At 72.6% G+C, this 56,010-nt stretch carries 47 protein-coding genes and 3 pseudogenes (2 of these 50 only partly in view); 35 read left to right on the top strand and 15 right to left on the bottom strand.

Annotation, left to right across the window (positions count from 1 at the left end):
- Positions 1–514, top strand: the 3' portion of a protein-coding gene (locus ACIQ6Y_RS02035; RefSeq protein WP_404031520.1) for a glycosyltransferase family 2 protein. 380 nt of this gene lie to the left of the window's left edge; the window shows 514 of its 894 coding nt (coding positions 381–894); the start codon falls outside the window, past its left edge; its stop codon occupies positions 512–514.
- 143 nt (positions 515–657) lie between these two features.
- Here the strand turns inward: ACIQ6Y_RS02035 and ACIQ6Y_RS02030 are convergent, their stop codons facing one another.
- On the bottom strand, positions 658–813 hold the full coding sequence (locus tag ACIQ6Y_RS02030; protein ID WP_404031517.1) for a hypothetical protein: 156 nt from the start codon (positions 811–813) through the stop codon (positions 658–660).
- 343 nt (positions 814–1,156) lie between these two features.
- Here ACIQ6Y_RS02030 and ACIQ6Y_RS02025 point away from each other — a divergent pair, with 343 nt between their 5' ends.
- The 5 genes from ACIQ6Y_RS02025 to ACIQ6Y_RS02005 are packed head-to-tail and all read left to right on the top strand — an operon-like array spanning position 1,157 to position 9,576.
- Positions 1,157–2,953 carry a glycoside hydrolase family 15 protein gene (locus ACIQ6Y_RS02025; RefSeq protein ID WP_404031515.1) on the top strand — a complete coding sequence of 599 codons (1,797 nt, stop codon included), beginning with the start codon at positions 1,157–1,159 and terminating at the stop codon, positions 2,951–2,953.
- A complete protein-coding gene (locus ACIQ6Y_RS02020) occupies positions 2,950–4,644 on the top strand; it encodes a pyranose oxidase (protein WP_404031512.1) in 1,695 nt (564 codons plus the stop codon). The genes ACIQ6Y_RS02025 and ACIQ6Y_RS02020 overlap by 4 nt, the downstream gene beginning before the upstream one ends.
- 9 nt (positions 4,645–4,653) lie before the next feature.
- Entirely contained in the window at positions 4,654–5,595 is a 942-nt protein-coding gene (gene iolE / locus ACIQ6Y_RS02015; protein WP_404031509.1) for a myo-inosose-2 dehydratase, read from the top strand.
- A gap of 34 nt (positions 5,596–5,629) precedes the next feature.
- A complete protein-coding gene (locus ACIQ6Y_RS02010) occupies positions 5,630–6,895 on the top strand; it encodes an FG-GAP repeat domain-containing protein (protein WP_404031506.1) in 1,266 nt (421 codons plus the stop codon).
- Positions 6,892–9,576 carry an NACHT domain-containing protein gene (locus ACIQ6Y_RS02005; RefSeq protein WP_404031503.1) on the top strand — a complete coding sequence of 895 codons (2,685 nt, stop codon included), beginning with the start codon at positions 6,892–6,894 and terminating at the stop codon, positions 9,574–9,576. Before ACIQ6Y_RS02010 ends, ACIQ6Y_RS02005 begins: the two co-directional genes overlap by 4 nt.
- Before the next feature lie 4 nt (positions 9,577–9,580).
- On the opposite strand, the gene ACIQ6Y_RS02000 is transcribed toward ACIQ6Y_RS02005, so the two are convergent.
- The 5 genes from ACIQ6Y_RS02000 to ACIQ6Y_RS01980 form a co-directional block, all read right to left on the bottom strand.
- Positions 9,581–9,889: a hypothetical protein gene (locus ACIQ6Y_RS02000; protein ID WP_404031500.1), complete on the bottom strand. Its 309-nt coding sequence runs from the start codon at positions 9,887–9,889 to the stop codon at positions 9,581–9,583.
- 102 nt (positions 9,890–9,991) lie between these two features.
- Positions 9,992–11,830 (bottom strand): SIR2 family protein, encoded by a 1,839-nt coding sequence (locus ACIQ6Y_RS01995; protein ID WP_404031498.1) that lies wholly within the window; start codon positions 11,828–11,830, stop codon positions 9,992–9,994.
- Positions 11,831–12,015: 185 nt separating this feature from the next.
- Positions 12,016–13,224 (bottom strand): MFS transporter, encoded by a 1,209-nt coding sequence (locus ACIQ6Y_RS01990; protein WP_404031495.1) that lies wholly within the window; start codon positions 13,222–13,224, stop codon positions 12,016–12,018.
- Positions 13,214–13,744: an SRPBCC domain-containing protein gene (locus ACIQ6Y_RS01985; RefSeq protein WP_404031493.1), complete on the bottom strand. Its 531-nt coding sequence runs from the start codon at positions 13,742–13,744 to the stop codon at positions 13,214–13,216. The genes ACIQ6Y_RS01990 and ACIQ6Y_RS01985 overlap by 11 nt, the downstream gene beginning before the upstream one ends.
- Positions 13,745–13,784: 40 nt before the next feature.
- A complete protein-coding gene (locus ACIQ6Y_RS01980; protein WP_404031490.1) occupies positions 13,785–14,846 on the bottom strand; it encodes an RNA polymerase subunit sigma-70 in 1,062 nt (353 codons plus the stop codon).
- A gap of 187 nt (positions 14,847–15,033) precedes the next feature.
- Between ACIQ6Y_RS01980 and ACIQ6Y_RS01975 the strand changes: the two genes are divergently transcribed.
- The 4 genes from ACIQ6Y_RS01975 to ACIQ6Y_RS01960 all read left to right on the top strand — a co-directional run bounded on the left by ACIQ6Y_RS01975 (position 15,034) and on the right by ACIQ6Y_RS01960 (position 19,513).
- Entirely contained in the window at positions 15,034–16,479 is a 1,446-nt protein-coding gene (locus ACIQ6Y_RS01975) for an MFS transporter (protein WP_404031487.1), read from the top strand.
- A gap of 41 nt (positions 16,480–16,520) precedes the next feature.
- Positions 16,521–17,357, top strand: coding sequence for an isocitrate lyase/phosphoenolpyruvate mutase family protein (locus ACIQ6Y_RS01970; RefSeq protein ID WP_404031484.1), 837 nt, complete (start codon positions 16,521–16,523; stop codon positions 17,355–17,357).
- A 168-nt stretch (positions 17,358–17,525) separates the two neighbouring features.
- A complete protein-coding gene (locus ACIQ6Y_RS01965; RefSeq protein ID WP_404033647.1) occupies positions 17,526–19,085 on the top strand; it encodes a cbb3-type cytochrome c oxidase subunit I in 1,560 nt (519 codons plus the stop codon).
- The gene (locus ACIQ6Y_RS01960; protein WP_404031482.1) at positions 19,082–19,513 is read left to right on the top strand and encodes a cytochrome c oxidase subunit 4; all 432 of its coding nucleotides are present in this window, start codon (positions 19,082–19,084) and stop codon (positions 19,511–19,513) included. Before ACIQ6Y_RS01965 ends, ACIQ6Y_RS01960 begins: the two co-directional genes overlap by 4 nt.
- Here the strand turns inward: ACIQ6Y_RS01960 and ACIQ6Y_RS01955 are convergent.
- Positions 19,462–21,087 carry a cytochrome bc complex cytochrome b subunit gene (locus ACIQ6Y_RS01955; protein ID WP_404031479.1) on the bottom strand — a complete coding sequence of 542 codons (1,626 nt, stop codon included), beginning with the start codon at positions 21,085–21,087 and terminating at the stop codon, positions 19,462–19,464. The two genes, ACIQ6Y_RS01960 and ACIQ6Y_RS01955, sit on opposite strands and share 52 nt — an antisense overlap.
- Before the next feature lie 162 nt (positions 21,088–21,249).
- Here ACIQ6Y_RS01955 and ACIQ6Y_RS01950 point away from each other — a divergent pair, with 162 nt between their 5' ends.
- The 7 genes from ACIQ6Y_RS01950 to ACIQ6Y_RS01920 all read left to right on the top strand — a co-directional run bounded on the left by ACIQ6Y_RS01950 (position 21,250) and on the right by ACIQ6Y_RS01920 (position 28,040).
- Positions 21,250–22,404 carry an enolase C-terminal domain-like protein gene (locus tag ACIQ6Y_RS01950; protein ID WP_404031476.1) on the top strand — a complete coding sequence of 385 codons (1,155 nt, stop codon included), beginning with the start codon at positions 21,250–21,252 and terminating at the stop codon, positions 22,402–22,404.
- 401 nt (positions 22,405–22,805) lie between these two features.
- A complete protein-coding gene (locus tag ACIQ6Y_RS01945; protein WP_404031472.1) occupies positions 22,806–24,206 on the top strand; it encodes a vanadium-dependent haloperoxidase in 1,401 nt (466 codons plus the stop codon).
- Positions 24,207–24,510: 304 nt separating this feature from the next.
- A complete protein-coding gene (locus tag ACIQ6Y_RS01940) occupies positions 24,511–25,926 on the top strand; it encodes a DEAD/DEAH box helicase (protein WP_404031469.1) in 1,416 nt (471 codons plus the stop codon).
- A gap of 85 nt (positions 25,927–26,011) precedes the next feature.
- Positions 26,012–26,254, top strand: coding sequence for a DUF5302 domain-containing protein (locus tag ACIQ6Y_RS01935; protein WP_404031466.1), 243 nt, complete (start codon positions 26,012–26,014; stop codon positions 26,252–26,254).
- A gap of 306 nt (positions 26,255–26,560) precedes the next feature.
- On the top strand, positions 26,561–26,980 hold the full coding sequence (gene panD / locus ACIQ6Y_RS01930) for an aspartate 1-decarboxylase (RefSeq protein ID WP_404031463.1): 420 nt from the start codon (positions 26,561–26,563) through the stop codon (positions 26,978–26,980).
- A 55-nt stretch (positions 26,981–27,035) separates the two neighbouring features.
- Positions 27,036–27,389, top strand: a complete 354-nt coding sequence (locus tag ACIQ6Y_RS01925) for a GNAT family N-acetyltransferase (RefSeq protein ID WP_404031460.1) — start codon at positions 27,036–27,038, stop codon at positions 27,387–27,389.
- A gap of 12 nt (positions 27,390–27,401) precedes the next feature.
- Positions 27,402–28,040, top strand: a complete 639-nt coding sequence (locus ACIQ6Y_RS01920) for an aspartate/glutamate racemase family protein (RefSeq protein WP_404031457.1) — start codon at positions 27,402–27,404, stop codon at positions 28,038–28,040.
- Between the two features lie 469 nt (positions 28,041–28,509).
- Here ACIQ6Y_RS01920 and ACIQ6Y_RS01915 read toward each other — a convergent pair.
- A pseudogene (locus tag ACIQ6Y_RS01915) lies at positions 28,510–28,865 on the bottom strand (hypothetical protein); the annotation flags it as partial.
- Positions 28,864–30,303: an NADP-dependent phosphogluconate dehydrogenase gene (gene gndA / locus ACIQ6Y_RS01910; protein WP_404031454.1), complete on the bottom strand. Its 1,440-nt coding sequence runs from the start codon at positions 30,301–30,303 to the stop codon at positions 28,864–28,866. The gene gndA and the pseudogene ACIQ6Y_RS01915, both read right to left, overlap by 2 nt.
- Positions 30,304–30,594: 291 nt before the next feature.
- On the opposite strand from gndA, the pseudogene ACIQ6Y_RS01905 reads away from it, so the two are divergent.
- Positions 30,595–30,885 (top strand): annotated as a pseudogene (locus ACIQ6Y_RS01905) (transglycosylase family protein); the annotation flags it as partial.
- A gap of 129 nt (positions 30,886–31,014) precedes the next feature.
- Positions 31,015–31,839, top strand: a pseudogene (locus ACIQ6Y_RS01900) (peptidoglycan DD-metalloendopeptidase family protein); the annotation flags it as partial.
- Here ACIQ6Y_RS01900 and ACIQ6Y_RS01895 read toward each other — a convergent pair.
- A complete protein-coding gene (locus tag ACIQ6Y_RS01895) occupies positions 31,829–32,971 on the bottom strand; it encodes a DMT family transporter (RefSeq protein WP_404031452.1) in 1,143 nt (380 codons plus the stop codon). The pseudogene ACIQ6Y_RS01900 and the gene ACIQ6Y_RS01895 sit on opposite strands and share 11 nt — an antisense overlap.
- Positions 32,972–33,181: 210 nt before the next feature.
- On the opposite strand from ACIQ6Y_RS01895, the gene ACIQ6Y_RS01890 reads away from it, so the two are divergent.
- The 5 genes from ACIQ6Y_RS01890 to ACIQ6Y_RS01870 all read left to right on the top strand — a co-directional run bounded on the left by ACIQ6Y_RS01890 (position 33,182) and on the right by ACIQ6Y_RS01870 (position 39,522).
- On the top strand, positions 33,182–33,970 hold the full coding sequence (locus ACIQ6Y_RS01890) for a (2Fe-2S)-binding protein (RefSeq protein ID WP_404031450.1): 789 nt from the start codon (positions 33,182–33,184) through the stop codon (positions 33,968–33,970).
- A gap of 42 nt (positions 33,971–34,012) precedes the next feature.
- Entirely contained in the window at positions 34,013–35,158 is a 1,146-nt protein-coding gene (glgA, locus tag ACIQ6Y_RS01885) for a glycogen synthase (protein ID WP_404033645.1), read from the top strand.
- A gap of 53 nt (positions 35,159–35,211) precedes the next feature.
- The gene (gene glgC, locus ACIQ6Y_RS01880) at positions 35,212–36,432 is read left to right on the top strand and encodes a glucose-1-phosphate adenylyltransferase (RefSeq protein WP_404031447.1); all 1,221 of its coding nucleotides are present in this window, start codon (positions 35,212–35,214) and stop codon (positions 36,430–36,432) included.
- A gap of 101 nt (positions 36,433–36,533) precedes the next feature.
- On the top strand, positions 36,534–37,874 hold the full coding sequence (locus ACIQ6Y_RS01875; RefSeq protein WP_404031444.1) for a wax ester/triacylglycerol synthase family O-acyltransferase: 1,341 nt from the start codon (positions 36,534–36,536) through the stop codon (positions 37,872–37,874).
- Between the two features lie 154 nt (positions 37,875–38,028).
- Entirely contained in the window at positions 38,029–39,522 is a 1,494-nt protein-coding gene (locus tag ACIQ6Y_RS01870) for an SDR family NAD(P)-dependent oxidoreductase (protein WP_404031442.1), read from the top strand.
- A gap of 19 nt (positions 39,523–39,541) precedes the next feature.
- On the opposite strand, the gene ACIQ6Y_RS01865 is transcribed toward ACIQ6Y_RS01870, so the two are convergent.
- Together ACIQ6Y_RS01865 and ACIQ6Y_RS01860 are read right to left on the bottom strand one after the other, a co-directional pair.
- On the bottom strand, positions 39,542–39,715 hold the full coding sequence (locus ACIQ6Y_RS01865) for a hypothetical protein (protein WP_404031439.1): 174 nt from the start codon (positions 39,713–39,715) through the stop codon (positions 39,542–39,544).
- Between the two features lie 111 nt (positions 39,716–39,826).
- Entirely contained in the window at positions 39,827–40,279 is a 453-nt protein-coding gene (locus ACIQ6Y_RS01860) for an HD domain-containing protein (protein ID WP_404031436.1), read from the bottom strand.
- 457 nt (positions 40,280–40,736) lie between these two features.
- Here ACIQ6Y_RS01860 and ACIQ6Y_RS01855 point away from each other — a divergent pair, with 457 nt between their 5' ends.
- A complete protein-coding gene (locus tag ACIQ6Y_RS01855) occupies positions 40,737–40,910 on the top strand; it encodes a hypothetical protein (RefSeq protein ID WP_404031434.1) in 174 nt (57 codons plus the stop codon).
- Between the two features lie 55 nt (positions 40,911–40,965).
- On the opposite strand, the gene ACIQ6Y_RS01850 is transcribed toward ACIQ6Y_RS01855, so the two are convergent.
- Both ACIQ6Y_RS01850 and ACIQ6Y_RS01845 read right to left on the bottom strand, forming a co-directional pair.
- Entirely contained in the window at positions 40,966–42,309 is a 1,344-nt protein-coding gene (locus ACIQ6Y_RS01850) for an amidase (RefSeq protein ID WP_404031432.1), read from the bottom strand.
- Positions 42,310–42,399: 90 nt separating this feature from the next.
- Positions 42,400–43,410, bottom strand: coding sequence for a LacI family DNA-binding transcriptional regulator (locus tag ACIQ6Y_RS01845; protein WP_404033643.1), 1,011 nt, complete (start codon positions 43,408–43,410; stop codon positions 42,400–42,402).
- Positions 43,411–43,627: 217 nt separating this feature from the next.
- Here ACIQ6Y_RS01845 and ACIQ6Y_RS01840 point away from each other — a divergent pair, with 217 nt between their 5' ends.
- The 10 genes from ACIQ6Y_RS01840 to ACIQ6Y_RS01795 all read left to right on the top strand — a co-directional run bounded on the left by ACIQ6Y_RS01840 (position 43,628) and on the right by ACIQ6Y_RS01795 (position 55,806).
- Positions 43,628–44,914, top strand: coding sequence for an ABC transporter substrate-binding protein (locus ACIQ6Y_RS01840; RefSeq protein ID WP_404031429.1), 1,287 nt, complete (start codon positions 43,628–43,630; stop codon positions 44,912–44,914).
- A gap of 6 nt (positions 44,915–44,920) precedes the next feature.
- Entirely contained in the window at positions 44,921–45,862 is a 942-nt protein-coding gene (locus ACIQ6Y_RS01835; protein WP_404031427.1) for a carbohydrate ABC transporter permease, read from the top strand.
- A complete protein-coding gene (locus ACIQ6Y_RS01830; RefSeq protein WP_404031424.1) occupies positions 45,859–46,689 on the top strand; it encodes a carbohydrate ABC transporter permease in 831 nt (276 codons plus the stop codon). The genes ACIQ6Y_RS01835 and ACIQ6Y_RS01830 overlap by 4 nt, the downstream gene beginning before the upstream one ends.
- A 31-nt stretch (positions 46,690–46,720) precedes the next feature.
- The gene (locus ACIQ6Y_RS01825; protein ID WP_404031422.1) at positions 46,721–47,986 is read left to right on the top strand and encodes a glycosyl hydrolase; all 1,266 of its coding nucleotides are present in this window, start codon (positions 46,721–46,723) and stop codon (positions 47,984–47,986) included.
- Positions 47,983–50,088, top strand: a complete 2,106-nt coding sequence (locus ACIQ6Y_RS01820) for an endo-beta-N-acetylglucosaminidase (protein ID WP_404031419.1) — start codon at positions 47,983–47,985, stop codon at positions 50,086–50,088. Before ACIQ6Y_RS01825 ends, ACIQ6Y_RS01820 begins: the two co-directional genes overlap by 4 nt.
- An 11-nt stretch (positions 50,089–50,099) precedes the next feature.
- Entirely contained in the window at positions 50,100–53,117 is a 3,018-nt protein-coding gene (locus tag ACIQ6Y_RS01815; protein ID WP_404031416.1) for an alpha-mannosidase, read from the top strand.
- Between the two features lie 149 nt (positions 53,118–53,266).
- Complete coding sequence (locus ACIQ6Y_RS01810; RefSeq protein ID WP_404031414.1) at positions 53,267–54,253, top strand: aldo/keto reductase; 987 nt, start codon at positions 53,267–53,269, stop codon at positions 54,251–54,253.
- A 79-nt stretch (positions 54,254–54,332) separates the two neighbouring features.
- On the top strand, positions 54,333–54,809 hold the full coding sequence (locus tag ACIQ6Y_RS01805; RefSeq protein ID WP_404031411.1) for a DUF3995 domain-containing protein: 477 nt from the start codon (positions 54,333–54,335) through the stop codon (positions 54,807–54,809).
- Positions 54,806–55,333 (top strand): RNA polymerase sigma factor, encoded by a 528-nt coding sequence (locus tag ACIQ6Y_RS01800; protein WP_404031409.1) that lies wholly within the window; start codon positions 54,806–54,808, stop codon positions 55,331–55,333. The genes ACIQ6Y_RS01805 and ACIQ6Y_RS01800 overlap by 4 nt, the downstream gene beginning before the upstream one ends.
- Positions 55,330–55,806, top strand: a complete 477-nt coding sequence (locus ACIQ6Y_RS01795) for a hypothetical protein (protein ID WP_404031407.1) — start codon at positions 55,330–55,332, stop codon at positions 55,804–55,806. Before ACIQ6Y_RS01800 ends, ACIQ6Y_RS01795 begins: the two co-directional genes overlap by 4 nt.
- Here the strand turns inward: ACIQ6Y_RS01795 and ACIQ6Y_RS01790 are convergent.
- On the bottom strand, positions 55,799–56,010 hold the end of the coding sequence (locus tag ACIQ6Y_RS01790; protein ID WP_404031404.1) for an Fpg/Nei family DNA glycosylase. It continues 652 nt past the right edge of the window; the window shows 212 of its 864 coding nt (coding positions 653–864); its start codon lies off the right edge, out of view; it ends in the stop codon at positions 55,799–55,801. The two genes, ACIQ6Y_RS01795 and ACIQ6Y_RS01790, sit on opposite strands and share 8 nt — an antisense overlap.

The following is a 56,010-nucleotide window of genomic DNA, read 5'->3' as shown; positions in this document are numbered from 1 at the left end:
CCCGATGAACGCCCTCCTGGCCGGCTCCCCGCTGCCCGCGGAGGCCGACCTGCCGGGCCGCCCGGTGCTGGGCTTCCTGGCCTGCGCGTGCGTGGTGCGCCGGGAGGCGTTCCTCGCGGCCGGCGGCTTCCACCCGCTGCTGTTCTTCGGCGGCGAGGAGACCCTGCTCGCCTACGACCTGACCGCCGCGGGCTGGGGAGTCGTCTACGAACCCTCCCTGACGTCCCGTCACCTCCCCGAGCGGTCCGGCCGTGAGGGCCGCAACCCGCTGATGCGGCGCAACGAGGTCCTCACCCTGTGGCTGCGCCGCCCGCTCCCGTCGGCCGCCCGGGCGAGCGCCCGCCTCGCGGCCGCCGCCGTCACCGGCGACGAGAGCGCCCGCCGCGCCCTGGGCGGCGTCCTCCTCCGGCTCCCGGCCGCACTCGCCCGACGCCGCCGCCTCCCGGACCGCGTCGAGCGCGCCGCCCGCCTGGCGGACACCGGCCGGCGCGAGAAGGACCACCGGCCGGCATGAGCCCGCCCTCCCCGGCCGTGGGGCGGTCGCGGCGATCACGATGCGGTTCGGCACGTCTTCTTCGGCAACTGGAACGCCGTACCGCCGCTTTGGAAGAGGGCGCCGCGGCCAGCCGGCCCGCTGCTGCGTCGGCCGGCCGGCCGTCAGCTCTCGTCGTCCTCCTCGTCGCGCTCGCCCTCGGCCTGGGACGGGGTCGGGGTGTCCGGCAGGGGCAGATCCTCCGTGTCCCGCAGGTCCACGTCCTCCGGCTCGCCCTCGGCCTGGGAGGGGGTGTGATCGCTCATGGGCTGCTCGGTCATGGTGCGCTCCTCCCGCACAGCTCGTCCGGCGGCTCGGCGCTCCGGCCGCCGCCCCTGCCGGGTACCCGCGCCCGCCCCGCCGATCCACCGGCCCGCTCATTCCGCCGACATATTCCCTCGCATGCCTGAGGCATATGCCAAAGTCGCCTGTCCGTCCGCTCTGTGCCACCGTGAAGAAGGAAGCGCCTGGGGTCTCGCCCAGGCAGCCGCCCCTGTCAGGGGCGCCCCGGTGTACGCCGCCCGTACGGCCCCGGGGTGACACGCCGCTTCACCGTCCACGCATATGCCGCTGTCGTCCCGTGCGCCCGCGCGGAGCGCCGACGGCTGCCGAGGGAGTGTCGGAATGGTCAGCGCAATCGAGGACTACGCCTTCGTCGGTGACCTGCAGTCGGGCGCGCTGGTGGGGCGCGACGGGTCGATCGACTGGCTGTGCCTGCCCCGGTTCGACTCGCCGGCCTGCTTCGCCGCGCTGCTGCACGACGACAGCGCCGGCCGCTGGCTGCTCGCCCCCGCGGGCGGCGGCCCCGCGACCCGGCGCCGCTACCGCGAGGACACCCTGATCCTGGAGACCGAGTGGCACACCGCGGAGGGCGGCGTACGCGTCGTGGACTGCATGCCGCTGCGCGGCGAGGCCGCCGACGTGGTGCGTCTGGTCGAGGGCCTCAGCGGGCGGGTCACCATGCGGATGGACCTGCGGCTGCGCCCCGACTACGGCCGGATCGTGCCGTGGGTGTACCGCGCGGGCGGCGGGCTGCGCGCGGTCGCCGGACCGGATGCGTTCTGGCTGCACACCCCGGTCACGGTGTACGGCGAGAACCTCACCACCCGGGCCGAGTTCACCGTCGAGGCGGGACAGCAGGTGCCTTTCGTGCTGACGTACAAGCCCTCCCACTTCGTCAGCCCCGCCCGGCCCGTGGAGGCGCTGTCCGCCATCGAGGACACCGAGCGGTTCTGGCGCGAGTGGACCGGCCGCTGCCGCTACCGCGGGATGTGGGACGACGCCGTACGCCGCTCCCTGATCACCCTCAAGGCTCTGACGTACCGGCCCACCGGCGGCATCCTCGCCGCGGCCACCACCTCCCTGCCCGAGCAGCCCGGCGGCACCCGCAACTGGGACTACCGCTACTGCTGGCTGCGCGACGCCACGTTCACCCTCCAGGCCCTCATCGGCACCGGCTATCTGGAGGAGGCCACCCAGTGGCGCGACTGGCTGCTGCGCGCGGTCGCAGGAAACCCTGCCGACCTGCAGATCATGTACGGCCTCGACGGCACCTGGCGGCTGCCCGAGTACGAGCTGGACTGGCTCGACGGTTACGAGAACGCCCGCCCGGTGCGCGTCGGCAACGCCGCCACCCGGCAGTTCCAGCTCGACGTGTGGGGCGAGGTCCTCGAATGCCTCTACGTCGGCCGCGAGGCCGGCATGACCGCCGGCGGCCCGGCCTGGAACATGGAACTCGCCCTGCTGGACTTCCTGGAGAGCAACTGGCAGGAGCCCGACCTCAGCCTGTGGGAGGTCCGCGGCGCGCCCCGCCACTTCGTGCACTCCAAGGTGATGGCGTGGGCCGGCGTCGACCGCGCGGTGCGCTCGGTGCTGCACCACGGCCGCTGGGGCCCGGTCGACCGCTGGGAGAAACTGCGCGACCGCATCCACGAAGAGGTCTGCTCCCAGGGCTACGACGCCGAACGCGGCACCTTCACCCAGTTCTACGGCTCCAAGGGCGTCGACGCCGCCCTGCTCCTGCTGCCCCGGGTCGGCTTCCTGCCCTGGCACGACCCCCGGGTCCGCGGCACCGTCGACACCGTACGCCGGGAGCTGAGCGAGGACGGCTTCCTGCGCCGCTACCGTCCCGAGGCCGACGGCGGCGTGGACGGCCTGCCCGGCGGCGAAGCCACGTTCCTGGTCTGCACGTTCTGGCTCGCCGACGCCCTGCACGGCACCGGCCGCCGTCAGGAGGCCCGGGAGCTGTACGAGCGGCTGCTGGACCTGCGCAACGACGTGGGGCTGCTCGCCGAGGAGTACGACCCGGCCACCGGCCGCCATCTCGGCAACACCCCGCAGGCGTTCAGCATGGTCGGCCTCGTCAACAGCGCGCTGTGGCTGAGCGGCACCGCGGACATCACCTCGAAAGGACGTCCATGAACGACCACGTCACCGAGGCGGACGTACTGATCGTCGGCAGCGGCCCGGTCGGCTGCGCCTTCGCCCGCAAGCTCGTCGACGCCGGCCGGAGCGTCCTGATGATCGACGCCGGGGCCCAGTTGTCCCGCCGCTACGGCGAACACCTCAAGAACAGCTACCTGTTCCAGAAGAACATCGACCTGTTCGTCTCGGTCATCAAGGGCCATCTGCTGCCGCTGTCCACCGCCACCAACCGCGAGCCGGTGCTCACCCTCGACCCGTCCGCGTTCTCCTACGACCCGGACAAATACGCCGGCTTCTCGCTGCGCAACCAGAACCCGGAACAGCGTAAGCACCTCAACCTCCCTGCTGCGGCGGCCACTTACGCGGTCGGCGGCATGGCCACCCACTGGACCTGCGCGGTGCCCCGCTTCCACCCCGAGGTGGAACGGCAGTACGGCGGACAGGCCTACCCCATCGACGACAAGGAGATGGACCGGCTCTACGACGAGGCCGAGTCCCTGCTCGCCCGCTCCACCTCCGTCTTCGCCGACTCCGCCCGGCACCTGCTGGTCAAGCGCGTGCTCCAGGACGCCGGGGAGGAGTTCGCCGACGTCACCGAACTGCCCCTCGCCGTCCGCGACCGCGCCGACTCCGCGCGCACCCAGGCCGTCACCTGGTCGGCCGCCGACACCGTCCTCGGCGACCTGGCCGACCCCGCCCACACCCCGCCGCGCGGCTCCTTCACCCTGCTGCCCGAGCACCAGTGCGTCCGCCTGGAGATCACCGGCTCCGGCAAGCACCAGAAGGTCCAGTACGCCGTCGTACGCGATCTGCGCGACGTGCGCGAGGAGATCCGGCTGCGCGCCGACACCTACGTCGTGGCGTGCGGGGCCGTCCCCACACCGCAGTTGTTGTTCAGCTCCGGTGTCACCCTGCCCGCGCTCGGCCGCTATCTCACCGAACAGCCCATGTCCTTCTGCCAGGTGGTGCTCCAGCAGCGGCACATGGACCACGTCGAGGAACTGCTGTGCACCTCCGCGGACGACGCCGCCTGCCAGGCCGCCGCCGACCGCGTCGCCCGCTACCGCGCCGCCCAGCTGAAAAGGCTGCACTCCGGCGACAAGTGCGCCGACCCGGTGCCCTTCCCGCCCGACGAGCGCGACCCCAACCTCGCCCTGCTGGTGAGCGAACACCGCCCCTGGCACTGCCAGATCCACCGCGACGCCTTCACCTACGGCGCCGTACCGCCGAACGTCGACCCGCGGCTCATCGTCGACCTGCGCTGGTTCGGCATCTCCCGGCCCCGCCCGGAGAACAAGGTCACCTTCTCCCGCAGCCTGCGCGACACCTTCGACATGCCGCAGCCCACCTTCCACTTCCGGCTCGACGAGGCCGAGCGCAAGGCGAGCGACCGCATGAACGAGCACATGCTGCACACCGCGGCCGCCCTCGGCGGGTTCATGCCCGGCTCCGAGCCCGTCTTCCTCACCCCCGGCCTGCCCCTGCACATCGCGGGCACCACCCGCATGGGCAGAAGCGCCCTGGACAGCGTCGTCGACGAGTACTCCAAGGTGTGGCACATCGACAACCTCTACCTCGGCGGCAACGGCCTGCACCCCTTCGGCAACGCCTCCAACCCCACCCTCACCAGCGTCGCCATGGCCCTGCACGCGGCCGACACCATCGTCAAGGGCCACCCCGGACACTGAGGACCCACCATGCCGGCACAGCACGCCCCGCGCCCGGACGGCATCCACCTGGGCATCACCCCGACCTGCTGGACCAACGACGACTTCCCGCTCCTCGGCAACGACATCCCCATGGAGCAGTGCCTCAGCGAGATCGCGCTCGCCGGCTTCGAGGGGTGCAGCATCGGCCACACCTTCACCACCGACGTCGACGCGCTGATCGCCGCGATGCATCTGCGCGGCCTCAGCGTCAGCGAGCCCTGGGTGAGTTCGTACTTCACCGTGCCCGACGGCGCGGCGCGCACCGCCCGCGACCTGCTGAAGGTGCTGGAGTTCCTCAAGCAGTTCAACGCCGGCGACCCCCCGGTGCCCACGCGCACCATCGGCGTCGCCGAGTTCGGCCGGTCCGTGCACCTGCAGCAGCTCAGTCTGCGCAGCAACAAGCCGGAGTTCACCGACGAGCAGTGGGCCGACCTCACCGACGGACTGAACAAGATCGGCGAGATCGTCGCCGGACAGGGCTTCACCCTGGCCTACCACCCCCACATGGGCACCGGCGTGCAGACCCAGAGCGACCTCGACCGGCTGATGCGCGACACCGACCCGCGCCATGTCGGTCTGCTCCTCGACACCGGCCATCTCACCTGGGCGGGCGCCGACCTGACGGAGGTCGTCGAGCGGCACCGCGACCGGATCACCCACGTCCACCTCAAGAACGTGCGCGGCGGCGTCCGCGCCGACCGCACTCTGGCCGACGGCAGTTTCCGCGAGTACGTCGAGGCCGGCATCTTCACCGTGCCCGGCGACAGCGACGGCGACATCGACTTCGACGACGTCCTCAAGCTCCTCCGCCCCGGCGAGTCCTACCGCGGCTGGCTGGTGGTGGAGGCGGAACAGGACCCGCACGGCGGACACCCGCCGCTCCACTACGCCCGGACCGCCCACACCTACCTGGCCCGGGCCCTCGGCTGACCCACACCCCCCACCGCACTCGGAAGGCACCCCCATGGGCGCAAGCACCCCGCTCGGCATACGCGTTCCCCGGTTCACCCGCGAGGTCCTGGAGGACGACCTCATCGAGGGCTACTGGCTGGAGGCCCCCGACATCGACGGCGACACCCGCCCCGACCTCGTCGGCCACGGCCTCTACCTCGGCGAGCTGTACTGGTACCAGAACCCCGGCTGGCGCAAGCGCCTGGTCGCCGACGGCTTCCACATGCCGATCGGCGCCCACTTCGGCGACATCTCCGGCAACGGCCACCCCGACATCGTCGTCTGCTACGAGCTGTACGGCGCACGCGGCCGCATCGACGACCCCGACCCCGAGGGCGGGAAGATCGACTGGATCGAGAACACCGGCAAGTTCGACACCGAGACCCGCTGGAAGCGCCACTACATCGGCCGCGAGACCGCCATGCACCGGCTGCGCCTCGGCCACTTCACCCAGACCCGCAGGCTGGAGCTGATGGCCCTGCCGACCGTGGGCGCCCACCACGTCCACGCGCTCGTGCCCGTCGTGCTGTTCAGCCCCAACAACGACGTACGCCAGCCCTGGGACAAGCGGATCCTCGACGACGCCCACTTCCGGATGATCCACGGCGTGGAGATCCAGCAGAACCCACTGCCCGGCAGCGAGCACCTCGACTCGATCCTGCTCGCCTCCGAGGAGGGCGTGAACTGGCTCCACTACGACGAGCGCGAACACCGCTTCACCACCACGCACATCGGCGACGGCGAGCACGAGCGGTTCGACGCGACCGGCTTCAAGGGCAGCGGCGACGTCGGCGCCGGACGCATCGGCGACGACCCGCACGCCTACGTCGTGGCCACCGAGCCCTTCCACGGCAACACCGTGGCCGCGTACATCAAGGAAGAGCCCGGCACCTTGGTCACCGAGGTGACCTGGCGGCGGATCGTCCTCGACGTGTTCGGCGACCCCAACGAGCTCGGCGAGGGCCCCAGCCACCAGATCGTCTGCGCCGACTTCGACAACGACGGCGACGACGAGTTCCTGGTCGCCCTGCGCGGCCCCCGCCCCTGGCAGGGCGTCTTCTACTACAAGTGCCTGGACGTCGCCGCCGGCGTCTTCGTCAAGTGGCGGGTGTCCTCCGACAGTGCCGCGCGGATCGCCATCGGCGACTTCAACGGCGACGGCCGGCTGGACTTCGCGACCATCGCGTACAAGGTCGACAAGTACTTCCTGGCCGAGGACGCCAAGCTCTGCCTGTTCCGCAATGCCATCGACGACGCCGAGGAAGCCGGACAGCCATGATGCGCAGCAGAGCGCGGTGGCCCTGGGCGGTCGGCGTGGTCGCGGTCATGGCGCTCGCCACGGTGGTGGCCGTCGTCATCGGCGCGAACGCCGAGACGGCCGCCGCGTCCATGAGCGTGCTGATCTCGGCCACCGTCGGCCTGTTCAGCTGGTCGTACCACCGCTCGCGGCCCGCCACGCCGGCCACCCGGACCGAGCTGGACCAGGCGGCGGAGGCACTCGCCGCCATGGTCCGCCGCCAGTGGACCGAAGAGGCCGCCGCACAGGGCCTGTTGGACCCGCACCCGCTGGCCGTGCGCTGGCGCAGCGGCCAGACCGAGGCCGGCGACCACGTCCGGATGGTCGGCCGCACCCTGTCCGGGCGCAGCGACGACATCCGCGCGTTCGCCGCCGCCTACCGCGCCCTGCCCCGCCGGCGCCTGGTCGTCCTCGGCGACCCCGGCGCCGGCAAGACGGCCCTCGCGATCCTCCTCGTCACGGAACTCCTGCGGTACCCGGAACCGGGGGAGCCCGTCCCCGTCCTGCTGGACCTCGCGCCGTGGAACCCGCGCAGGGAGCCCCTGCTGGACTGGATCGCCCGCCGCATCCACGAGGACTATCCGGCGCTGCGCAACGACGAGACCTACGGCCGGAGCGCGGCCCGCAAACTGGTCGCCGAGGGACGGGTCCTGCCCGTCCTCGACGGCCTCGACGAACTCCCCGCCGAGCTGCGGCCGAGGGCGCTGACCGCCCTCAACCACGCCATCGCCGTGCACGGCCCGCTGATCCTCACCTCGCGGCGCTCCGAGTACCACCGGCTGGTCGCGGACGCCGATGTGGTCACCGCCGCCGCCGTGGTCGTCGCGGCCCCCGTGGAGGCGGCGGACGTCGCCGACTATCTGCGCAGCGTCGTACCGCCCCGGCGCATCGCCGCCTGGCAGCCGGTCCTCGACGACCTCACCCGCCGTCCCGACGGCCCCGTCGCCCAGGCCCTGTCCGTGCCGCTGAACGTCTGGCTCGCCCGCACCGTCTACGCCTCACCGGCGAGCGACCCGACCGAACTCACCCACCACCCCGACGCGGAGAGCCTCCAGCACCATCTGCTGGACGCGCTGGTCCCGGCGGTCTTCTCCGCGGAGACGGTGCCCCTGGACCCCGCGGTCCCCGACGCACGCCGCACGGCCGCGGCCCGCTGGAGCCCGGACGACGCCCGCACGGCACTGTCCTTCCTCGCCTCGCACATCAAACGGCAGGGCACGGACGACATCGCGTGGTGGGAACTGCACCGCGCGCTGCCCCAGGATCCGGCGGGGCCGTTGTCGGCGCCGGTGGCGGGGGCGGTGATCGGGCTCGGGGCGGCGTGCATGGCGGGGGACCACTTCCACTGGGCGCTGTCGCCGCTCGCGCGATTCGGCTGCTTCGTGGTCATCACGCTGTGCACGGCCGTCGCGGCGACGGCGATGATCCGGCTCTCCTTCACCGGCCGCGACGGCGAGGCGTCGGGGGCGGGCGCTGTCCGGGACATGCTGCGGCGGGTCGGGACCGGATGTGCCGTCGTCCTCCCGGCGGCCGTCGTGATGGGGATGGTCCTCGAGTACTGGGCGGAGGCCGTCGAACGCGCGGACACGGACATCGAAGTGACCGTGCCGCCCTACACAGGCATCAAGGCGGGCCTCGCCTGGGCCGTCTTCATGGTGCTGCTGGCCCTCGGCGCGCTGTGTGCGGGGGCGGTGCGCCGACGGCTGCGACCGCGTTCGCGCGGGCCGGGTGAGCGTGGAGCTCAGGTGCGCCGCATCCTGCTGTTCGTCTGCCTGTTCTGGGTGGGCGCCGAGGCGGCCGGACTCCTCGTCTACATGCCCCTGCGGCAGGTGATCGGCCGACCCGTCACGGACGTCTCGTTCCTCACGCCGTCCGAGGACGTGGCCTTCATCAGCCGGCGCGCTACCTTCCGGGCCGGAGTCTTCCTGCTGATCACCGGAGTCATGGCGGGCCTGAACCTGTCCGGCGGCTCCTTGCGGCCGACGCGCCTGGACGTCCGCGCCCCTGCCCGCATCCTGGGGGCGCTGATCCCCGGCTGCGTCGGCAGGGGACTGCTGATCGGTGTCCCCCTGGGGGTCGTCCTGTGCTTCGTGTCGACATGGGAGGCGTGGGTGCCCCTGTGGACGAGAACCGTGGCGTGCGGCGCGTTCGGCGCGTTCTTCGGCATTCTGTTCGGTCTGGCGCTGGCCGTACTGCGCTGGGCCCGCGTGCCGGCCGACCTCGAACAGGAGACGCCGCAGTCCACCTTGCGCGGGGAGCGCACGGCCGCCGCCGCGCTGATGGGGGTCGCCCTGGTGCCGCCCCTGCTCAAGTGGTTCATCACGCTGGAGGGGCAGTTGCCGAGCAGTGACGTCCCGGGCGTCGCTGTTGTCGCGCACGGGCTGGAGACCTTTGAAGCGAATGTGGCGATCGGGCTCGCCGCGGGGCTGCTGGCCGTCTCCGGCACCGCGTACTTCGCGTACCGGGAAACCGGCCTGCGGCTCGCCGCGGCCAGACGACTGCCGCGTCATCCCCTGTCGTTCATGGAGGATGCCCGATCGCTCAGCGTCCTGAGGCGGGTCGGACCCGTCTACCAGTTCTGCCACGCGGAGTTCCAGGACCGCATCGTCACCGATCCCGCCGCGGTCGGCGGCGTGGCCCGCACCGGTGCCGTGCGGGCCTGACCGCTCATGCCTCGTCGTTCATCCACAGGAGGCCCTGCGCACGGCGTCTTTCGACTTCCGCCGGGGCCATGAACCGTATCTCCATGGCGTCGTCGCTGGTGACTTCGAGCATGGTCCCCGGTGGGAGCATGGAGCAGCCGCCCTTGCCGCTGCACCCACTGATGCAGGTCCTTTTCAGATGCCAGTCGGAGTTCTCGGGCGCCCACGCGAGAACCTCCCGCAGGGTCCACACACCATCGTCCCGGTGAGGCAGGTGCACAGGCACGTCACACATGGTGATCGTGAAGCTGTTGTCAGCGGCGATGTCCGTCATGTCGGTCACCCTTTCGTCCGGTCTATTCCGCTGGAATATGCGGAACTTGACTCAAACGCTAGGTCGGCTGCTGACTCTCCGCCACCGGAAGGGGACGGTACGTCACCGCAACGGCGCCTGCCGCGCGACCTCCTCGTACCGCTCGGCGCACAGCACGTCCACCACCGCCGCGGCCGTGTGCGCCCGGTGGAGCTCGCCCGCGAAGGCGCCGCCGCGCAGCATGGGCCAGTCCTCGGAGAAGCGGGACTGCACGCGCACGGCGACGCGGAGGCGGCCCTCGCCGTCCCAGCGGTCCGGAAGGGCGAACTCACCCGCCGTCTCGGGGGTTTCCGCCAGGTCGGCCTGAAGGAGGGCCATGAGGTACTCGTAGCTGTCGAACGCGTCGGAGAGCGTGCGGTCACTGTCCACCGCAGGCTCCGCGAGCACAGTCCGCAGCCGTTCACGCAACCAGGTGCTGTACGACGTCTCGACGAGCTGCGGCGAATAGGGCTCGCCCAGCAGGGCGTTGACCCGCTCGGCCGGCCCGAGGACGTCCGCCGTGCGCAGCACCAGCACGGCCGGCCGCGGCTCGATGCCGGTCCTGCGGGAGCCGGCCGGGGCCACCGGGCCCTGCGCCAGGACCGGTTCGAGCAGCAGCCGGCCCAGCAGCTCGTCGCGGCCGGCCAGCACGGCGGCGGTGCCCGCGGCGCAGAGGGCCAGCAGCGCCGGGTAGAGGCGCGGGGCGCCACCGCGCACGTTCAGCAGCCGTTGCAACGCCTGCACCCACACCCGCCCGTGCACCCCGCCCTCGTCGTGGAAGACCCCCGACGCCAGCAGATGCAGCAGCGTGTCGCAGTCACCGCCGCAATGCTCCAGCAGCTCCCGGTACGCCTCCGGGTCCGAGGGCGGTTCGCCGGGCGGATAGCGGTCGCCGTCCGCGAGGCGCTCCACGACCCGCAGCGCCTCGGCGTCCACCAGCTCGTGCAACTCGATCCGCCGCACCGGATCGGGCAGCGCCCGCTTGAGCCGGGCCACCGACACCTCCCGGGTCGGCGCGGGTTCCGTCAGGTGGGCCAGGGCCTCGACACGGGTGAGCAGCCCGGGGAAGAACTCCTTCGCCGTCAGGCCGTCCACCAGCACGGCCCCGTGCCGCGCGACGAGTTCGGCGGCCGTGCCTCCGACGCCGTACGGGGCGGACCAGAACACCGGGTAGCGGCGGCTGACGCGGCGCTCGAAGCAGGACACCAGCGCCTGGTCCCACTGGGCGGACCAGCCGCAGACGATCAGCCCGTACTCGTCCAGCACCTGGTCCACCAGGCCGGCCCACGCCGCCGGGTACTCCGCCAGCTCGTGCTCGGTGTTGCGGGCCTCCAGATCGGCCAGGTCGCCGTGCAGCTTGACGACCGTGGCCGGGGCGTGCGCCAGCGGGGTCATCCCGCGCAGGCTCTCGGGACTGTGCACGACCTGCGGCTGCACCCCCGCCGCGGTCAGCGCCTGCTCGGTGAGCCGGTCGAAGTTCGTGGTGAGCACCACCCGCACCCAGCCCCCCGCCACCAGCCGGGCCGCGGCGTGATGCGCCTGACCGGGCTGCTTCAGCCCGTCTCGCCGGTCCTCGTCGTCCTGCTCGAAGTACCCGCGCAGCAGCTCGTGCCGGGCCGCCGGGGTGTCCCCGAGCGCCTCCAGCAGGGTGGAGTAGCCGAGCGGACCGCCGTCCCCGTGCCGTGCCCACCAGGCCTCCGGATCGGCGAGGGCGAGCTGCTCGTCGGCACCTCGGGCGACGGCCGCCCGGTGCACCAGGTCCGTGACGATCTCCCACCCGGTGGGCACACCCGCGTCCCGGGACATGCCCGCCCCGAGCAGCAGCGCGTACACACCGGGCCCGGCCTGCACACACATCGCGAGCGAGACCAGCGGATCGAGCCCCCGCACCGCCGCGGCCGGCAGCCTGCCTGCGTCGCTCATGCTCTCCCTGTCCGTAGAGAACCCAGGTCCGCCGAGAACCTCGGCCCGTCCGTCGGCAACCTCGTCCCGTAGAGAACCTCGGCCCGTCCCGTCGGCAACCTCGTCCCGTAGAGAACCTCGGCCCGTCCCGTCGGCAACCTCGTCCCGTAGAGAACCTCGGGCCCGCGCACGCGCCCTTACGCCCCCTAACGCGCCCCGCTAGCCTCCGTCGCCGGCAGCACCGGCCGGCGCAGCAGATAGACCCCCGCGGCCGACACCACCACGGCCATGACCGCGATGAACACCAGCCCCGCGCCCTCCAGTCCGAGCGGCCGCACCAGCAGGCCCACGCCGATGACCGGCACCGAGATGCCCGCGTACGCCACCACGAACAGGGCCGAGACCACGGCCGCGCGCCGGTCCGCCGGAGCCGCCTCGGCCACCGCGGACAGCGCCCCGCGGAACGCCAGCCCCTGCCCGGCCCCGCCCACGACCGCGCTGAGGACCACCAGCGCCAGCAGGTCCCAGCGCAGCGCGCCCGCCAGCAGCCCGAGTCCGGCGAGCAGGGCGGCGCAGCCCAGCGGCAGCGAGCGGCCCACGCCGACCCGGCCGACGGCCAGCTGCCCGGCGGTGGAGGCGAAGAAGGCCAGCGCGACGATCAGCCCGCTCACCGCCCGGTTGTGCACGTCCAGGGACTGGGCGAGGAAGGACGGGCTGACCGAGGTGAACACCCCGAACAGCGCGAACCCCACGAAGGAGGCGGCCGCGGCCGGCCCGAACACGGCCCGCACCGGCGCCGGAAGCCCCGGCTTCTGCGGCCGTACGGCACTCAGCGGCTGGCGCTCCCGCACGGTCTCCGGCAGCAGCAGCACGACGACGGCCGAGCACGCCACCAGCGCCAGATGCACGACGAACGGCAGATACAGCGGCCACTCGGCGTACTGCGCGAGCACCCCGGCCAGCAGCGGACCGCAGCCGAGGCCGCCCATGTTGGCCGCGGTCGCCACGAACGTGGCCCGCGAGGCACTACCGCGCGGGGCCAGCTCCATCACGTACGCGGTGGCGGCCCCGGTGAACAGCCCCGCCGACAGACCCGACAGCAGCCGCCCCACGAACAGCCAGCCCAGCGCGGTGGCGGCCAGGAAGCAGCCGGCGCTCGCCGCCGCGAACCCGAGCCCCCACAGCAGCACGGGCCGTCGGCCCACCGCATCGGAGGCGTTGCCCGCCAGCAGCAGCACGCCGATGACCCCGAAGGCGTAGACGGCGTACACGACGGTGACGGTGAGCTCGGAGAACCCGAACTTCTCCTGGTACAGGCCGTAGAGAGGGGTCGGCAGCGTCGTGCCCGCCATGCACACGGCGAACACGGCGCCGGCGAGCAGGCACCGGCGCAGGCCGGGCCGGTCAGCGTCCATCGGAGGCGGCCGCGATCAGGCCCCGCAGCCAGGCCTGGTGCCGGTTCAGCATCGGATCGGGCACCTGCCGAGCCAGTTCGACCGCGGGCGGCCCGATCTGTGTCTCCTGGGTCAGCACCCGCACCCGCCCGCCGGGCAGATCCTCCACCAGCCAGGCGTGCAGCACCTCCAGCCGCTCCTCGGGCGCCCCGTCCTGCCCGGCCGTCCACGACAGCCGGCCCGGCGCACCCTCGCCCGGCGCCCGGCACGCCACGACCCGCGCGTGCTGCGTGCGCACGGCCCCGGCGCCGACGGGCTCGAAGGTGAAGACCAGGCCCTCCTTCAGCACGGGCCCGTCCCCCTCCGGGAAGGCGACATCGGTGACGGCGTCGTAGTACGACTCCCAGGTCGACGTGTCGGTCAGGTACGGCCAGACCCGCGCGGCGGTGACACCCTCGACGATCACCTCGTTCGACACGAAGTTGTCGCCGGTGCCGGGCAGAAACCGCTCGGGCCAGTCGATCGCGTTCTGCATGGTCATGGACCAGCCATACCCGTGCCGTGCCCCGCCGCCGGTGCTGTCACCCGAACGTCGGTGCGGTCGGCCCGTCCGGCGCCGGTAGCCCGAACGCGGCGAGCAGGCGGGTGTCGCAGAACCAGGTGAGGGTCGTGACGAGGGCCTCCCCGCGGGCGCGGTCGTGGGTGAGGGCGAGGGACAGCAGGCCGTACGGCTCGCCGGGGGAGCCGGTGGCGTCCGGGCGGTAGCAGCCGAAGGCGGGGAAGCCGTTGGCGCGGGTCGGCAGGGTGGCGAAGTGGAAGCCCCGGCGCAGCGCGCGGTCGCGCAGGAACTCCCCGATGGCGGCCGGACCTTGGTACTGCTGCGGCTGGGGCGGCATGCTCAGCCACGCGTCGTCGGTGAGCAGCGCGACGATGCCGTCGATGTCGCCCGCCTCCACGGCACGCGCGAACAGCTCGGCGACCCGCCGCTCCTGCGCGGAGCCGGCCGAGGGACGCTCGCCCCGCGACGGCGGCCGGGTGCGCAGGGTGGCGCGGGCCCGCTGGAGGGCTCCCTTGACGGAGGTGTCGGTGCCGCCCAGCATGGCCGCGGTCTCCGCGAGGGAGAAGCCGAGCCCGTCGCACAGCAGGACGGCCGCGCGCTGCCGCGGCGGCAGCAGATGCAGCGCGGTGAGGTAGGCCAGACCGACCTCCTCCCGCAGCTCGTACCGGGCCGAAGGGCCCGCCTCGCCGTCCGTCACGGCCTCCAGCAGCGCGTCGGGATAGGGCTCCAGCCACAGCGGCTCCGCATAGCGCGTGGGCTCGGGCAGCGACGCCGCCGCGGGAGCCACGCGGGGCCTGCGCGAGCGGTCGCGCAGTTCGTTCAGGCAGCGGTTGGTGGCGATCCGGTACAGCCAGGTGCGCAGCGACGCCCGGCCCTCGAACGAGCCCCGGGCGCGCCAGGCCGCCAGCAGGGTCTCCTGGACGAGATCCTCCGCGTCCTGCAGCGACCCCAGCATCCGGTAGCAGTGCAGGTGCAGTTGGGCCCGGTGGGCGGTGACCAGGTCGCGGAAGTCCGCCTCGGCCCCGAGCCCGTCGGCCCGGTCGTCGGCCGGCGGGGGTGCCTTCGCCGTGGGTGCCTTGCTCACGCTCGCTCCTTCGTGCCCCCGCTGCACGCGGGCGGCTTCGACGGGGCCGTACGGCCATCACACGTATCGACACCGCGCGCGAGCGAAACCGACCGGTGCCGCGGTGTGACGCACGTCACCGTTCCGTCCGTGGAGCGGCCGGGGTCGGAAGGGGTGGAACGTCCGAGCGACCGACACATGGAGCCACATGAACACCAACGCACCCTCCTCCGGCACAGGCTGGAGCGGCTCACAGCGCTGGCTGCTGGGCACGACGTCCGTCGCGGCGCTCCTGGTCGGCCTGGACGCGCTCGTCGTCGCGACGGCGCTGAGCTCGGTCCGGGCGGACCTGGGCGCCTCGGTGGAGCAGCTGGAGTGGACGGTCAACGCCTACACCCTCACCTTCGCCGTTCTGATGATGCCCGCCGCGGCGCTGGGCGACCGGCTGGGCCGGCGCGGCACGTTCGTCGTCGGCCTGCTGGTGTTCGCCCTCGCGTCCGCGGGGTGCGCCCTGGCGACGGGCATCGGGCAGCTGATCGCCGCCCGCGCCGTGCAGGGAGCGGGCGCGGCGGCCGTGATGCCGCTGGCGCTCGCGCTGCTCGGCGCGGCCGTCCCGCCGGCCCTGCGGCCCAAGGCGCTCGGCGTCTTCACCGGCGTCGTCGGAGCGTCGGTGGCCCTCGGGCCCCTGCTCGGCGGCCTGGTCGTCGAGGCCGTCTCCTGGCAGTGGATCTTCTGGCTCAACCTCCCGGCCGTCGCCGTCCTCGCGGTGGCCGTCCTCGCCCGGGTGGGGGAGAGCCACGGCCCGCGGGCCGCGCTGGACCTGCCGGGCCTGGTGCTGGCCGCGGCGGCGGTGTTCGCGCTGGTCTGGGGCCTGGTCCGCGGCAACCCCGCAGGGTGGGGCAGCGCGGAGACGGTCGGCGCCCTCGGCCTCGGCGCGGTGCTGCTCGCCGGGTTCGTGGCCCGGGAGCGGCGCGCGGAGCGGCCGATGCTGCCGCTGGGCCTGTTCCGCTCCCGCTCCTTCGCGGGCGGCAACGCCGCGATCTTCTTCGGCTCGGCCTCGGCGTTCGGCGCGGTGTTCTTCATGGCTCAGTACCTCCAGGACGCCCTCGGCCACGGCCCGCTGGCCGCGGGGCTGCGGCTCATGCCGTGGGGCGCGGTGACGATGGTCGTGCCGCGCCTCGTAGGCACCCGCATCCCGCGCATCGGCGCACGCCCCTTCATCGTCACCGGCTCGCTGCTGCACGCCGCCGGGATGGCGTGGATCGCCCTGATCGCCGCGCCCGGCATGCCCTACGCCGCGATGGTCCCGCCGATGATCCTGTCCGGCGCCGGTGTGGCCATGGTCATCCCCGCCACCCAGGCGGCGGTCCTGGGCGCGGTGTCCGGCCCGGACATGGGCAAGGCCTCCGGCGCCTACAGCACGATCCGCCAACTGGGCAGCGGGTTCGGAGTGGCCGTGCTCGTCGCGGTGTTCGCCGCCTTCGGCGGTTATGCCTCCCCGCGCTCCTTCACCGATGGATTCGTGCCCGCCCTGGCCACCGCGGCCGCCCTGTCCCTGGCGGCCGGCCTGTGCGCGGCACCCCTGCGTCCCCGCAGCCGGGCCGTGCACACCGAGGCGACGGGCGCGAACGGCACGAGCGCTCCGGCACGTTGACGCACTTCTGCACACCCCACAACCGACGAACGGAGAACACCGTGAGCGCCCCGAACACCACCGCCGAAACCGCGCAGGACAAGGCCGCCCGGCTGCGTGCCCTGCATGTGCCCGGCGTCCCGCTGGTGCTGCCCAACGCCTGGGACGCCGCGTCGGCCCGGGCGGCCGAGGCGGCGGGAAGCCCGGCCGTGGCGACGAGCAGCGCCGCGACGGCCGCGGTGCTCGGCTACGCCGACGCGGAGGCCGCACCGGTCGCGGAGGTGCTGGCCGCGGCCGCGCGGATGGTCCGCGCCGTGAGCGTGCCGGTGACCGTCGACTTCGAGCGCGGCTACGGGCTCCGGCCGGCCGAACTGGTCGAGCGCCTCGCCGCGACGGGAGCCGCCGGCCTGAACCTGGAGGACTCGCACCCGAGGACCGCCGAGCTGGTGGACGCCGCCGAACAGGCGGAGTTCCTGGCCGCCGTGCGCGACGCGGCATTGGCCCAGGGCGTCGACCTGGTCCTCAACGCCCGCACGGACTGCTTCCTGCGCCGCGCGGGCACACCGCCCGAGCAGCTCGCCGCCGCGCTCGACCGGGGCGCGCGCTATCTCGCGGCCGGCGCGGACTGCGTCTACCCGATCGCCGTCGCCGACCCCACCGTGATCCGCGCCCTGGTGGAGGGCATCCCCGGACCCGTCAACGTGGGCCACGGCCCGGGCGGCCCGCTGTCCCCGGACGGCCTCGCCGAACTCGGCGTCGCCCGCGTGACCTTCGGCCCCGGCCTGCAACGGCATCTGTACGACACCTACGGCGCCGCCCTGTTCACGGCGGTGGCCCGCGCCCAGAGCCCGTACGTGCGGTCGACCGGCAAGGGTGTTTCCTCCCCAGTGGGCAGGTGATGTCCCGATACGGTACTCCCGGGTGAGTCGGAGCGGGAGAGGCGGACAGGTGTGACCGAGCTGCGGGAGAGCCCCCTGAGGCCGAACCGCCCCGTGGCCACGCCCCTGGGGCGGGCGCTGGTCCGGTGGACACGCACCACGGACCACAAGGTCATCGGCAACCTGTACATGGTCACCGCGTTCGGGTTCTTCCTGTTCGGCGGGGTGCTGGCGCTGCTGATGCGGGCCGAACTGGCGCGCCCGGGGCTGCAGATCGTCGACCGGCACCAGTACGACCAGCTGTTCACCATCCACGGCACGATCATGATGCTGCTGTTCGCGACCCCGATGTTCGCCGGGTTCGCGAACGCGGTCATGCCGCTCCAGATCGGCGCCCCCGACGTCGCGTTCCCGCGCCTGAACGCCCTGTCGTACTGGCTGTACCTGTTCGGCGGCCTGATGGTGATCAGCGGCTTCCTCACGCCCGGCGGCGCCGCCTCGTTCGGCTGGTTCGCCTACGCGCCGCTCAACGAGGCGGTGCGCACGCCCCAGGTGGGGGCCGACCTGTGGACGATGGGGCTGGTGCTGACGGGCGTGTCCACCACCCTGGGCGCGGTCAACTTCATCACGACCATCCTGTGTCTGCGCGCCCCCGGGATGACGATGTTCCGGATGCCGATCTTCACCTGGAACATCCTGTTCACCTCGATCCTGGTGCTGCCCGCCTTTCCCGTCCTCGCCGCCGCCCTGCTCGCCCTGGAGTCGGACCGGACGTTCGGCTCGCACATCTACGACTCAGCGAACGGCGGCGCCATCCTCTGGCAGCACCTGTTCTGGTTCTTCGGACACCCCGAGGTGTACATCGTCGCGCTGCCGTTCTTCGGGATCATCACCGAGGTGCTGCCGGTGTTCTCCCGCAAGCCGGTCTTCGGCTACTTCGGCCTCATCGGGGCCACCATCGCGATCACCATGCTGTCCGCGGTGGTGTGGGCGCACCACATGTTCGCCACGGGCGCGGTGCTGCTGCCGTTCTTCTCGCTGATGTCGTTCCTGATCGCCGTGCCGACGGGGGTGAAGTTCTTCAACTGGATCGGCATCGTGCGGGGCGGCTCCCTGTCGTTCGAGACGCCGATGCTGTGGGCCTTCGGCTTCCTGGTGTCCTTCCTGCTCGGCGGGCTGAGCGGCGTGCTCATCGCCTCGCCGCCGCTGGACTTCCACCTCACCGACTCGTACTTCATCGTGGCGCATCTGCACTATGTGCTGTTCGGCACCGTGGTGTTCGCGATGTTCGCCGGCTTCTACTTCTGGTGGCCGAAGATCACCGGCAGGATGCTCGACGAACGCCTCGGCAAGATCCACTTCTGGGCGACCTTCGTCGGCTTCCAGATCACCTTCCTGGTCCAGCACTGGCTCGGCGAGTCCGGCATGCCCCGCCGCTACCCGGACTATCTCGCCGCGGACGGCTTCACCGCCCTCAACACCGTCTCGTCCGTGGGCGCGCTGCTGCTGGGCGTCTCGACGCTGCCGTTCCTCTACAACGTATGGAAGACGGCACGGACCGCGCCGACGGTCGGGACCGACGACCCCTGGGGGTACGGCAGGTCGCTGGAGTGGGCGACCTCCTGCCCGCCGCCCCGCCACAACTTCGTGGCCCTGCCGCGCATCCGCTCCGAGGCACCCGCCTTCGACCTGCACCACCCGGAACGGGAGTGGCACTCACTGAGCCCCGGAAGCGAGGCGCGGTCATGAGGACCGAGGCACAGCTCTTCGCCGGAGTGGCGGTCTTCTTCGCGGTGACGGCCACCGGCTACGGCTGGGCCTCCGAGGACCCCGCGGGCACGGCCGTGCTCGTCGTGGCGTTCCTGATGGCGGTCCTCGTCACGTTCTTCCTCACCGTCCAGTACCGCAGGCGAGGGCTGCGCGCGCAGGACCGCAAGGACGCGGAAGTGGCCGACACGGCCGGCCCGTTGGACTTCTTCCCCGCCGACAGCCCCTGGCCGATCACGGTCGCGGGCGGCGCTTGCGTGATGGCGCTCGGCGTGGTCTTCGGCGTGTGGCTGCTGCTGATGGGCCTGGGCGTGCTGGGTCTCGGGGTCTTCGGCATGGTCTTCGAGCATGCCGGGCGTCACTCGCCGCCCGGCTCCCCGGCGGACGGGGACGTGGACGAGGCCCGCTGAACCACGTCCCGGCCCGCGGCCTCACGCGGCCGCGAGGGAGCCCCGTACCAGCGCGCCAGCACCTGCCGCACCCGCCCGCCCGGGAGGCCTTCCGGCACCGGCATGCTGCCGTGCAGCACCCCATACCGCTCCTCGGCCGCCAACGGGCGACGCTCCTCCGTGTAACCGCCCTCCAGCGACTGCCGCACCTCCCCGGTCTCCTCGCCCTCGCTCAGCCGCTCCTCCTCCACCTCCTGCAGCGCCAGGCAGACCCGCTTGGTGACCGCGTACGCCACCACGGGCAGCACGATCACCGCCACGCGCAGGACATAGGTCAGACCTTCGACCGGGATGTGGAACACGAAGGCGACCACGTCGTTGCCGCCGGCCAGCAGCAGTACACCGTAGAAGACGATCCCGGCCACCCCGAGCCCGGTGCGCACGGGCCGGTCGCGCGGCCGGTCGCACAGATGGTGCTCACGGCGGTCGCCCGTCACCCACGCCTCCAGGAACGGATACGCGTACAGGACGACGAAGAGCGCACCCGGGAGCACCACCGCCGGCAGCAGGACGTTCCACATCAGCGTGTGCCCGGCCAGCGTCGTCTCCCACGCCGGGATCAGCCGCAGCGCCCCTTCCAGGAAGCCGACGTACCAGTCGGGCTGCGAGCCCGTCGACGCCTGGTCCGGGCGGTAAGGGCCGTACGTCCACACGGGGTTGATCTGCGCGACCGCGCTGAGCGCCGCCAGCACGCCCGAGACCATGAGGAACAGCCCCGCCGACGTGGCGGAGAACTGCGGGAACATCGGCTTTCCGACGGCGTTGCGGTTCGTCCGGCCCGGCCTCGACCACTGCGTGTGCTTGAGCGCGAAGACCAGGATCAGATGGATGACGACGATCCCGACGAGCAGCCCCGGCAGCAGCAGGATGTGCAGGCCGTACAGCCGGTCGATGATGTCCTCGCCGGGGAACTCGCCACCGAACAGGAACATCTGCAGATACGTCCCCACCACCGGCAGGGACAGCACGATGCCCTGCATGATCCGCAGCCCGGTCCCCGACAGCAGGTCGTCGGGCAGCGAGTAGCCGGCGAAGCCCTCCGCCAGGGCGAGCGCGAAGAGCGTGACACCGAGCAGCCAGTTGACCTCGCGCGGCCGGCGGAACGCGCCGGTGAAGAAGATGCGCAGCAGATGCGTCCCGGCCGCCGCGACGAACACGATCGCGGCCCAGTGGTGCATCTGGCGGATCAGCAGCCCGCCGCGCACGTCGAAGCTGATGTCCACGGTGGACGCGAACGCCTGCGACATCAGGATTCCGCGCAGCGGCGCATAGGAGCCGTCGTAGACCACTTCGGTCATGGACGGCTCGAAGAAGAGCGTCAGATACACCCCGGTGACGATCAGCACGACCAGGCTGTAGAGCGCCAGCTCACCCAGATAGAACGACCAGTGGTCCGGGAACGCCTTGCGCAGCAGCCCCCCGCCCTCGCCGACCGGCAGCCGCGCGTCGAGAGAGTCGGCCGCCCGGACCGCGGCGCGGCCCGCCCGCTCCCGCGCCGCACCTCGACCGCTTCGGTCTCCACGGCTTCGTCGCAACAGGGTCACTCGATCGAACCGTCACCTTCGTCGTCGAGCCGCTCGCGCTGAGGACCCGTCGGCCAGTGGGTAGCCCGTAACGAAGCCGGATAAACGGCACGGCACGCCAATGGCGGCAGCCGGCCACCGTTTGGAGGCCCCCGGCATGGTCACCCGCTGGGCATGACCGGGCGTACGGCCGCCCCGGCGGCGGCGCTGGAGGCGTGCCGGGTCGACGCGGTCGACGTGGACGCCTTCGAGGTGCCCACGGACGGCCCCGGCGGCAGGGAGCAGGACGGGACCATGGAGTGGGACTCCACGACCATGATCCTCGTCCGGGTGCACGCCGGCGGCGCCTGCGGACTCGGCTACACCTACGGCGACGTCTCGGTCGCCGCCCTCGTCACCTCCCGGCTCGCCCCGATGCTGCTGGGCGAGGACGTGGCCTCGCCCCCGGCGCTGTGGCACCGCATGGGCGCACGGCTGCGCAACGCGGGCCGCCCCGGCGTCGGAGCCATGGCCCTGTCCGCCGTCGACACGGCCCTGTGGGACCTCAAGGCACGTCTGCTCGGTCTGCCGCTGGTCCGTCTGCTGCCCGCCTACCACGACCGGGTGCCCGTGTACGGCAGCGGCGGCTTCACCAACTACCCGCCCGACCGCCTCACCGGACAGCTCGCCGCATGGGTCGCCCAGGACATCCCCCGGATCAAGCTCAAGACCTCCCGCGAACCCGACCGCGACCCCGGGCGGCTGACCGCCGTACGCGAGGCGGTGGGCGACGGGCCGGAGCTGTTCACCGACGCCAACGGCGCGCTCGGCCGCAAGGAGGCGCTGTACTGGGCGCACCGGTTCCACGAGGAGTGGGACGTGCGGTGGCTGGAGGAGCCGGTCAGCTCGGCCGACCTCGAAGGGCTGCGCCTGCTGCGCGCGCGGGCGCCGGGGCGCCTGGAGATCACGGCGGGGGAGTACGCCTTCGTCCCGCAGGACTTCGTCAACCTGCTGGAGCCGCCCGCCGTGGACTGCCTCCAGGCCGACGTCACCCGCTGCGGCGGCATCACCGGCCTGCTGGAGATCGCCGGCCTGTCGGCGGCCCGGCACATCGACCTGTCCGCCCACTGCGCCCCGGCCTTGTCCGCGCACGCCTTCTGCGCGGTGCGCCGGCTGCGGCACGTCGAGTACTTCCACGATCACGTACGCGCCGAGCGGCTCCTCCTCGACGGCACGCCGCCGCTGGAGGGCGGCGCACTGCGCCCCGACCCCGGCCGCCCGGGACACGGACTGGACGTCAAGTGGTCCGACGCCGAGCCCTACCGGGTGTACGGGCAGCACGTTCCCTAGCCAGGGAGGGTTGGATACGGTGGGCGGCGTGAACGGGGGAGCGAGAAGAACGGTGCCGTGCGACTGGTGCGGGGCGCCGGTGCCTCAGACGCGGCGTTGGCGCACACGGCGGTACTGCAGCAAGGCGCACCGGCGCAAGAACCGGATCGTCGAGGCCATCGGGAACGTCCTGGACAGCGTCAGTTCGTAGGCGGCGACTCCGCTTTCTCCCTCGCGCCCCACCGCTTCTCCCTCACCGTCCGACCACGTGGGACGGCGTACGGCGCAGGTTGCAGGCACGGCCCGGATACCGCACGGGTTTACCGGGAAGTCCGCTCTCTGCGGGACGCCCGCGCCGCGTCGGCTGCCTAGCTTGGGGCGGTCGGCACATCGGGTGCCGGCCTGGAACCGGGGGATGACGCATGTCCTCAAGACCCTTAGGCGCGTGGGCGAGAGCGTCCGCGCAACTGCGCCGCAGAACACGGCTGTTGGTGTCCCTCCTGCTGGCGGCGCTCCTGGCCCCGCCGGCCTTCACCGCACAGTCCGCCGCGGCAGCGCCCGCATCCGCGCAAGCCGCCGCCTTCGACGGCCGGCCGGTGCAGTACTGGAACTCGGTGCTGCTGGACGTCTTCCGGCGTCAGCAGAAGGTCGGGCCGGGCCCGCTCGCCCGTGCGGCCGCCATGATGAACGCCGCGATCTACGACGCCGAGAGCGCCTATCAGCGCACGTGGCACACCCTGCGGTACGAGCCGTACCTGGAGGCGCCCAAGTACTCCGGCGCGCCCTTCCTGGAGGGGCCGAACGAGGAGGAGCGCGTCATCGGGCACACCGCCCGCAACCTCCTGGTCCGGCTCTTCCCCGCACAGGCGACGCTCGTCAACACGCGCTTCAAGGAGCGCTTCGGCAACGAGTGGACCGACTTCGACGTCCTCAAGCCGCTGGTGGCCGAGCCGATCGCCGACCGGATGTGGAACACCCGCTACACCGACGGCTGGGACAACCGCGAGTCCTACACCGTGGAGAACAAGCCCGGTGCCTGGCGTCCGACCGGCGGTCCCGGCTGCACGGCCGAGAGCGACGCCGTCGACCCGAACTGGGGGCTGGTGCGGCCGTTCGCCCTGTCCTCGGGGGCGCAGTTCCGGCCGGCGACACCCGAGACCATCGGCACGTACGAGGCGCTGATGGCGAGCCCGGCCTACCGCGCCCAGGTGGACGAGGTGCGCCTGCTCGGCTCGGCGACCTCGACCGCCCGCACCACCGAACAGACGGCCGCGGCCTGGTTCTGGGCCAACGACGCGGACGGCACCTACAAGCCGCCGGGGCAGATGCTCGACCTCACCCGTATCGTCGCCGACCAGCGGCACCTGAGCGTCTACGACACCGCGCGGGCCTTCGCCCTCGTCTCGCTGGCCATGGCGGACGGCGCGATCGCCGAGTGGGACGTCAAGTACCGCACGCCGATCGACCTGTGGCGCCCGGTCTCGGCGGTCCAGGTGGGCCTCGGCGACACCACGTGGCAGCCGCTCGGTCCCACCCCCTGCTTCCCGGCCTGGGCATCCGGCCACGCCACCTTCGCCGGGGCCTGGCAGACGGTGATGAACGAGGTCTTCGGCACGGACCAGATCTCCTTCACCGCGACCACCGACGACCTCAAGTCACCCGTCCGCAACCGCACCTTCAGCCGCTTCAGCGACGCCGCCGAGGAGGACGCGCTGAGCCGCCTCTACCTCGGCGTGCACTACCGCTGGGACGCGGTCGACGGCCTCGCACTGGGCCGGAACGTCGGTTCCTACGTCGTCACACACGAACTGCGCCGACTGTGACAGCCAGGCCTGGGACGCCGCGGAACGGCTGAGGCGGGCGCACGGCCGGGACCGGCGGGCAGGCCTCCCGCCGGTCCCCCCGGTGACGACCGGCCGTTCGCGATGCGGCCTCAGGCCGTCACGCATCTCGCCGTGAGCGAAGCAGGGGTGACCGGTGTCACGGTGCGATGTCATGGCATGTGTTAGTGTCACGCTTTTGCGTGGTCGTCGCGGTGGGCGATTCTGCCTGGTCGGTTCCGCTTGTGCGGGGACCGTCCAGTCCTGCCGGGCCTTCCTCGGTACGTCCCCCTGCGGAAGGCTGTTCATGAAGCACCCCGACGTCTCCGGCATCGCTCACGGCGGTCCAGCCCGGTCCGAGACCACGACTCCGGCGCTGCCCCCGGCCGTCTCCTTCGCCGACCTGGACCTTCCGGCGGAGGTGCTGCGGACACTGGACGGACTCGGGGTGCGCGAACCCTTTCCGATCCAGGCCGCCACACTGCCCGACGCCCTTCAGGGGCGCGACGTCCTGGGGCGCGGGCGCACCGGATCGGGCAAGACGCTCGCCTTCGGCCTGCCGCTGCTGACCCGTACGGCCGGACGGCGCGCCGAACCGAAGCAGCCCCTCGCCCTGATCCTCGTGCCCACCCGCGAGCTGGCCCAGCAGGTCACCCAGGCGCTGGCGCCGTACGCCGAGGCGCTGCGGCTGCGGATGGCCGCGGTCGTCGGCGGCATGTCGATCGGCCGGCAGATCGCCGAGCTGCGCCAGGGCGCCGAGGTGGTCGTCGCCACCCCCGGACGCCTGCACGACCTGATCGAGCGCAACGCCTGCCGTCTGGGACGGGTCAGGATCACCGTGCTGGACGAGGCCGACCAGATGTGCGACCTGGGCTTCCTGCCGCAGGTCGCCGACGCGCTCGACCAGGTGCATCCCGACGGTCAGCGGATGCTCTTCTCGGCCACTCTCGACCGCGACGTCGATCAGCTGGTCCGCCGCTACCTCCACGACCCCGTCGTCCACTCGGTCGACCCGTCCGCGGGCGCGGTGTCGACGATGGAGCACCACGTTCTGGTCGTCCACGGCCCCGACCGCTACGCCGTCACCACGGAGATCGCCGCCCGCGACGGCCGCGTCCTGCTCTTCCTCGACACCAAGCACGCCGTCGACCAGCTCACCCGGCATCTGCGGGCCAGCGGGGTGCACGCCGGGGCCCTGCACAGCGGCAAGTCCCAGCCACAGCGCACACGGACGCTGGCGCAGTTCAAGAACGGCCAGATCACCGTTCTGGTGGCGACCAATGTCGCGGCCCGTGGCCTGCACGTCGACGACCTCGACCTCGTGGTCAACGTCGACCCGCCCACCGACCCCAAGGACTATGTGCACCGGGCCGGCCGCACCGCCCGCGCCGGTGAGTCCGGCCGCGTGGTCACCCTCGTGCTGTCGGGGCAGCGCCGCGAGACGAGCCGCGTGATGGCCGAGGCCGGCATCGAGCCGACCGTCACCAAGGTGCGCTCGGGCGAGGCGGAACTGAGCCGGATCACCGGTGCCAAGGCTCCCTCGGGCACCCCGCTCGACGGCGGGCCCGCCGTCCCCCGGCCCAAGAACAGCAACGCCCCCTTCCGCGGCCTCGGCACCAGCAAGGACCCCTCCCGCGGCGCCGGCGGCAAGTCCCGAAAGGCCGGCGAGGCCCGCAAGCTCGCCGAGGCCCGCAAGGCCGCGCTGGTGCGTCGCAACGGCTGAGAGCCGTTGCCCTGCCGGTCGGCGCCCCGCCCTGCTCCCGGCATGACAAGCTGTGCCGGTCCACACCCGAACCCAGGAGGTCACCATGACCGCAGAACCCGACACCACGGAAGGTTCGGAGCCGGCCGCCCCCGAGACGTCCCCTCTCGCGCCGGACAGCGACGGCAACTACGACCTCAAGCGCAAGTTCCGTGAAGCCCTGGCGCGCAAGCGCGGCGCGCAGGCGGAGGCGGCCGATGTCGCCGCCAACCCCGACGCCTCGAAGGTCCGCGCGGCTCACGGCCCGGCCGCGAGCCAGCGGTCGTTCCGGCGCAAGAGCGGCGGCTGACCCCGACGGTCCCACCTGCGCAAGAGCGGCGGCTGACCCCGACGGTCCCACCTGCGCAAGAGCCCTTCCGCAGTCGACACGCTCGACTGCGGAAGGGCTCTTGCGCGACCGGCCCGGGCCGGTGGCGCCGCCGCACACAGTGCGACCCAGCCCCCTGATGTGACGGCTCTCACGAGCCCGCCCCCACGTCCGTCGCATAGGGTCCTGTCGACCTCATGGCGGACGCCCCGCCAGGTGTGTCTGTAAAGTGAGAAACGCCCTTGACCTGCAAAAGCGGGCAGGGAGCCAACTCTCCGGGAGTACTTCATGCTGCGCACCATGTTCAAGTCCAAGATCCACCGCGCCACCGTCACCCAGGCCGACCTGCACTACGTGGGATCGGTGACCATCGACGGCGACCTGCTCGAAGCCGCGGACCTGCTGCCGGGCGAGCTCGTGCACATCGTCGACATCACCAATGGCGCCCGCCTGGAGACGTACGTCATCGAGGGGGAGCGCGGGTCCGGGGTGATCGGGATCAACGGGGCCGCCGCACATCTCGTGCACCCCGGAGACCTGGTGATCATCATCAGCTACGCTCAGGTCACCGACGCCGAGGCGCGGGAGCTGAAGCCGCGGGTCGTGCACGTGGACGGCGACAACCGGATCGTGGCCCTGGGCGCGGATGCGGGGGAGCCGGTTCCGGGTTCCGACCAGCAGCGCAGCCCGCAGGCCGTCACGGTCTGAGCCTCCTGCCCGAGTCTCCCCGCCGCCTCGGCCGCCTGTGCGACGAGGAGTGCCCATGAGCGACATCGAGATCCGCGACGACCGGGCGGCCGGACGCCTGGAGGCGTTCGGCGCAGACGGCGGCGGTGAGGTCGTCGGGCACATCGAGTACTTCGTCCTCGCATCCCCCGGGCCGGCCCTGGTGCCCGTCCACACCCTCGTCGAGCCCGCTCACGAGGGCCGGGGCATCGCCGGGTCGCTCGCCCGTGAGCTGTACGCCCTCGCCGCGCGCGAGGGCGTCCCCGTGGCGCCGCTGTGCCCCTACGTCGTCCGATGGGCGGCCCGGCACCCCGAGGAGGCCCCGGCCGCCGACCCCGAGCTGCTGCGCGCCGCGCGGGAGTGGCTCGCGGCCCACCCCGAGCGATTCTGAGGGGGCCCGCCGATGCTCGCCCTGCTGCACACGTCGCCCGTCCACGTCCCTGTCTTCGACGCCCTGCGCGACGAGACCCACCCGGACCTCGCACTGCGCCACCTCGTCGACGAGGACCTGCTGACCCGGGCCCGCAGCGACGGGCCCGAGGCGGTCGCCGCCGACGTCCGCGCGCTCGTCGAGCAGGCCGTCGCCGACGGCGCCCGAGCCGTCCTGTGCACCTGCTCCACCATCGGCGGCACCGCCGAGGCGGCCGCGGCCTCGGCCGGGGTGCCCGTCCTGCGTGTCGACCGTCCGATGGCCGCCGCCGCGGTCGCGGCCGGCCCGCGGATCGTCGTCCTGGCCGCCCTGGAGAGCACGCTCGCCCCGACAGCCGAGCTGATCGAGGGAGAGGCCCGCCGCGGCGGCCGGCCTGCCGAGGTCCGGCTGGTGCTGGTGGAGGACGCCTGGCCGCACTTCGAGTCGGGTGACACCGACTCCTACCTCCGGCTGATCGCCGCCGGAGCCGACGCTGTCATTGACGCCGACGCGATCGTCCTCGCCCAGGCGTCCATGGCCCCGGCCCAGGCACTGACCACCACCCGCGTCCCGGTCCTGTCCAGCCCCCGGCTGGGTCTTACAGCCGCGGCGCAGGCGGCGAGCAGGGTCTGACCCGGCCAGTGGCGGGGGACCGCCTCGCCCGGCCGGCGGGCGTCGTTGGCTCAGGCGGGTGACTGGCCGGTCCCCGGGCGGGTAACCGGGGGAGTAGTCCAGAGGCCATGTCCGCGCTGTGCCGGAGGACACCATGACCGAGCCGTATCCCGACCCCGTACCGCCGGGTCCCACCCCGGGCCCCGACCCTCAGCACCCGGAGCCGTACCCGGACCCGGTGCCGCCCCCGCCGCCGCCCCCGGGCCCGGGTCCCCAGCCGACGCCTCCGGCGCCGGGGCCCGGCCCTGAACCGACGCCCCAGCCGCCAGGTCCGGGCCCGACGCCCCCGCCCCAGCCGCCGGGCCCTGGCCCGACACCCCCCGTCCCCGGCCCCGACCCGTCGCCCATCCCGCCGGGCCCCGAGCCGGTGCCGAACCCGGAACCCGGACCGCCCTTGTCCTGAGCAGCGCCGGGCCCCGTCTCGTCGGCCCCGGGACTTGAGCAGTGTGCCGCCGTCGTACGCGGGGTCACCCACGTAACCCTGGGGGCCGACGGCCGGCCACGGCTCGCGGTCGGCCCGCAGGATGTTCCTGGCACGAACCGTTCGTCGTCCCGCTCGTGCAGCAGCACGGCCCCACGGCCGACCCAGGCGGCGAACGCCGGACGTTGCCGGGAAGCGGGAAGGACACCTTCAGCACGGCCGCGCCCTCGGCCCGCCGTCCCGGGACGACGAGCCCGACCCCGCCGTGCAAGGACGTCACCGTCCGGCACACACACCCGGCGCACCGGCAACTCGCCGGTCAGCGCAGGCCGTTCGTCCGGAGCCGCCGCCCCGCGGGGCTCCTCAGGCGGAGACCTCCGACCGGTCCCCGCCCCACAGCGTGTGGAACGACCCCTCGGCGTCCACCTTCCGGTACGTGTGCGCGCCGAAGAAGTCCCGCTGCCCCTGGGTCAGGGCCGCGGGCAGCCGCGTGGCGCGCAGGCCGTCGTAGTAGGCCAGCGCCGCCGAGAAGCCGGGTGTCGGCACGCCCTGGCGGGTCGCGGCGACGACGACCTCGCGCCAGTCGTCCTGCGCGGCGGCGATCTCCCGGGCGAAGGTGTCGTCGGACAGCAGGCTCGGCAGGTCGGGGCGCGTGTCGTACGCCTCGCGGATGCGGTCCAGGAACGCCGCCCGGATGATGCAGCCGCCGCGCCAGATGGAGGAGACCTGGCCGAGGTCGATGTCCCAGCCGTACTCGTCGCTGCCGGCGGCGATCTCGTGGAAGCCCTGCGTGTACGACACGATCTTCGAGGCGTACAGCGCCTGCTCGACCCGGTCCGCGAAGGCGCCCGCCTCGGACTCGCTCAGCGGCGACGCCGTAGGACCGGCCAGCCCCCGCGAGGCGGCCCGCAGGGCGGCGTGCCCGGACAGCGAGCGTGCGAAGACCGCCTCGGCGATGCCGGAGACCGGCACGCCCAGGTCGAGCGCGATCTGCACGGTCCAGCGGCCCGTGCCCTTCTGCTCGGCCTGGTCCACCACCACGTCCACGAAGGGCTTGCCCGTCGCCGCGTCCACGTGCGACAGCACCTCGGCGGTGATCTCGATCAGGTACGAGTCCAGCCGGCCCGTGTTCCAGGTGCGGAAGATCTCCGCGATCCGCGCGGGCTCGTAACCGGCGACGTCGCGCAGCAGTTGGTAGGCCTCGCCGATCAGCTGCATGTCGGCGTACTCGATGCCGTTGTGCACCATCTTCACGAAGTGCCCGGCGCCGTCCGGCCCGACGTGCGTCACGCACGGCGCCCCGTCGGCGGCCTTGGCGGAGATCTTCTCCAGCATGGGGCCGAGGGAGTCGTACGACTCGACGGGCCCGCCCGGCATGATGCTCGGCCCGTGCAGCGCGCCCTCCTCGCCGCCGGAGACGCCCATGCCGACGAAGTGGATGCCCTGCTCGCGCAGGTCCCGCTCGCGGCGCCGCGTGTCCGCGAAGTGCGCGTTGCCGCCGTCGATGATCATGTCGCCGGGTTCCAGGAGCGGCGCGAACTCCTGGATCACCGCGTCGGTGGGGTCACCGGCCTTCACCATGACGACCAGGCGGCGGGGCCGCTCCAGGGCTGCCACGAACTCCTTGGCGGTCTCGGCCGCGATGAAGTCGCCCTCGCCGCCGAACTCCTCGACCAGTGCGTGCGTACGCGCGGCCGTCCGGTTGTGCACGGCGACGGTGTAGCCGTTGCGCGCGAAGTTGCGGGCGAGGTTGCGGCCCATCACCGCGAGCCCCGTGACGCCGATCTGGGCTGAAGTGCTCATATCGCCTGCTCCTAGAGATATCGGTGCTGATTGCCGGGCGTGACCGTCAGTATTGCCGTCTGGGACCGTCCCCCCGCGCCGATACGCCGATACACCGACAGTTCATGACGTCCGTCGCGGCTCAATACGGACTCGGCACGGCCCCCGTCTCAGCGGCGGCATCGAGGGGCGTCGCCAACAAGGGGCCCATCCCGGCCACTTGGAGTGACGGCACGACCGATTGCCGTCTTGTCATGGCCTGTTCGGCACCTCTACTTTTGGCCCTCCTGACGCTTGTCGAGGGGGCACCCCATGGCCGTACGCGGCCGGCACCGCCGGTATCAGCCGAACAGGATCAACCGGGCCTCGCTCACCGTCACGGCCGGCGGCGCCGGAATGGCCCTCCCGCTGGTCGGTGCCGGTGTCGCCCAGGCGGCCGACGCGGAGACCTGGGAGAAGGTCGCCGCATGCGAGTCGAGTCACGACTGGAACATCAACACGGGCAACGGCCACTTCGGCGGCCTGCAGTTCACCCAGTCCACCTGGGAGGCCTACGGCGGCACCGCGTACGCGCCCCGCGCCGACCTTGCGAGCAGGGAGCAGCAGATCGCGGTCGCCGAAAAGGTCCTCGACGCCCAGGGCCCCGGCGCCTGGCCGGTGTGCTCGCAGCGCGCGGGGCTGACCCGCGGCGGCGAGAGCCCGGGCGTGCACCCCCAGCAGGCGAAGACCTCCGTACGCGATGTGCAGCCGCAGAGCACGCCCCAGTCACGGGCGGGCCGGGCCGAGATGTACACCGTGGTCCGCGGCGACACCCTGTCGGGGATCGCCGACCGCGAGGACGTCCGCGGCGGCTGGCAGGGGCTGTACGCCACCAACCGTACGACCATCGGCTCCGACCCCGACCTGATCATGCCGGGCCAGCGGCTGAGCCTGGACGGCCGTGCGGGCGGCACCCGCACCGACCGCGCGGCCCCGCAGCAGGACCGCGCCGAGCGCAAGGCACCGGGGAAGCAGCGGTCCCAGCCGGAGAAGCAGCGGTCCCACTCGGGGGCGCAGCAGTCCAAGCCGGAGCAGCACCGGTCCAAGCCGGAGAAGAAGCAGTCCAAGCCCGCGCCCGAGTCGCGCAAGACGTCCCGGTCCGCCGAGCGCGGGGCGTCTCTCGTGGCCCCCGTCGACGCGCCCACCGGTACGCCGTACCACAAGGCCGGTTCGTCCTGGTCGAAGGGCTATCACACGGGCGTCGACTTCCCCGTGCCGACCGGCACGTCCGTCAGGGCGATCGGCGCCGGGCAGGTCGTCAGCGCCGGGTGGGGCGGGTCCTACGGCTACCAGGTGGTGCTGCGGCACGACGACGGGCGCTACTCGCAGTACGCCCATCTGTCGGCGATCGGCGTGCGGGCCGGGCAGAGCGTGGGTGCGGGCCAGCGCATCGGCCGCTCGGGGTCCACGGGCAACAGCACGGGCCCGCATCTGCACTTCGAGGTGCGGACCGGGCCCGGCTTCGGCTCCGACGTCGACCCGGTCGCCTACCTGCGAGCGGGCGGCGTCAGGATTTGACACGCGTCCGGTGCCGGTCGAGCACCGGCAGCGGGACGTACGGCATGGCGTAGGCGGGGAGGAGGGCGACCGGCCTCTCCTCCTGCGACAGGTCGTCGAAGGCGCCCGCCGTGAGCGGCGCCGGCCCGAAGGGGTCCTCCACCAGCGCGGGAACGGTCTCCTCGACGGTGACCCGCTGCGCGAGCACGACCGGCTCCTCGACGGGGGCCCGCCGCGCGACCACGACCGGCTCCTCCACGGGGACTTGCCGCGCGCCCCCGGCCGGCTTCTCCGCGGGCTCCGGCACCGCGGCCGCCACACCCTCCGTGCGCGCGATGCGCTCGGTGGTGAGCAGGATCAGACCGCCCGCCGCCACCACACCGCAGCTCAGGGCGAGCACGGTGCCGGCGGTGCCGTAGCGGAAGGTTTCGCCGAACATCGTGATGCCCACCGCGGCCGCCACCACCGGGTTGACCACGGTCAGCGTGGCCAGCGGGGCGGCGAGCCCGGCGCCCCGGTAGGCGGCCTGGGACAGCAGCAGACCGGCCGTGGCCAGCACACCGATGGCGCCGAGCGACGGCAGGTCGGCCGCGCCGAGGCCGCCGGACCAGTCGACCGCGACGGTCTTGGTGAACACCGACGAGATACCGAAGGCGATACCGGAAGCCGTGGCCAGGACCATCGAGCGCACCGCCGGGTGCCGGTGCGCGGCCCGCCCGGCCACCGTCAGCGCGGCGACCACGCCGCCGGTGACGACGAAGACGGCGATCCGGTCCGGCCCGTCCAGCGAATGCGCCCCGGAGGCGCCGACCAGGGACAGCAGGCCCGCCAGGCCGACCGTCGCCATGATCGCGCCCCGCCAGGCGGTGGCACCCGCCTTGCGGCCCACGAACATCGCGGCCATCGGCAGCGCGAACACGATGGTCAGGGCGCCGAGCGGCTGCACCAGGCTGAGCGGTCCGAAGGCCAGCGCCACCACGTGCAGCAGTCCGCCGAGGCCGTTGAGCCCGACCGCGCCCCACCAGCCCGGCCGGCGCAGCGGTGCGTACTGCTCGCCGGAGGTCTCCGCCACGCGCTCCTGCACGATCGCTCCGCCGGCGTACGCGACGGCGGACACGAACGACAGCAGCACGGACAACGCGAGGGCGCTCATCGGCTGCTCCTCTGCGTGAGGCGGGGCTGTACAGCCCCACGCGGCGAACAATCGGCTTCCATGAACAACACGATGCCCTCTTCCGCTGTTCCCGTCGTCGTCCCTGAGCACCCAATGGCTCGTACTACCGATGGAGTACGCAGGTGATCCCGTCCTCCCCAAGGCGGGTTACAGCGGCCGGACACCCTGAAGTTCCACCCCCTAGGTGACTTGGTACTACTGCTGTTCGTGGACCTCGACCCCTCACTCGCCGCTCTGCGACCGCTCGGCGCCTTCTTCACCGTGCGCACTCTCCTAGGTTCGGCAGGAGAGACGCCCCGCCGCTCGCCGACACTCGCGCACGCCTACGGATTCGTAACATCCGAACTTTGTGTGAATCCACTGACTTTTCGGGTGGACAAGGTCGCCGCCGCCCTGCGCGCGCCCGAGCCGCGCATCGCCGCGTCGGTGGCGCATCTCGGGCTCGCGGCGCGGCTGTGGTCGATCGCCCTGGGCTGCGCCGTCCGCTACGGCCGGCTCCCCGATCTCGACCCGCGCCTGCTGCACTGGGACCCCGACGCAAGCGCCCCCGACGAGCTGTGGCTGGCCGAGCTGCGGCCCGGGCCGCCCGCCGACGCGGCCGCACTCGCGGACGCCGTCCTGCTGGGGCATCTGGAGCCGCTGGCCGCCGCGCTGCGCGCCGAGCACCGGCTCGCGCCGGGACTGCTGCGGGGCAACGCGGCCTCCGCGCTGGCCGGAGCCGCCCGCGAGGTGGATCGCTGGGCGCGCGCGGAGGGCAGCCCCGCCACCGGCGAGCGGGCCCGCGCCCTGGCCGCCGAGCTGCTCGGCCACCCCCTGCTGGCCGGCACCGGCACCCTCACCGGCACCTCCTTCCGGCGGCGCAGCTGCTGCCTCTACTACCGGCTTCCCGGCGGCGGCGTGTGCGGCGACTGCTGTTTCACCACGCCACCGCGCCCACCCGGACCATCGCGCTCTTCCCCGCGCGCCGCATCTGGGTGACCATGAAGATCCGTAAGCGAACAACTGGGGGTCATGGTGCGTGTGGGACTGCTGACACGGGAGTATCCGCCGGACGTGTACGGCGGGGCCGGCGTCCATGTCGAGTTCCTCGCCCGGGAGTTGAGGCCCCTGGTCGACCTCGACGTGCACTGCTGGGGTGAGGGCCGGACAGAGGAGGTGACGCGGCACAGCTCCTGGTCCGCGCTCGACGGCGCCAACGACGCGCTGCGCACCTTCTCCGTCGACCTGGCCATGGCGTCCGCGCTCCAGGGCCGTGAACTGGTCCACTCGCACACCTGGTACGCCAATCTCGCCGGCCATCTCGCCAAGATGCTGTACGGCATCCCGCATGTGATGACGGCCCACTCGCTGGAGCCGCTGCGCCCCTGGAAGGCCGAGCAACTGGGCGGCGGATACGCCCTGTCGAGCTGGGCCGAGCGCACTGCGGCCGAGTCGGCGGACGCGCTGATCGCGGTCTCCGGGGCCATGCGCCAGGACATCCTCGACTGCTATCCGGCGCTCGACCCGGACAAGGTGCACGTGGTGCACAACGGCATCGACACCACGCTGTACCGCCCGGACCCTGGCACCGACGCGCTGGAGCGCCTCGGGCTCGACCCGCGGCGCCCGTACGTGCTGTTCGTCGGCCGGATCACCCGGCAGAAGGGCGTGCCCCATCTGCTGCGCGCGGTACGGGACATCGACCCGGCCGCGCAGGTCGTGCTGTGCGCGGGCGCGCCCGACACTCCGGAGATCGACCGTGAGTTCCGTGAGCTGTACGAGGAGCTCAGCCGGGTCCGCGACGGCGTGTTCTGGATCCCGAAGATGCTGCCGCGCCCCGAGGTGATCCAACTCCTCACCCACGCGGTGGTGTTCGTGTGCCCGTCGGTCTACGAGCCGCTGGGGATCGTCAACCTGGAGGCGATGGCGTGCGGCACGCCCGTCGTGGCGTCGCGGGTCGGTGGAATACCTGAGGTCGTCGCCGACGGCGAGACCGGTCTGCTGGTGCCCGTCGACGACGACTTCGAGGCGGGTCTCACGCGCGCCTTGGACAGCGTTCTCGCAGATCCGGGGGGTGCCCGGCGCATGGGCGAGGCCGGACGGGCGCGCGCGGTGGGGGAGTTCGGCTGGGACGCCGTCGCCCGGCGCACCGCCGACCTGTACAGGAAGATCCTCGAACAGGCTTAGCCGTCACCGCCCGGGGGCAGGGACATGAGGCAACGACGGTGAGGGGAGCGGCGATGCGTCGTGGGGGACCTTCTGTTCTCGGGATCGTGCTGGCGGGGGGCGAGGGCAAACGCCTGATGCCGCTGACCGCGGACCGTGCCAAACCGGCGGTGACGTTCGGTGGCACCTACCGCCTCGTGGACTTCGTCCTGTCCAACCTCGTCAACGCCGACATCCTGCGCATCTGCGTGCTGACGCAGTACAAGTCGCACTCGCTGGACCGGCACATCACCACCACCTGGCGGATGTCGAGCCTGCTGGGCAACTACGTCACACCCGTGCCGGCCCAGCAGCGGCTCGGCCCGCGCTGGTACCTGGGCAGCGCCGACGCGATCCTGCAGTCGCTGAACCTGGTCCACGACGAACAGCCCGAGTACGTCGCCGTGTTCGGCGCCGACCACGTCTACCGCATGGACCCGCGCCAGATGCTGGCCCGGCACATCGAGGCCGGTGCTGGGGTGACGGTGGCCGGGATACGGGTGCCGCGCGCGGAGGCGTCGTCGTTCGGGGTGATCTCACCCGGCTCGGACGGCCGTACCGTCGAGCGGTTCCTGGAGAAGCCCGCCGACCCGCCCGGACTGGCCGACGCCCCGGACTGCGTGTTCGCCTCCATGGGCAACTACATCTTCACCACCAAGGTGCTGATCGAGGCGCTCCAGCGGGACGCCGAGGACCAGGCGTCCGTGCACGACATGGGCGGCTCGATCCTGCCCCAGCTCACCCACCGCGGCGAGGCCCAGCTGTACGACTTCAGCGACAACCACATTCCCGGCGAGACCAGCCGCGACCAGGGTTACTGGCGGGACGTGGGCACCCTGGACGCGTACTACGACGCCCATATGGACCTGATCGCCGAGCGCCCGGCGTTCAACCTGTACAACCGCCAGTGGCCCATCTACACCCACTCCAACCAGCTCTCGCCCGCCCGCTTCAACGCGGGCGGTATAGCCGGCGAGTCGATCATCAGCGCGGGCTGCCTGATCCGCGGCCAGGTCACCCGGTCGGTGCTGTCGCCCGGCGTGGTGGTCGACCCCGGCGCGGTGGTGCAGGGTTCGGTGCTGCACGACAACGTGCACATCGGGCGGGGCGCGGTCGTGCGGGGCGCCATCCTCGACAAGAACGTCGAGGTACCGCCGGGCGCGACCATCGGGGTGAACCCGGAGCGGGACGCCGAGCTGTACAGCGTCTCGAAGAACGGGGTGATCGCCCTGGGCAAGGGCCAGCGCGTGACATGACTTTACCGGCTGTTAACTGTACGTAGCCTGATCGTGCTTGACCGTAATCGCCCGCGCGGGTTTGACTGCTGACTCACCCGTCGTCGACGCGAGGCAAGCCCGTGACGTCCGATCCGCTCGCACCCCTCGACCTGGCGTTCTGGAACATCGAGTCCCCCGAGCACCCCATGCACCTGGGCGCGCTCGGCGTCTTCGCGGCCCACTCGCCCACCGCGGGCGCCCACGCCGCCGACCTCCTCGCGGCGCGGGCCGCCGCGGTGCCCGGCCTGCGGATGCGCATCCGCGACGCGTGGGAGCCGCACCTGCTGCTGCGCCCGTCCACCTTCGGCGGCGCGGCCCGTGAGCCGTACCCCGGCTTCGACCCGCTGGACCATGTCGTCCTGCACGCCCCGGCCGACGACTTCCAGGCCGCCGCCGGGCGGCTCATGCAGTGCCCGCTGGACCGCGAGCGGCCGCCGTGGGAGGCGCACGTCCTGCCGGGGGAGGACGGCGTGTCCTTCGCCGTGCTGTTCAAGTTCCACCACGCCCTCGCCGACGGACTGCGCGCGCTCACCCTCGCCGCCGCCGTCCTGGACCCCATGGACGCGCCCGCCGCCCGGCCCCGCCACGCCGAGGAGCCCACGGGCGGCGGCCTCCTGCCCGACGTGCGCCGGCTGCCCGGCCTGGTCCGCGGCGCCCTGTCCGACGTGGGCCGCGCCCTCGACATCGGCGCCTCCCTCGCGGTGTCCGGCCTGGCCGTGCGCTCCTCGCCCGCGCTGACCGCCGAACCGTCCGGCACCCGCCGTACCGCCGGAGCGGTCGTCGACCTCGACGACGTCCACCGCATCCGCAAGAGCGCCGGCGGCACCGTCAACGACGTCCTCATCGCAGTCGTCGCCGGCGCACTGCGCCGCTGGCTCGACAAACGCGGCGACAGCAGCGAGGGCGTCGCCCCGCGCGCCCTGATCCCCGTCTCCAGGCGCCGCCCGCGCACCGCCCACCCGCAGGGCAACCGCCTGTCCGGCTACTTGATACGGCTCCCCGTCGGCGACCCCGACCCGCTCGGCCGGCTCGACACCGTCCGTACGGCGATGGACCGCAACAAGGACGCGGGGTCCCACCGCGGCGCCGGTGCGGTCGCCCTCCTCGCCGACCACGTCCCCGCCCTCGGCCACCGTCTCGCCGGCCCCTTCGCCGGCCAGGCCGCCCGCCTCTGGTTCGACATCCTGGTCACCAGCGTCCCCCTGCCCGGCATCCCCCTGCGTCTCGGCGGCCACGAACTCACCGCCGTCCACCCGTACGCCCCCCTCGCCCAGGGCCAGTCGCTGGCCGTCGCCGTCTCGACGTACCGGGGGAAGGTCCACTACGGCCTGGTCGCGGACGCCAAGGCGGTCCCGGACCTGGAGAACCTGGCCGAGGCCCTGTCGGCAGAGGTGGAAACGCTGCTCGCGGCATGCCCCTGAGGGGCACGGGGAACGGCGCGACCGGCCCACCACGACCGGCAGCCCGAGGACGTGACCAGCCCCTCACGGCGCGACTCGGTTTTGTCAGCACGGCCCTCCGCTCCGTAGAATCCCCCGTTCGAACAGGGCGACGAGGGAAACAGGAAACGCGGCCATGACGGTGACAGAGGACGGCACGACGACCACGGACGAGGTCGTGTACGGCCCCGGCATCGACCCCGACCGGCTCGCCGTCTGCCTCAGCGTGCTGGAGGAGCTCGACAAGCTGGACGTCGACCACCCCGACGCGATCAAGGTGCGCCGAGCCACCTCGCACATCTACCGCACGGTCAAGCAGCGCCGCAGGCAGGAGCGCCGCGCCGCCAAGACTGCCCACGACAAGGCGGTCACCGAGGCCACCGCCACCGGCTCCGCCCAGCGCATCGACGACGAGACCGAGGGCATCCTGCCGTCGTCGCGCACCGAGGAGGGGCGGATCGCGGGCATACTCCAGCGCCCGCGCTCCTGCTACACCTGCAAGGGCCGCTATGTGGAAGTCGACTACTTCTACCACCAGCTGTGTCCGGACTGCGCCGAGCTGAACCGCGGCAAGCGCGACGCGAGCGCCGACCTGACCGGCAAGCGCGCCCTGCTCACCGGCGGCCGCGCCAAGATCGGCATGTACATCGCGCTGCGGCTGCTGCGCGACGGCGCCCACACCACGATCACCACACGGTTCCCCAAGGACGCCATCCGCCGCTTCAAGGCCATGGACGACTCCGCGGACTGGATCCACCGCCTTGAGGTCGTCGGCATCGACCTGCGCGACCCCGCCCAGGCCGTGGCGCTGGCCGACCAGGTCGCCGAGCAGGGCCCGCTCGACATCCTGATCAACAACGCGACGCAGACCGTACGCCGGCTGCCGTCCGCGTACGCCGCCCTGGTCGAGGGCGAGTCCGCCCCGCTGCCCGCCGGTGAGCTGCCCCCGCACCATGTGATCGGCGCCTTCAACTCCGGCGCGGTCGACGGCCTCGCCGCGCTGCCCGTCGGCACCTCCGGGCTGGACGCGCAGAAGGTGGCCGACCTGGCCCTGGTCGCGGGCAACGCCAGCATCGAGCGCCACCTCGACGGCACCGCCATCGACGCGGGCGGACTGCTGCCGGACGTCGTCGAGAGCAACACCTGGGTGCAGACCATCGAGCAGATCTCCCCGGTGGAGCTGCTCGAGACGCAGCTGTGCAACTACACCTCGCCCTTCATCCTGATCAGCAAGCTGCGCTCGGCCATGGCGCAGGCCGCGCGCAAGGCGCACAGCAAGCGCGCGTACGTGGTCAACGTCTCGGCGATGGAGGGCGTCTTCGGCCGCGGCTACAAGGGCGCGGGGCACCCGAACACCAACGCCGCCAAGGCCGCGATGAACATGGTGACCCGCACCAGCGCCCAGGAGATGTTCGAGTCCGACGGCATCCTGATGACCTCGGTCGACACCGGCTGGATCACCGACGAGCGCCCGCACTTCGACAAGCTGCGCCTGGCCGAGGAGGGCTTCCACGCGCCCCTCGACCTGGTCGACGGCGCGGCCCGGGTCTACGACCCGATCGTGCGCGGCGAGGCGGGCGAGGACCTGTACGGCGTCTTCATGAAGGACTACGCGCCCGGCAAGTGGTGAGCCGGGGGGCCGTGCCGGCTCAGAAGGGCCTCGCGCTGTCCGCGAGGTCCGACCAGGCCAGTGCGAAGATCAGCGCGGCGATGGCGAACAGGACGGCGCCGACGGCGAGCGCGTAGAAGAGGACGGTCTTCGCGAGCTCCTTGTGCTCGGCGAGCGTGCGCGGGCGGCGCGGGGGCAGCTCGGTCTGACTCATCTGCGCCTCCTTCGGTGAGGCAGCCTGCCGGGCGTCCGAGGGCTTTTGGGCGCCGGGTCCGGGCAGTTCCCATGCTCGCACCGCGTCCCGCCGTACGCCCGGCGGGCCGGATCAGTCCACCGCGCCCAGCCGGGAGTGCCGGGCCGCGAGCAGTTCCAGCAGCGTGCGCCAGTCGTCGAGGACCCCGGCGTCGAGGTCCGGGACACGCGCCGCGTCGTGCGCCTGCCGCAGGCTCAGCACGTCCTCCCCGAGCGGACCGGCCCCCGGCCCCGTCCCGGCCGCCCGGTGCAGTCGTACGAGACGGAAGACGCGGTCGCCGAGCAGCGGCCGGACCGCCTCCGCCGCCAGGTCCGCGTGCCCGGGGTGGTCACCCGGTTGCAGTACCCGGCCGAGCTCATGCACCAGCCCGGCGACCTGGAGCTCCTTGTCGGCGGGGCGGCCGCGGCGCAGCAGGGCCGCCGTCTGCAGGGAGTGCTCGTGCAGATCGACGGGGTCGCCGGGGGTGCGGACGCCCCGGCACACGCTCAGCAGGTCCATCAGCTCGTCGACGCCGCGCAGCTCCATGCGTCCGTCCTCCCGCGAGACAGCCGTAGGGGTACGCCAGCAGATCATGGCTAGTTTTCGGCCGAGCCAACGGCACCTGAACGTCATGGCCGGGGCGAAATTCTGTTCGATGTGCTGGGCTGAACGAGTGGCCGCAAAGCCACTCTTCGTGTATCAAAGCGGGAGGAAATGCTCGCCCTCTGAGGCTGTCCGACTTCGGATAGTTACTCGATGTTTTCAGCCCAGTCGAGCGGGCACCCGCTCAGATGGTTATCCTGACTCGGACGGACAGCACAGCGGGTCCCACCCACACCCACGGTCCGTCCCGGGAACAGCCGGTCCATCACGGTCTGCTCTCGCACCGAAAGATCGACGCCACCGCGTCCGGACGGTTTTCAACCAGACCCGAGCGGGCGTCAGGTGCCGAGCGCGACCTGACCGACTGCCCGAGGGTGACCCGACACATAAGGAGTGCGCGGTGACACCGGAGAAGACGAATCGCGACCAGCGCCCCAAGGAACGCACGGACCGTACCGGCCGCAGGCCCGACGAGCTCGGCAGCCTGGACGTGTGGGCCCGCTCGGCCCCCATCCGGCTCGCGGGCTACGAGGACGACCTCGCCGAGCCCCACATCCTGCCCAGCGTGGACTGAACAGGCTGTCCGTCGTCGCCGGTACGGGCGTGCAGCGTGCATGCCCGTACGGGGTTCAGCTGATCCGAGCCGTCCGCTCCCACGCATGCAGCTTCTCCAACTGCCCCGCGACCTCGAGAAGTTCCGCCTCCGACCCCGGCCTGCCCACCAGCTGCACGGCGCAGGGCGCGCCCGAGGGCAGGGTGCCGAACGGCACCGCCGCCGCGGGCCAGCCGGTGAGGTTCCACGGCGGAGTCATCGGCGAATAGGCGCTGTTCACCGCGATGTTGCGCAGCCAGCCCCGCTCGTGCCACGGCCCGGCCTTGGGGGAGCGGCGGGCCAGCGCCGGCATCAGCAGCACATCGTGCTCCGCGAAGAACGGCTCCAGCCGCCGCCGCAGCGCCGCACGGCTCTCCCCGCCCCGCACCCCCGCCACGAAACGCCGCCCGAGAGCGGCATGCACCCGGGTGCGCCGCGTCAGCAGCCGCGGATCGAGGCCCTGCGCGTCCACCGACGTGCCCGCCGTCCAGTGCGCGAGCGCGGTGAGGCTCAGCGACAGGGGATACGGCGGATCCGCGCGCCGCACCCGATGTCCCGCCACCGCCAGCAGTCCGGCCGCCTCCCGCACGGCGTTCGTATACGGCCTGGCGATCGCGACCCCGGCCAGCGGGCTGCGCAGGGACACCGCCACCGAGCGCGGCGCGGGCTCCTCGCTGTGCGGCACCTCCGTGTCCGCGAGCACCGACAGCATCAGCCGCACGTCCTCGACCGTCGTGGCGAGCGGCCCGTTCTCCGACATTCCGAACCAGTCGCCGTCGCCGATCCCGGCCGGTACGACGCCGTGTCCGGGCTTGATGGTGACCAGCCCGCAGTTGGCGGCCGGAATGCGCAGCGAGCCCATCCCGTCGTTGCCGAGCGCGATCGGCGTGAACCCGGCGGCGACGGCGGCCGCGCTGCCGCCGGAGGAGCCGCCCGCCGTGCGCGAGGTGTCCCACGGGTTCCGGGAGGTGCCGTGCACGCCCTCGGTCGTACCGAAGACGCACAGCTCGGGGACGTTGGTCAGCCCCACCACGATCGCGCCCGCCGCTCGCAGCCGGGCGACCGTCACATGGTCCTCGTCCGAAGGCGTCTCCGGTGTCGCCGCCGAGCCGACCCGCATCGACTCGCCGCGCACCGCCAGATTGTCCTTCACCGCCACCGGCACCCCGGCGAGCGGCAGTTCGGCGAGGTCCGCCCAGGCGCCCACCTCGTCCGCCTCGGCCAGGGCCGCCCCGGCCCGCACCACCCGGAACGCCCCGATCCGCCCGTCCAGCCGCTCGATCCGCGCCAGATGCTCCGCCACGACCTCCCGGGGCGTGACCCGCTTCTCCCGCACAGCGGCAGCGATCTCGACGGCGGTCCGGCCCACCCAACTGGTCACGACGGCTCCTCGGGGCTACTGGTGAGTATGCACGGAGAACTGTGCCGGTAGGCGGGGCCGTACGTCGAGAGGGGGGGGCAGGCCGGCACCTCACTCGGTGCGCGCCGCCCCCGTGCTCTCCCTCCCCAGCAGCCGCGGCACCGGTACCCGCACGGTACGAGCCGGCCCCCCGTCCAGCAGCGCGGTCAGCTCCGTGGCGGCCGTGCGGCCGAACTGGACGCTGTCGCGGGAGAGCGCGGACAGGCGGGGGCGGACCATGCGGCACAGGGCCGAGTCCTCCCAGGCGACCACCGAGACGTCGCCCGGGACGGAGAAGCCCAGTTCGGCGGCCGCGGCGACGCCGGCGACGGCCATGACGTCGTTGTCGTAGATCAGCGCGGTCGGTGCCGGGGCCGCGGTGAGGACCCGGCGGGTCACCGCGGCGCCCGCCTCGTCGGAGTAGTCGGTGGTCACCGAGCGGACCTCGGTCAGGCCCCGCCGCTCCGCCTCGGCGCGCAGGGTGCGGATCCGGCGCTGGGTGTGCGCGAGGCCGGTGAGGCCGGCGATGTGGACGATCCGGCGGTGGCCGAGGCCGTGCAGTTCGTCCACCACCGCGGCCATCGCGCCCGCGTCGTCCGCCCACACCGTCGACAGGCCGGGGTGCCGCTCGTCGGGTGCGCCGCCGATCACCACGGCGGGCAGGCCGAGTTCGTCCAGCAGGTCGGGCCGCGGGTCGTCGGTGCGCGGGTCGGCCACCAGCAGGCCGTCCACCCGGTGCTCGGCCCACCAGCGCCGGTACACCGCGCACTCGTCGGCCACGTCCTCCACCACCTGGAACAGCAGGCCCAGGTGGCGCTCCGCCAGCACTTCCTGGATGCCGGAGACCAGTTGGAGGAAGAAGGAGTCCACGCCGAGCGTGTCGGCCGGCCGGGCGAGCACGAACCCGACCGTCGCGGCCCCCTCCCCGGACAGCGCCCGTGCCGCCGTGCTCGGCCGCCAGCCGAGCTGCTCGGCGACCCGGCGCACCTTCTCGCGGGTGTCGTCGGAGACCCCGGGCCGGCCGTTCAGCGCGAAGGAGACGGCGCTCTGGGAGACCCCGGCATGCCGGGCGATGTCCTTCATCGTCGGCCGCCGGGCCGGTGAACGCCTGCCCTGCACACTGCCTCCCCATTCCCCGCGGCGGTTTCCGGACAGTACAGCTAATGCGCTTCAGCTTCGTCAACCTAATGCGCATTAGCGCTAAACAAATTAGCTGTGCGCGATGGATTGACGACCCTGCGCGGCGGCGTGCAAGGTCTCCGTCGTTGGCCAACTCCGGCACAAAGGAGACCCGTTCGGCATGCCTCTTTCCCGCAGGACCTTCGCAGCCGCCGCCCTGTGCACCCTTCTGCCGCTGAGCGCCTGCGGCTCCGGCGACGACGGCGGCACGAGTGACGCCTCCGGCAAGGTCGAGGGCGACATCACCTTCCAGACCTGGAATCTCCGCGCCAACTTCAAGCCGTACTTCGAGGATCTGATCGCGGAGTTCGAGAAGAAGCATCCCGGCACCCGGGTCAAGTGGATCGACCAGCCCGCCGAGGGCTATGCCGACAAGATCAGCGCCGACGCGGCCGGCGGCACCCTGCCCGACGTCGTCAACGTCTCCCCGGACCTCGTCGCCCCGCTGGCCCAGGCGGGCCTCGCCCTGGACCTGGACAAGGCGGCCGGGCAGTACAAGAAGGAGTACCTGGAGGGCGCCTGGGCCGGGCACCAGGTGCCGGGCGTGACCGGGACGTACGCCTTCCCCTGGTACCTCAACACCGGCCCGCTGTTCTACAACAAGTCCCTCTTCGAGAAGGCCGGCCTCGACCCCGAGCAGCCGCCGCGGACGTACGACGAACTCTTCGACGACGCCCTGCAGTTGGCGAAGAAGAGCGACGGCAAGGTCGCCACCCTCGCCAACGTGCCCACCATCGAGGACTTCGGCCGCTACGGTGTCCCGTTGATGAACGACGAGGGCACCGGCTTCGCCTTCAACGACCCCAAGGGCGTCGAACTCCTCACCAGGTACAAGGAGTTGTACGACGCCAAGGCGCTCGACCCGCAGGCGCTGACCGCCACGCCCGAGTCGTCGGGCAAGAAGTTCCTCACCCAGGCCGTCGCCATGAACCCCGGCAGCGCCCTCGATCTCGGCAACTTCAAGAAGCAGGCGCCCGGCCTGTACGAGAACATCGGCATCACCGACCAGATCACCAGCACCGGCCACGCCAACATGTATGTGATGGGCGTGATGGTCAACGCGCAGAGCAAGCGCAAGCCGGCCGCCGTCGCGTTCGCGCACTTCGTCACCGACGCCGCGCACCAGATGTCGTTCGCCCGGCAGGTCGCCATCTTCCCCAGCACCGCCGGCTCGCTCGACGACCCGTACTTCACCAAGGAGGACGGCACCGACGAGACACGCGTACGCGTCGCCGCCGCCAAGTCGCTGAAGACAGCCGTCAATTACACGCCCGTGCTGTTCAGCGAACAGATGAAGACCGAGCTGCGCAACGCCGTCGCCCGTGCGCTCCAGGGCAAGGAGAGCCCCGAGGCGGCTCTTGACAACGCTGTCGAGGCCTGCGACCGGCTTCTGCGGCAGCAGGGCTGAGCGAGCATGGCCTCCTCGACCGTCACCCGGATGCGACCTCGGGAGCAGAGCGGGACGCGGCCTCCGACGCCACGCGGGGTGCGCCGCCAACTGCCCACCAGCCCCTGGCTGTTCGCCGCTCCCGGGCTGCTCGTGGCCGGCGCGTTCGTGCTGTACCCGTTCCTGTCCACCGTGACGAACGCCTTCACGGACCGGCGCACCCTGATCCCGGGACAGTTCGTGGGCCTCGCCAACTTCCGCGAGATGCTCCACGACGACATGTTCTGGATCGGTCTGCGCAACAGCACGCTGTACGTCCTCGGCGTCGTCCCCGCGCTGGTGATCCTGCCGCTGATGCTGGCCCTGCTGGTGCAGAAGAGCATCCCCGGCATCGCCTTCTTCCGGTCCGCCTTCTACACCCCGGTCGTCGCCTCGATCGTCGTCGTGGGTCTGATCTGGGTATGGCTGCTGGACGAACGCGGCCTCATCAACGCGGTGTTGGAGGCCGTCGGCGTCGGCCGGGTCGGCTTCCTCAGCGACCAGTGGCTGCTGCTGCTCAGCGCCATGGCCGTCACGGTCTGGAAGGGCCTCGGCTACTACATGATCATCTACCTCGCGGCCCTGGCGAACGTACCGCGCGAACTGCACGAGGCCGCCGCGGTGGACGGCGCCGGTGCCGTGCGGCGCTTCCTCACGGTCACCGTGCCGGCCGTCCGGTCCACCATGGTGCTCGTCGGCGCGCTGTCGTCGGTGGCCGCGTTCAAGGTGTTCTCCGAGGTGTATCTGATGGCCGGCCCCAGCGGTGGTCCGGCGGGCGAGGACACCACCCTCGTCATGCTGGTGCAGCGCACCGGCACCGGCCTGACCGGCCGCGTCGGATACGCCTCCGCCCTGTCCGTCGTCGTCTTCGTCGTCACCGTCGCCCTGATGCTGCTCGTGCTGCGGGCCGACCGGAAGGAGGGGGCATGAGGGGGGCGCGTACCGGTGAACTGGTCCTGCGATACGTGTTGTTGCTCGCCGTCCTCGCCCTCACCGTCGGGCCGTTCCTCTGGCAGCTCTCGACGTCCCTGAAGGGCCCGACCGAGGACATCTACAGCTCCCCGCCGAGCTTCGTGCCCTCGGATCCGACGCTCCACAACTACGCATGGGTCGCCGACACCATCCCCGTCTGGGACTACGCCCTGAACTCCCTGAAGGTCGCCGGCGCCAACGTCGTCACCAACTGCGTCGGCTCCGCGCTCGCCGGATACGCGCTGGCCCGGCTGCGCTACCGCGGCCGCCGCGCCGCAACCCTGGCGTTCGTCCTGGCGATGCTCGTGCCCGTGGAGGGCATCATCATCGCCCAGTTCACCACCATGCGGGAGCTGGGCCTGAACAACACCCTGGTCGGCGTGGTGCTGCCCGGCTGCATCGGCGCGATGAACGTGCTGCTGATGCGCAACGCCTTCCTCAACCTGCCGTACGAGATCGAGGAGGCGGCCTACGTCGACGGGGCGAACGTCTGGCAGCGGTTCCTGCGGATCGCGCTGCCGTCGGTCAAGGGGACCGTGGCCGTCGTCGCGATCTTCGCCTTCATGGGCGCCTGGGACGACTTCCTGTGGCCGCTGATCGTGCTGAGCGACCCGTCCAAGTTCACGCTGACCATCGGGCTCAACTACCTGCACGGCACCTTCGCGAACGACGAACGCCTCGTCGCCGCGGGCACGGTCATCGCCGTGGCCCCGCTGATCGCCCTCTTCGCCTGTCTCCAGCGGTACTTCTTCCGCGGGGTCGGCGAGGGCGCAGTGAAGGGCTGACACCCCCCTCTCGTCTGTACAAGGACACCGCATGCCTCCTGCCGTGCGCTTCGGCGTCAACTACACGCCCAGCGAAGGGTGGTTCCACCACTGGCTCGACTTCGACCTCGACTCCGTACGCGCCGACCTCGACTCCGTCGCCGCCCTCGGCCTGGACCACATCCGGGTCTTCCCGCTGTGGCCGTACTTCCAGCCGAACCGCTCGCTGATCCGCGGCCGGGCCGTCGAGCAGCTGGTGCAGCTCGTGGACGCGGCCGGCGAACGCGGTCTGGACGTCAACGTGGACGGACTGCAAGGGCACTTGAGCAGCTTCGACTTCCTGCCCGCCTGGACCCGCACCTGGCACCGGCGCAACCTCTTCACCGACCCGTCGGTAATCGAAGGCCAGGCCGCCTACCTGCGCACCCTCGCCGCCGCACTCGCCGCCCGGCGGAACTTCCTCGGCATGACCCTCGGCAACGAGATCAACCAGTTCGCGGCAGGGCCCCACCCCGACCCCGACCGGGCGAGCGCCGACGAGATCGACGCCTGGCTGGAGCGGATGCTCGCCGCCTGCGAGGAGGGCGCCCCCGGCCGGCTCCATCTGCACGCCGAGTACGACGCCACCTGGTACCAGGACGACCAGCCCTTCACTCCGGCGCAGGCCGCCCGGCGCGGAGCCGTCACGGCCGTGCACTCCTGGGTCTTCAACGGCACCGCCCAGCGGCACGGCCGTATGTCTGTGCCCACCGAGCACCATGCCGCGTATCTGATCGAGCTCGCCAAGGCCTGGGCCGACGACCCGCACCGGCCCGTCTGGCTCCAGGAGGTCGGGGCCCCCGCCCCGCTGATCCCGCCCGAGCACGCGGCGGACTTCACCGCGGCCACCGTGGCGAACGCCCTGGACTGCCCCGACCTGTGGGGCATCACCTGGTGGTGCTCGCACGACGTCTCCCGAGACCTCGCCGACTTCCCGGAACTCGAGTACGGCCTGGGCCTGTTGACCAACGACCGGCGGCCCAAGGAGGCGGCCCTCGCCCTCGCCCGGGCCGCGCGCGAAGGGACTCGCGCGCCCGAAGCCCGTACGACCGCCCTCGTCGTGCCCGCCGATCCGGGCGCCCGCTCGCGCTGCGCGCCCGGCGGACCCGTCTTCGACGCCTTCTTCCGGCTCACCGCCGACGGCGCCCGCCCCACCACCGTCCTCGACACCCGCGCCGACGACAAGGAACACCTGGCCGCGCGCGGCATCACCGAGACCGTCACTCCCGAACAGGTACTCCCCGCCCCACCCGGACTCCCAGGAGGCACCCGCTCGTGAACCCCACCAGACGCACCGTGCTCCTCGCCGGAGCGACCGCCGCGATGGTCCCCGGCCTTCCCGCGCTTCAGGCGCATCCCGCCGAGGCCGCGGGAGTCGCTGATGCCGCGGGGGCCGCCGGGGTCGCGGGAGCCACGCCCCGCGCCGCCTCCCTCCAGCCGTACGCCTCGTACTGGTACCCGGACTTCCTGCCCTTCGGCACGCCCGGCCCCGGCATCACCTGGCGCAGCCTGAAGAGCTGGCGCGCGGCCGAGGACACCGACCTGCCGTTCAACGCGTCGACCGTCCCGCTCGCCCCGCGCTTCACCCCGGCCCCCGCCAACGCCACCGCCCGCGACGCCCAGGCCCGCATCCAGTCGCTGGTGTCCTTCGGGCCGACCTCGGGCAACCCCTCGCAGGGCTCGGCCACCGCCGACTACTACGCGCTCACTCACTGGGCGTACATCGACGAGCTGGTGTTCTGGGGCGGCTCGTCCGGCGAGGGGCTGATCCTCGCCCCGAACGCACCGATCGTGGACGCCGCCCACCGGCACGGCGTGCGCGTCCTCGGCAACATCTTCCTGCCGCCGGCCGCGTACGGCGGACAGCTGCGGTGGACCCGTGACCTGGTGCAGAAGGACGCCGCCGGACGGTATCCGCTGGCCGCGCGGCTGGTGGAGGTCGCGGCGGCGTACGGCTTCGACGGATGGTTCGTGAACGCCGAGACCGGCGGCGGCGACCCGGCGCTGGGGGCGGCCATGCTGGGCTTCCTGCGCGAGCTGAAGTCGCTGGCGGCGGCCCGCGGGCAGCGGGTGACCTGGTACGACGCGATGACGGTGAACGGCACGGTGAGCTGGCAGGGCGGCCTGACCTCGCAGAACGAGCCGTTCTTCCTGGCCGCCGACGACATGTTCGTCGACTTCCGCTGGACGGCCGCGCGGCTCGCCTCCTCGGGGCAGCGCGCCGAACGGCTGGGGCGCAGCCGGTACGAGCTGTGGGCGGGTGTCGACGTCGAGTCGAACGGCTGGAACTCGACGGTGAACTGGGACGCGATCGTGCCCGCGCAGTCGCCGGACGTCGTCTCGCTCGGTTTCTACCGGCCCGAGTGGACGCGCAACCACCTGCCGGCGGACGGGCGCGCGCCGGGCGACTTCCACGCGGCGGACGACCGGTTCTGGACGGGGCGGTCCGCGGACCCCTCGCGGCCGGACCCGGCCGACCCGTGGCGGGCGCCGGCGGTGGTGGTGGCCGACCGGTCAACGGTGACGTCGGTGCCGTTCGCGAGCGTGTTCAACACCGGGCACGGGCTGCGGTGGTACGAGGAGGGGCGGGTGACCTCGACCGCGCCCTGGAACCACCTCGGGCTGCAGGACCGGCTGCCGTCGCGGAGGTGGGCGGTTCACACGGAGGGCGGCGGCGGTGCGCGGCCGGCTGTGAACTTCGATTTCGCCGACGCGTGGTGTGGCGGGAGCAGTGTGCTTCTCGCGGGTGAACTGGACGCGCCGGTGGTGCTGGATGTGTATGCGACACGGCTGCCGGTGGGTGTTGACGGAGTTCACACGGTGGTCGAGCTGACCGACCGGATCGACGAGGGTGCGGTGAAAGTCGAGTTGGCCGTCGCGACCGCCGAGCCGAGCACGCCCGGGTCGACGCCGCCGTACAGATTTTTCCCTGTGAACTCGGCCAACACCTGGCACACCACGACCGTCCAGCTCACAGGGCTCACCAAGGGCGACACCATTCACGCCCTCGGCGTCCGCCTCACGCCCGCCGCAGGCTCCGGCTCCGCCCCCGCCCCCGTCCGCTGGCGGCTCGGCGGGATCGCCGTACGTACCGCACCCGCCCAGGCCCCGGCCGCTCCCACCGGGTTCCGCGTCACCGCGGCGTCGGCGGGCGACCTGCGCCTCGCCTGGAACCCCGCCCCCGGCACCGTACGCCACTACACCCTGCACCGCCTGCTCCCCGACGGCACGCGCCGCTTCCTCGGCGCCACCTGCCAGCGCGCCTACTTCGTCGGCGGGCTCCAGCGCGAGCAGGGCGAGCGGGCGGCGCGGTTCGAACTGCGCGCGGTGGGGGAGCTGTACACCTCGTCGGACCCCGTGACCGTCACCCGTCCCTGGTAGGAGCAGCCCACATGCATGACGACCGCACCCTCGTCGAGGCCCGGCTGAGGCGTGTCCTCGACGAACGCATCCGTCCCGCCGTGTACCCCGAGTCCATGCCGCTGGAGGTGGCCGTCTGGCACGCCCCCGACGAGCCGGTCCCGGTCGCCGAGGGCCTCGCGGCCGAGCCCGCGCCGATCGAGGTGGGCGCCCGGTGGGGTGCTCCCTGGGGCACCAGCTGGTTCCGGGTGACGGGCACCGTGCCCGAGGCCTGGGCCGGGCGGACCGTCGAGGCGATCCTGGACCTCGGCTTCGACGAGAACATGCCGGGCTTCCAGTGCGAGGGCCTGGTCTACCGGCCCGACGGCACCCCGGTGAAGGGCCTCAACCCGCGCAACCAGTGGGTGCGGATCGGCGCGCCCGTCGAGGGCGGCGAGGAGGTGCGGCTGCACGTCGAGGCCGCCTCCAACCCGGTCATCCTGGACTACCACCCGTTCCGGCCGACCCGGCTCGGCGACAAGGACACCGCCGGCAGCGAGCCGCAGTACACGCTCGCCCGGATGGATCTCGCCGTCCTCGACGAGACGGTGTGGCAGCTGGTGATCGACCTGGAGGTGCTCGGCGAGCTGATGGCCGAGCTGCCGGTGGACTCCCCGCGCCGGCACGAGATTCTTCGGGCCATCGAGAAGGCCCTGGACGTGATCGACCTCCAGGACGTCAACGGCACGGCCGAGCAGGCCCGTTCGCACCTGCGGCCCGCCCTCGCCGCTCCCGCCGTGCCCTCCGCGCACCGCATCAGCGCCGTCGGGCACGCGCACATCGACTCGGCGTGGCTGTGGCCGCTGCGGGAGACGGTCCGCAAGGTGGCCCGTACGACGGCCAACATGACGGCCTTGCTGGAGGACGAGCCCGAGTTCGTCTTCGCCATGTCGCAGGCGCAGCAGTGGGCGTGGGTGAAGGAGCACCGGCCCGAGGTGTGGGCGCGGGTGCGGAAGGCGGTGACCGACGGGCGGTTCGTGCCGGCCGGGGGCATGTGGGTGGAGTCGGACACCAACATGCCGGGCTCGGAGGCGATGGCCCGCCAGTTCGTGCACGGCAAGCGGTTCTTCCTCGACGAGTTCGGCATCGAGAACGACGAGGCGTGGCTGCCCGACACCTTCGGCTTCGCCGCGGGCCTGCCGCAGATCATCAAGGCCGCGGGCGCCAAGCGGCTGCTGACGCAGAAGATCTCCTGGTCGCAGACGAACAAGTTCCCCCACCACACCTTCCGGTGGGAGGGCATCGACGGCACCCGGATCTTCACCCACTTCCCGCCCGTCGACACCTACAACTGCTCGATGAAGGGCAGCGAGATCGCCCACGCGGCCCGCAACTTCAAGGACAAAGGCGTCGCCCGCCACTCCCTCGCCCCCACCGGCTGGGGCGACGGAGGCGGCGGCACCACCCGCGAGATGATCGCCAAGGCGGCCCGGCTGCGCGACCTCGAAGGCTCGGCGACCGTCGTGTGGGAGACCCCGCGGGACTTCTTCGACAAGGCCGAGGCCGAGTACCCCGAGCCGCCCGTCTGGGTCGGCGAGCTCTACCTCGAACTGCACCGCGCCACCCTCACCAGCCAGGCCCAGACCAAGCAGGGCAACCGGCGCAGCGAACACCTGCTGCGGGAGGCCGAACTGTGGGCGGCCACGGCTGCGGTGCGCTCCGGATTCCCCTACCCGTACGAGGAGTTGGACCGGATCTGGAAGACGGTCCTGCTGCACCAGTTCCACGACATCCTGCCCGGCTCGTCCATCGCCTGGGTGCACCGCGAGGCCCGCCGGACCTACGCCCGGGTGGCCGAGGACCTGCACGCCATCATCGACGCGGCCCAGCGCGCGCTGGCGGGCGAGGGGACGCGCGAGCTGGCCTTCAACTCCGCGCCGCACGGCAGGAACGGGGTCCCCGCGGGCGGAGCCGGAACCCCCACCGCCGCCCGGCCGGTCGAGCCGACCCCGCGCGTCGGGGGCGGCTTCGTCCTCGACAACGGCCTGCTGCGGGTCGAGATCGACGCGCAGGGGCTGGTCGTCTCGGCGTACGACATCGACGCCGACCGCGAGACGATCGCGCCGGGCCGGGCCGCGGGCCTGCTCCAGCTGCACCCCGACTTCCCCAACATGTGGGACGCCTGGGACGTCGACAAGTTCTACCGCAACACGGTCACCGACCTCACCGACGCCGACGAGGTCACGGCCACCGAGGCCGGCGGTGTCCGGGTCATGCGGTCCTTCGGTGGCTCGCGTGTCACCCAGGTGCTGACGCTGGCGCCGGGGGAGCGGCGGCTGGTGCTGGACACGGAGGTCGACTGGCACGAGACGGAGAAGTTCCTCAAGCTGGCGTTCCCGCTCGACGTGCACGCCGAACGCTACGCCTCCGAGACGCAGTTCGGGCACTTCCACCGTCCCACCCACACCAACACCTCATGGGAGGCGGCCAAGTTCGAGGCCTGCAACCACCGGTTCGTCCATGTCGCGGAACCCGGCTGGGGTGTGGCGGTCGTCAACGACTCGACGTACGGCCACGACGTGACCCGCACGGTCCGCTCCGACGGCGACCTCGGTACGACGACCACGGTCCGGGTGTCCCTGCTGCGCGCCCCGCGCTTCCCCGACCCCGAGACCGACCAGGGCGTCCACCGCTTCCGGCACGCCCTCGTGCCGGGCGCGGACATCGCCGACGCGGTCCGCGAGGGCTGGCGGGTGAACCTGCCCGAGCGGCACCTGACCGGCGCGCGGGAGGTGGCCCCGCTGGTCACCGTCGACCAGGACGCGGTCGTCGTCACCGCGGTGAAGCTCGCCGACGACGGCAGCGGAGATGTGGTCGTCCGCTTCCACGAGGCCCACGGCGGCCGCTGCCGCGCCACCCTGACGCCCGGGTTCGAGTTCGCGGAGGTGCAGGTCACCGACCTGCTGGAGCGCCCGCTGGCCGAGGTGCCCGCGCCACGGAACGACGGCCGGCGGATCGCCGTACGGCTGCGGCCGTTCGAGCTGGTCACCCTGCGGCTGCGCAGGAGCTGAGCACGGTCCGGGATTTGGCGCTATCCGAACCTTTTGCCGGGCCTGATCGGCCTGATAGGCATGCGGTCGCCGATGCCCCGGACCGAAAGGCCCTCCGTGACCAGGTACCTCGACCATCCGCATCCGCACACCACCCGGCCGGTGACCCGGTGAACCGGCTGGGCCGCAGCGCCGTCAGGGTCAGCGAGCTGGCCTTCGGCGGCAGCGCCATCGGCAACCTCTTCACCGAGGTCACCGAGACACAGGCGCACGAGGCGGTGGCCGCCGCCTGGCAGCGCGGTGTCCGCTACTTCGACACCGCGCCGCACTACGGCCTCGGCCTGTCCGAGCGCCGACTGGGCGCGGCCCTGCGCGAGCGTCCCCGGGCGCAGTACGCGATCTCCACCAAGGTCGGCCGCCGCCTGGAGCCGTCCGACCGGGGCGGCGACGACCTCGCGCACGGCTTCGTCGTCCCCGCCACGCACCGCCGCGTCTGGGACTTCAGCGAGGACGGCGTACGGCGCACCCTGGAGGGCAGCCTGGAGCGGCTCGGCCTCGACCACGTCGACATCGTCTATCTGCACGACCCCGACGACCACGCGGAGGAGGCCTTCCGGGAGGGCTATCCGGCGCTGGAGAAACTCCGCGCACAGGGCGTGGTCGGCGCCATCGGGGCGGGCATGAACCAGGCGGAGATGCTCACCCGGTTCGTCCGCGACACGGACGTCGACGTGGTGCTGTGCGCGGGCCGCTACACCCTGCTCGACCAGCAGGCCCTCGTCGAGCTGCTGCCCGCCGCGCTGGACCGCGGCACGTCCGTCGTCATCGGCGGCGCGTTCAACTCCGGCCTGCTGGCGGACCCGAGACCGGGGGCGACGTACAACTACGCCACCGCGCTGCCCGAGTTGCTGCACCGCGCCCTGCGGCTGAAGGCCGTCGCCGCCCGCCACGGCACCACGCTGCGCGCCGCCGCGCTGGCCTTCTGCGCGGCCCACCCGGCCGTCGCCGCGGTCCTGGTCGGCGCCCGCTCGGCCCATGAAGTCGTCGACTGCGCCCACCAGTTCGCAGCCCCTGTCCCCGCCGACCTGTGGCAGGAGCTGCGCGAGACCGGACTGCTGCCCGAGGAGGCGCCCGTGCCGGGCGAGACGCCCGTGTGATGCTCTTCACAGGAACCTTCCCGCCTCCCGCCTCCTCCTCGGACTGTCGGCATGTCCGCACCCGAGGAGGAGCACCACCATGGAGCACATCACCCCACGCCGCGCGGGCCGGGCGGTGGCCGCGCTGCTGGCCCTGGACGGCCTGGCGCACGTGTACTGGGCCACCGGCGCGACCTGGCCCGCGGCCGACGAACGCACCCTCTCGCTCGCCGTCCTCGGCACCGAAGTCCCCTTCACCGCACCGGTGGTGCTGCCGCTGGCCGCGCTGCTGTTCACCTCCGCCGCGGCCGTCCTCGGCCGGGCCACGGGGCGCGGCGGCCGGCGGACCCGGCGGCTGCTGCGGCTCGTCACCCTCGCCGTCGCCGCCGGGCTGATGCTCCGCGGGACGGCCGGCATCGCCTGGGCGCTGGGCCTGGGCGAGGACGCGGGCCCGGTCTTCCACCGGCTGAACCTGCTGCTCTACACGCCGGTGTGCCTGGTCTTCGGCCTCGCCGCCGCCCGTGCGGCCCTCCCGGACACGGACCGCGCGGGCGTCCCTGGGAGACTCGCCCGGTGACGGAGAGCACGCCGAGCGAGGCGCGGGCGAATGCCGAGGGCATCGCGCTCGCCCGCGCCGCGCGCCGGGGCGACACCCTGGCGATGCAGGACCTGCTCGGCCTGCTGACCCCGTACGTCGCCCGGATCTGCACGCCCATCGCGCTCTGCGGAGGCCCCGACGCCACCCAGGAGGCGCTGGTGGTGGTGTTCCGCTCCCTGCGCGCCCTGCGGGAGCCGGAGGCGCTCTACGGCTGGGTGCGGGCCATCGCCGTACGCGAGGCGGTACGGATCGCCCGGCGCGACGCCCGGGACCGGCCCGCCGAGCTCACCGAGGTGCCCGAGCGCGGCGATCCGCAGCTCGGCGCCGACATCCGCGACGTCCTGGCCCGGCTGGCACCCGAACACCGGGCCGTGCTGGTCCTGCGCGACATCGAGGGACTGGACGAACAGGCCGCCGCGGCGCTGCTGGACGTCCCCGCAGGCACCGTCAAATCCCGGCTGCACCGCGCCCGGGCGAGCTTCAGAAGGGCGTGGTCCGCATGACCGCCGAGCCTGGGTGGCCCACCTCCGGCCTGGACGACGTCCGCAGGCTGCACATCATGGCCGCCGCCCTCCCCGGCGCCCGGGTCGCCGAGCGGCTCCTGCCCGCCGCACCGGCCGAGGTGTGGGCCGTGATGGGCGACCTGGAGGGGGCGTTCGGGCGGTTCCAGCCGGACATGCGGCACCTGACCGTCGTACGCCGTGACGGCGAGCGCGTCGAGGCCCTTGCCCGCAGCCGCTACGGCATGCGCGCCCGGCTGCACGGCGTGGTGCGGCCCGGCTGGTGCTGGCTGCAGAGCCGCTTCCTCGTCATCGGCATGGCCACCGCCCCCGCACCCGGCGGCGGCACCCGCGTCGCCCTGACCGGCGGGGTGCGCGTACCGGGCCGGGCGGCGATCGTCCCGTTCGGCACCCGGCGCGAACTGGACCGCGCCATGGACCGGTTGGCCGAGCACGTACGGGGAGCGGCTACTTGAGCAGCCGCGACAGCCTGCGGTCGGCGAGCGGTTTGCCGCCCGTCTGGCAGGTCGGGCAGTACTGGAGCGAGGAGTCGCTGAAGGAGACCTCGCGGATGGTGTCGCCGCAGACCGGGCAGGGTTCGCCGGTGCGGCCGTGGACGCGCAGGCCGCTCTTCTTCTCGGCCTTCAGGCGGCCCGCGGCCAGGCCCCGGGAACGCTCGA

The sequence above is a fragment of the Streptomyces sp. NPDC096205 genome (genome assembly GCF_044763135.1).
GTDB lineage: Bacteria > Actinomycetota > Actinomycetes > Streptomycetales > Streptomycetaceae > Streptomyces.
Note: the sequence above shows the minus strand (reverse complement) of the source record. Positions and strands in the feature narration are given on the sequence as shown.

What these genes read in the sequence shown, in the direction of transcription:
- ACIQ6Y_RS02030 (WP_404031517.1), bottom strand. Translation starts at nt 813, where the DNA reads ATGACCGAGCAGCCCATGAGCGATCACACCCCCTCCCAGGCCGAGGGC.
- ACIQ6Y_RS02025 (WP_404031515.1), top strand. Translation starts at nt 1,157, where the DNA reads ATGGTCAGCGCAATCGAGGACTACGCCTTCGTCGGTGACCTGCAGTCG.
- ACIQ6Y_RS02020 (WP_404031512.1), top strand. Translation starts at nt 2,950, where the DNA reads ATGAACGACCACGTCACCGAGGCGGACGTACTGATCGTCGGCAGCGGC.
- iolE (WP_404031509.1), top strand. Translation starts at nt 4,654, where the DNA reads ATGCCGGCACAGCACGCCCCGCGCCCGGACGGCATCCACCTGGGCATC.
- ACIQ6Y_RS02010 (WP_404031506.1), top strand. Translation starts at nt 5,630, where the DNA reads ATGGGCGCAAGCACCCCGCTCGGCATACGCGTTCCCCGGTTCACCCGC.
- ACIQ6Y_RS02005 (WP_404031503.1), top strand. Translation starts at nt 6,892, where the DNA reads ATGATGCGCAGCAGAGCGCGGTGGCCCTGGGCGGTCGGCGTGGTCGCG.
- ACIQ6Y_RS02000 (WP_404031500.1), bottom strand. Translation starts at nt 9,889, where the DNA reads ATGACGGACATCGCCGCTGACAACAGCTTCACGATCACCATGTGTGAC.
- ACIQ6Y_RS01995 (WP_404031498.1), bottom strand. Translation starts at nt 11,830, where the DNA reads ATGAGCGACGCAGGCAGGCTGCCGGCCGCGGCGGTGCGGGGGCTCGAT.
- ACIQ6Y_RS01990 (WP_404031495.1), bottom strand. Translation starts at nt 13,224, where the DNA reads ATGGACGCTGACCGGCCCGGCCTGCGCCGGTGCCTGCTCGCCGGCGCC.
- ACIQ6Y_RS01985 (WP_404031493.1), bottom strand. Translation starts at nt 13,744, where the DNA reads ATGACCATGCAGAACGCGATCGACTGGCCCGAGCGGTTTCTGCCCGGC.
- ACIQ6Y_RS01975 (WP_404031487.1), top strand. Translation starts at nt 15,034, where the DNA reads ATGAACACCAACGCACCCTCCTCCGGCACAGGCTGGAGCGGCTCACAG.
- ACIQ6Y_RS01965 (WP_404033647.1), top strand. Translation starts at nt 17,526, where the DNA reads ATGGTCACCGCGTTCGGGTTCTTCCTGTTCGGCGGGGTGCTGGCGCTG.
- ACIQ6Y_RS01960 (WP_404031482.1), top strand. Translation starts at nt 19,082, where the DNA reads ATGAGGACCGAGGCACAGCTCTTCGCCGGAGTGGCGGTCTTCTTCGCG.
- ACIQ6Y_RS01950 (WP_404031476.1), top strand. Translation starts at nt 21,250, where the DNA reads ATGACCGGGCGTACGGCCGCCCCGGCGGCGGCGCTGGAGGCGTGCCGG.
- ACIQ6Y_RS01945 (WP_404031472.1), top strand. Translation starts at nt 22,806, where the DNA reads ATGTCCTCAAGACCCTTAGGCGCGTGGGCGAGAGCGTCCGCGCAACTG.
- ACIQ6Y_RS01940 (WP_404031469.1), top strand. Translation starts at nt 24,511, where the DNA reads ATGAAGCACCCCGACGTCTCCGGCATCGCTCACGGCGGTCCAGCCCGG.
- ACIQ6Y_RS01935 (WP_404031466.1), top strand. Translation starts at nt 26,012, where the DNA reads ATGACCGCAGAACCCGACACCACGGAAGGTTCGGAGCCGGCCGCCCCC.
- panD (WP_404031463.1), top strand. Translation starts at nt 26,561, where the DNA reads ATGCTGCGCACCATGTTCAAGTCCAAGATCCACCGCGCCACCGTCACC.
- ACIQ6Y_RS01925 (WP_404031460.1), top strand. Translation starts at nt 27,036, where the DNA reads ATGAGCGACATCGAGATCCGCGACGACCGGGCGGCCGGACGCCTGGAG.
- ACIQ6Y_RS01920 (WP_404031457.1), top strand. Translation starts at nt 27,402, where the DNA reads ATGCTCGCCCTGCTGCACACGTCGCCCGTCCACGTCCCTGTCTTCGAC.
- gndA (WP_404031454.1), bottom strand. Translation starts at nt 30,303, where the DNA reads ATGAGCACTTCAGCCCAGATCGGCGTCACGGGGCTCGCGGTGATGGGC.
- ACIQ6Y_RS01895 (WP_404031452.1), bottom strand. Translation starts at nt 32,971, where the DNA reads ATGAGCGCCCTCGCGTTGTCCGTGCTGCTGTCGTTCGTGTCCGCCGTC.
- glgC (WP_404031447.1), top strand. Translation starts at nt 35,212, where the DNA reads ATGCGTCGTGGGGGACCTTCTGTTCTCGGGATCGTGCTGGCGGGGGGC.
- ACIQ6Y_RS01870 (WP_404031442.1), top strand. Translation starts at nt 38,029, where the DNA reads ATGACGGTGACAGAGGACGGCACGACGACCACGGACGAGGTCGTGTAC.
- ACIQ6Y_RS01865 (WP_404031439.1), bottom strand. Translation starts at nt 39,715, where the DNA reads ATGAGTCAGACCGAGCTGCCCCCGCGCCGCCCGCGCACGCTCGCCGAG.
- ACIQ6Y_RS01860 (WP_404031436.1), bottom strand. Translation starts at nt 40,279, where the DNA reads ATGGAGCTGCGCGGCGTCGACGAGCTGATGGACCTGCTGAGCGTGTGC.
- ACIQ6Y_RS01845 (WP_404033643.1), bottom strand. Translation starts at nt 43,410, where the DNA reads ATGAAGGACATCGCCCGGCATGCCGGGGTCTCCCAGAGCGCCGTCTCC.
- ACIQ6Y_RS01840 (WP_404031429.1), top strand. Translation starts at nt 43,628, where the DNA reads ATGCCTCTTTCCCGCAGGACCTTCGCAGCCGCCGCCCTGTGCACCCTT.
- ACIQ6Y_RS01835 (WP_404031427.1), top strand. Translation starts at nt 44,921, where the DNA reads ATGGCCTCCTCGACCGTCACCCGGATGCGACCTCGGGAGCAGAGCGGG.
- ACIQ6Y_RS01830 (WP_404031424.1), top strand. Translation starts at nt 45,859, where the DNA reads ATGAGGGGGGCGCGTACCGGTGAACTGGTCCTGCGATACGTGTTGTTG.
- ACIQ6Y_RS01825 (WP_404031422.1), top strand. Translation starts at nt 46,721, where the DNA reads ATGCCTCCTGCCGTGCGCTTCGGCGTCAACTACACGCCCAGCGAAGGG.
- ACIQ6Y_RS01815 (WP_404031416.1), top strand. Translation starts at nt 50,100, where the DNA reads ATGCATGACGACCGCACCCTCGTCGAGGCCCGGCTGAGGCGTGTCCTC.
- ACIQ6Y_RS01805 (WP_404031411.1), top strand. Translation starts at nt 54,333, where the DNA reads ATGGAGCACATCACCCCACGCCGCGCGGGCCGGGCGGTGGCCGCGCTG.
- ACIQ6Y_RS01795 (WP_404031407.1), top strand. Translation starts at nt 55,330, where the DNA reads ATGACCGCCGAGCCTGGGTGGCCCACCTCCGGCCTGGACGACGTCCGC.